Below are 57,509 nucleotides of genomic sequence, written 5' to 3'. Positions count from 1 at the left end.
CGTGCGCTACGATTTGCTGGCGGACGCTGTGCGCGTCACGCTCGCCGCTGCGATCGAGAAGGGCGGCAGCACGCTTCGCGATTTCGTCGGTAGTGATGGCGAAAGTGGTTACTTCCAGCTCGACTATTTCGTCTATGATCGCGCGGGGCTGCCATGCCGCGTGTGTGGAACGCCGATCAAACAGATCGTGCAGGGGCAGCGTTCTACGTATTTCTGTCCCACCTGCCAGCGCTAAATTTTCAATGCCTTCTCGTTTAAGCCCGTCCGCCCCGTCCGCTGCTTTCGCTGTCATGTCCGATTTTTCCGCGCGACTGATTGCGTGGCAGCGCCAGCATGGCCGTCACGACCTGCCATGGCAGAACACGCGCGATCCATATCGCATCTGGCTGTCGGAAATCATGCTGCAGCAGACTCAGGTATCGACGGTGATTCCGTACTACGCAAAGTTTCTTGCGCGTTGTCCGGATGTTGCCTCGCTCGCCTCCGCGCCGGCAGACGATGTGATGGCGTTGTGGGCCGGCCTCGGTTATTACTCGCGCGCACGCAATCTGCATCGCTGCGCGCAGGTGGTCGTCGAGCAGCATGGCGGTGCGTTTCCCGCGTCGGCCGACGAGCTTGCTGAATTGCCGGGCATCGGTCGCTCAACGGCAGCGGCGATCGCCTCTTTCGCGTTTGGCGCGCGCGCCACGATTCTCGACGGCAACGTTAAGCGTGTGTTGGCGCGGGTGTTCGGCGTCGAAGGTTTTCCGGGTGAAAAGAAAGTCGAGAATGCGATGTGGACGCTGGCGGAGTCGCTGCTGCCGTCCAACGCATCGGACGACGATGTCAGTGCATACACGCAAGGCCTGATGGACCTCGGCGCAACGTTGTGCGTGCGGGGCAAGCCGGACTGCCTGCGCTGCCCGTTCGCCGTGGACTGCGTGGCCAACGTGAGCGGGCGTCAGCGTGAACTGCCCACGGCACGGCCGAAGAAAGCTGTGCCGACACGCCGCACATGGATGCTGGTGCTGCGCGACGGTAACGCCGTGATGCTGGAAAAGCGTCCGCCGTCAGGCATCTGGGGCGGCCTGTGGAGCCTGCCCGAGGCTACCGACGAAGCCACGCTCGCCGAGCGTGCGCGCGCCTTCGGTGGCGACGGAGCGGTCTCGCCGCTGGCGCCGCTTACGCACGTATTTACCCATTTCAAGCTGGATATCGAGCCGCGGATCGCTGATCTGGACCGCGGTGTGGGCGCATTGGCTGTGCTTAACGACGCGGACACGGCATGGGTCGCGTTAAGCGATCTCGACTCGTTCGGCGTGCCCGCACCGGTGCGCAAACTGTTGAATAGTCTGCACGGCTCGCTGCTCTAGCCAACCCCGAGCCGAAAGCACGTCGAATCAAAGCAGCTGATGCTGCTGCATATAGTGATGAACCACGTCGATTCGCGCGCCGGCGTCCTGTAATTCCATCAACTTTTGCCTTGCACGAAGGGCGATGGGCAACACTTCCGCGAGCCGGTTCGACACCCATGACGGATCTTCCAGCCTGAACGGCTCAGCGAACGGCAAGCTGTCCGGGTCACGTTCGCGGATCGTCGCGATGATCCGCTCGAGTACTTCCGCGCATGCGCCGAATTTGGCCAGTTGCTCATTGCCTTCGAGCGGCATGTCTTCTCCGAGCGGTTCGGCCATGCCGACCAGCAAACCGCTGCTTTCCACACGATGCGACAGGAGGCGAAACCGCCGCGTGCCGCGCGCTCGAATCAGCAGCATGCCGAAGGCTTCGACGTCGCACTCTTCGATTTCGGCAAGACAGCCAATTGCTTCGGGCACCGAAGGCTCTTCTTCGCGCGCCACTTCCGCGCCGCTTTTCAGCAGACACACACCGAACGGTTTTTTTTCACGCAGACAGTCGCGCGCCATATCGAGGTAGCGCGCTTCGAAGATTTTCAGCGGCAATAGTCCGTCGGGAAACAGCACCGTATGCAGCGGAAACAGTGGCACATCGGCAAGCACAGTAGAAGAAGACATGGCGCAACGCTTCGAGTTGAGGCCGCGCGATGCGGCCGATTAAGCCACTAACTTCGATGATTCGCCGGCATGAACCGGTGCATCGCGGTGCCGCACAATGACATTCGCCGAAGTTGCGAGACGCGCGGCAAGCGTCTCCGCAATGAACACCGAGCGGTGCTGGCCGCCCGTGCAACCGATCGCGACCGTCAGATAACTACGGTTGTCGTCACGGAAATGCGGCAGCCATTTGACGAGAAATTTTTCGATGTCGCCGATCATTTCATGCACGACCGGCAGCGCGTCGAGAAAATCCATTACCGGTTTGTCGAGGCCCGTGAGGGGCCGCAATTCATGATCGTAGTACGGGTTCGGCAGTGTGCGTACGTCGAAAACAAAATCGGCGTCGAGCGGTACGCCACGTTTAAAGCCGAAGGACTCGAACATCAGCACGAGCCCCGCATCTTTCTGTTCGATAAACCGTTTGACCCATGCACGCAGCACGTTCGCGCGCAGATTGCTGGTGTCGATCTGATGGCCGAACTCGGCGAGGCCCGCCACGAGTTCGCGTTCGCGTTCGATCGCTTCGGCGAGCGACGTCAACAAGCCGACGTCGGCATCATGCGCGGTGGAACCGGACAACGGATGGCGGCGGCGCGTTTCGGAAAAGCGTTGAATCAGCGATTGCGTACTTGCGTTCAGGAAGAGCACGCGCACATCGTGGGCGCGCGACAGGTCGCGGATCATCGCAGGCATTTCGTCGAGCGAAGCGCTCGAGCGCGCGTCGATCGCGACCGCGAGACGTTCCTGGCCGTCGTCGGCGAGATAGTTGGCCAATTGCGGCAAAAAACGCGGCGGCAGATTGTCGACGCAGTAATAGCCTGCGTCTTCAAGCGCGTTCAGGGCAACTGACTTGCCGGAGCCGGAAATACCGGTGATCAGAATTATGCGCATGGAGTCGTGAAATCCGTACAGTTCATCATAGCATCTGGTCCCCGTACGTGTGCCACCGCCGCAGCCTGCCGTTGGCTGCGGGCGTGACACTGTGCCGCAGGGTGTCGCGGACTCAGATCAATTTGCCGGGAAACTGGCTGTCCGGATCCTGCATTGCCAGACGCTGGCGATCCATGAAGTCGCGCAGCGTATCGATGCCGCGCAGTTGCAGGATCGTGTTGCGAACAGCCGCTTCGACCAGAACCGCGAGGTTGCGGCCGGCCGCCACCTGAATCGTGACTTTGCTGATCGGTAAGCCGAGCACGTCGACGGTTTGGCTTTCCAGCGGCAAGCGCTGAAACTCACCGTCGGGGCGGCGCACCAGTTGCACGATCAGTTTCAGCTTCATTTTGCGGCGCACCGCGGTTTCACCGAAAATCGTCTTGATGTCGAGCAGGCCGAGACCGCGCACCTCGAGCAGGTTTTGCAGCAGCGGCGGGCAACGCCCTTCGACGAAATCCGGGCCGAGACGTACGAAATCCACCGCGTCGTCGGCGACGAGGCCGTGGCCGCGGCTGATCAGTTCCAGCCCAAGTTCGCTCTTGCCGAGGCCGGAATCGCCGGTAAGCAGCACGCCCATGCCGAGAATGTCGAGAAACACGCCGTGCAGCGTGGCGCGCGGCGCGAGGATGCGCGACATGTAGAGGCGCAGGCTGTCGATCACCGCAGCGGCGGACATGGGCGTAGTGAAGAGCGGCGTGGACGAACGCGTGCAGCGCAGCACCAGTTCCGGCGGCGCGGCGACGCCGCCCGCCACCACCAGAAACGGTGGCTCCAACGCAATCAGCTCGGCCATGTGGCGCGAGCGGTCTTCGTCGGTTTGGCGCTTGTAGTAGTCGATTTCGGCGTCGCCGAGTACCTGAATCCGGTTTGGGTGGATCAGGTTCAAGTGGCCGACGAGGTCGGCGCTCGACGTGGCATTGGCGACCGATTCCGAAGAAAAGCCGCGCTCCCAGCCTTCATGCCCCGTCAGCCAGCTCAGCTTCAGCGTGGCGGCGTTGTCGTCGAAAATGCTCTGGGCGTTGATGCTGGACGTATCCATGAGTCAGTGACTCCAGTGTGGGCCGCTTGCCGGGCAAAGGGGTGGTCGCGCTAATGTGGGCCGCTTATTTTGCCAGGCAGTATCCGCATGCGGACGGGTGCCGGGCATGCGGATAAGCGGCGTGCGGATAACCGCCGATGCATCAAGGTTGCCACTGAGTGAGCAGGCGATGCAACGATTCGCGGTCTTCTTCCGTGTGCAGTCGCTCGCGGGCCTCACGGTCGGACAGCAACTGGGCGATTTCCGAAAGGATTTCGAGGTGCTGCTGGGTGGCCTGCTCGGGCACGAGCAGGAAGATCAGCAGGGAGACCGGCTGGCCGTCAGGCGATTCGAAGGGGATAGGTTCGGCGAGGCGGACGAACGCGGCGAGCGGCTGCTTCAAGCCTTTGATCCGGCCATGCGGAATCGCGACGCCTTCGCCGAGCCCCGTCGATCCGAGGCGCTCACGCGCGAACAGATTGTCAGTGACCGTGCTACGGGCGATGCCGTTCTGGTTCTCGAAGATCAGGCCCGCTTGCTCGAACACGCGCTTCTTGCTGGTGACCGATAGTCCGACGACGACGTTCTCGAGGGGAAGAAATTTGGCTAAACGATTCATGTTGACAGGCGAAAACGTGGCCTGGATTCTCCTCGCTGGGGCGTTTGATTGGGATTCCATTCGTTTGATGCTCACGGCGACGTGCGTTGAAGTCCGAAAGCGCAGGACTCCGGCCGACCGATTTCCGTTTGAGCTAACTTGACCCCGATGGTAACCGGAACATTATAGAACAGGGTAGCCGCCGATGGTGCGGCGCGCCATCGATGCATTATGGGTTTATTTGAATCATGATCCACGCGGCGCTGGCGCGCGGGAACGGGGCCGCGAAACGAAAAACCGCCCGGTCTCGGGCGGTTTGGCTGGCCAAGGGGAGCTGAAGAAAAATAAAAGAAAGCCTTCTAATTTCCCTTATTGCGGCGGCACGTCCAGTTGCGGCGCCGGCTGATACTTGATCGCATCGTGCGCATGGCCTTGCAGGCGATCTTTGTGGCGTATCACTTGCCGGTCGAGCTTGTCGATCATCAGATCGATCGCAGCGTAGAGATCGCTGTCACAGCTCTCGACAAAGATATCTTTGCCCTTCAGATGCAGGTTGATTTCAACCTTTTGACGCTTTTCCTTTTCCTTGTGGTTGTCGACCGAGAGGACCACACTGCCGTCAATTACCTGATCAAAATGTCTTAGCACCCTATCCAGTTTGGTGATCACGTATTCGCGCAACGCAGGCGTTACTTCGAGGTGGTGTCCACTGATCTGCAGATTCATAGTGCTTCTCCAAGCTAAAGGCCGCTTGGTCCGCACGATGACGAAGGTCCGGTCGATCTGTCGGCTTGCCTGAGTCGCCCCCCGGTGACTGACTTCTGGCAGGTCGCATCGGCCGGCCTTTCCGCCAACTGCGGAGCGGCCGGTAAATGCCCGTCGCGGGAGGCGACGGGCTCAAGAAAACGCCTGGCCGCCCCAAATTTTCTTCCCCCCTCTCGGGGGGGCCTGGCGCGAAGCGACAGGTTGGGGGCGCGCTATAGAGACTTGCGCAGGTTGACTGCCGGAATCTTGAGCGCTTCGCGATACTTCGCAACGGTACGCCGTGCGACCACGAAGCCCTGTTCCGCCAGCAGTTCGGCTATGCGGCTGTCTGAAAGAGGAGATTTCGGGTTTTCCGCTCCTATCAGTTGCTTGATGAGCGCGCGAATGGCCGTGGAAGAGGCCGCGCCGCCCGTGTCAGTCGAAACGTGTGATCCGAAGAAGTACTTAAATTCAAGCGTCCCGAATGGGGTCAGCATGTATTTACCGGTTGTCACACGCGAGACAGTTGACTCGTGTAGGCCCAGCGTATCAGCAATTTCTCGCAAAACCAAGGGGCGCATGGCAATTTCGCCGTGCACAAAAAAGCTCTTTTGACGCTCGACAATGGCTTGCGCAACCCTAAGGATCGTCTCGAACCGTTGCTGGATATTTTTGATCAGCCAGCGTGCTTCCTGCAGTTGCTGGCGCAACGATCCGCTGCCCGGATCGCCCCGGTTATTGCGCAGAATATTCGCGTACAGATGGTTGATACGCAGCTTCGGCACCACTTCCGGGTTCAGCTCCGCCTGCCAGCCCTGTGCCGTTTTGCGCACCATGATGTCTGGCACAACGTAGTCCGCTTCCGCCTTGCCGTACGCCGCGCCGGGAAACGGTTCGAGCGAGCGGATCAGAACATGCGCATCGCGTAAATCGTCGTCGTTCGCCTTCAGATGCTTGCGCAGGCGCGTGAAATCGCGCGCCGCGAGCAGTTCCAGATAATGGGCAACGATATCGAGCGCCAACGTGCGCGTGGGCGACCGTTCGAGCCGCAGCAATTGCAGCTTGAGACATTCCGACGCGGAGCGCGCGCCGACCCCTGCAGGGTCGAAGCTATGCAGCAACGCAAGCGCGGCGTTCATTTCGTCGAGATCGACTTCGAGCTCTTCAGGCAGGTCGGTCAGTACTTCGTCGAGCGTGGCGGCGAGATAGCCGTCGTCGTCGAGCGATTCGATCAGAAAGGTGATCAGTGCGCGGTCGCGCTGGCTCGCCTGGGTGACGCGAAGTTGCGCCATCAGGTGATCGCGCAGCGAGGTGCTCGATTCGTGAATTTGCAGCGGCGGCAGGTCGTCGTCGTCCGAGGCATTGCCGGAGCGGCCGTAGTCGCCGAGATCCCATTGCGACGCGTCGCCGTTGCTGTCGCTCGAGAGGCCGTTGTATTCGTCGACACCCTGAGGCTCGCCGTTCTCGGCGCGCTCGCTGCTGCTCGTGGATGAAGATGAGGTATTGCCGCCCATCGGGTCGGGCGGTGGGGAGGAGTTGGGTGATTGGGTGATCAGCGAACCGTCGGCCGCCACGCGCAGGGGGCTCGCGATCCAGTCATCCTCATTCTCGAGGAGCGGATTCTGCGAGATCGCCATTGAGACTTCCTGCTGCAGTTCGAGCGTAGACAGCTGAAGCAGCCGGATGGACTGCTGCAGTTGTGGGGTCAGCGCAAGATGCTGCGATAGGCGGAGTTGGAGGCTGGCTTTCATGGCAAGTTGAGATTCATTGTAGAGAGTTTGCCACGACCGCGATACCTTGCGACATTCGCAATTACGCGTGCGCCCGTTTTCCGGCGGCGCTGGGCGCGGGACGGCCCAGGTCAAAAATGCTGATGTGCGGATGCCGCAAAGGGGCCGGCGGGTGCGCGCTCGCACCGCCGACAATCCCTTGTGCACTTACATGCGGAAGTGTTCGCCCAGATAGACGCGCCGCACGCTTTCGTTTTCGATGATGTCGCTCGGCGCACCGGCGGCCAGCACGCTGCCGTCGCTGATGATGTAGGCGTGATCACAGATGCCGAGGGTTTCGCGCACGTTGTGGTCGGTGATTAGCACGCCGATATTGCGCTGCTTCAGAAATTTGACGATCTTCTGGATTTCCAGCACCGCGATCGGATCGACGCCCGCGAACGGTTCGTCGAGCAGAATGAAGCTCGGATTGGTGGCCAGCGCACGTGCAATTTCAACCCGCCGGCGCTCCCCGCCGGACAGCGACAGCGCTGGATTTTCACGCAGGTGAGCGATCTGCAGTTCGTCGAGCAACGCCTCGGTGCGGCTCGTGATGGTGTCTTTGCTGAGCCGCTTGCCGTTATCTTCGTGCTGCAATTCCAGCACCGCGCGAATATTTTCCTCGACGCTGAGCTTGCGGAACACGGAAGCTTCCTGCGGCAGATATGACAAGCCCAGCGACGCGCGCTTGTGAATCGGCAGCAAGCTGATCGATTTGCCGTCCAGATCGATTTCACCCGCATCGAGGGGCACGAGGCCGACGATCATATAGAACGACGTGGTCTTGCCGGCGCCGTTGGGGCCAAGCAGGCCGACCACTTCGCCGCTTTTCACGTCGAGCGAGACGTCTTTGACGACCGTGCGCGAGCCGTAACGCTTCTTCAGGTTGCGGACCACCAGCGAACTGCTGGTGCCGGCAGGTTTGCGATTGGGGAGGGACGCGGAGGAGCTCACTGGTTCGGTGCTCCCTGGAGCGTGGTGGACGGCGCCAGCGTGGCCGACGCGCCGTTCAGCGGCGCAGCGCCGCCGTTGCGCGGCGCCAGCATCGCGCGCACGCGGCCGGTCGGGTTGCCCGGGCCGGCGACGTCCTTGCCTGCCTTCGCGGTGTAGAAGTCGCTCTGGCCGTCATACGTGATGACACTGCCATGCACCTGGTCCATTACCGTCGAGAGGCCTTGCAGGCGCTTTACGGTGGCGTTGGTGGTGAGCGTGGTCAGATCCTGCTTGCCGTCGTAGTCGATACGAATTGCCGTGCCTTCGATGTATTCGTCGAGGCCCTCGCGTTTCTGGCGGAAATACGACAGATTGCCGCCGCTCGACGTGCCGGTGGCGTATTGGTAGCCCTGTGGGTCTTGCGTCACTTCGACCCGATCGGCCTTGATCACGATCGTGCCTTTGGTGGCGACCACGTGGCCGGTGAAGATGTTGACCTGTTTCAGGTCGTCATACGTCATGTTGTCCGCTTCGATGTTCAGCGGCTTGTCTTTGTCGGCGCGGTCGGCGTGCGCAAGCGGCGCGAAGCCGGCGAGCGGCAGCGCGACGATCAGGGCAGCGAGTCCGGCGCGGCACGCGGACAGGGTGCGCGAGCGGCCGGTATCAAAACGGGGGAACGATTCGTTCATGCAGTCACGCCTGGAATGGATTACCCGGGTTGCTTGGGCGAGCTGGCGGAGCCTTCGGACGCGGCAATCGCGCCCTTCACATTGCCGAACAGCTGCATTACCCGGGTGACGTTGTTGTAGTTCATGCCGCTGGCAGTCATCACAGACATACCGCGCTGAAGTTTAACCGGCTTTTCGGTCTCGATCACATCGTCGTTGACCAACACCCTAAAATGCTGCGAATCCGCTTGCATCTGCGGATCACCGTTGCCGGGGGCCCGCAGGATGCGCGCATTGTCGTACAGATCGACGATCGAGGCGTCGCCATTCACCGTGCCGGTGTCGCCGGTCGCGGTGACGATCGGCTTGCCAGGCTGGAACGCGCGCATGGCCGGCTTGACCAGATCGCTCAGTTCGTCGTCTTCATAATGGATCAGACTGGTGGCGGTCAGACGGTATTGTGTGGAGCCCGACTGATCGAGCTCGGAAACCGAGAAGTTGTCCGCGAAGTAGTCGGGCGTGTGCTCCTTGGGGCGCACTACGCCTTCGTTTTGCCGCGGCAGCGTGGCTTGCAGTAGCCACCACGTAATGCCGGCGAGCGCCGCCATCGCGACGAGCGGAATCAGCGAGGTCCAGCGAAACTGATTCATCCGACGAGGCCCCGCTGTTCGCCACTACAGGCTGCCGCGAGCAGCGCTTCGTATTTGTGCTGCGCGCGCAGCAGGGTATCGCAGACTTCACGCGCCGCGCCGTGGCCGCCGCGCGCTTCGCTGACCCAGTGGGCACGCGCGATCACTTCAGGATGCGAATTGGCCGGCGCCGCCGCGAAGCCGACCTTCAGCATTACGCCGAGATCGACCCAGTCGTCGCCCATATAGCCGCATTCCTCGGCTGTCATGCCGGTTTGCTTCAACAGGTCCGCGAACGCCTGGGGTTTGTCTTGCACGCCCTGATAGACGTGGGTGATGTTCATTTCCTTGACCCGTGCCGCGACGATGCCCGACTTGCGCCCGGTGATGATCGCCGTTTCGATGCCGGCCTGGCGCAGCAACTTCATGCCGTGGCCGTCCATTGAGTTGAACGCCTTCATCGTGTCGCCTTCCGCCGTGAACAGCAGGCCGCCGTCGGTCAGCACGCCGTCGACGTCGAAAATCATCAGCTTGACGCGGCTTGCGCGTTCGGTGGCGGTAAGGGGGGCGACGGCCATCAGATCACCTTCTTCGAGAACAGGTCGTGCATGTTGAGTGCGCCGATCAGCTTGCCTGCTTCGTCGACGACCAGCATCTGATTGATGCGGTGGCGCTCCATCAGTTCCACGGCTTCGACAGCAAGATGATCCGGACCGATGGTACGCGGGCCGGCGGTCATGACCGAGGCAATCGACAGTTCGCGGAAATCGCCGTCGCGTTCGAGCACGCGGCGCAAGTCGCCGTCGGTGAAAATGCCGGTCACGTGGTCGTTGCGATCGACGATCGCGGTCATGCCCATGCGCTTGGCGGTCAACTGGAACAGCGCGTCGCGCACAGTCGCGTCAGGCGTGACCTTCGGCACCTGGTCACCGGTGCGCATCACGTCGCGAACGTAAGTGAGCAGGCGGCGCCCCAGCGCGCCACCCGGATGCGAGCGGGCGAAGTCGTCCCGCCCAAAACCGCGCGCGTCCAGCACCGCGACCGCGAGCGCATCGCCGAGCGCGAGCGCGGCGGTGGTGCTGGCGGTCGGCGCAAGATTCATCGGACAGGCTTCTTTCGCGACACCGGAATTCAGATGCACGTCGGCCAGTTGTGCGAGACTCGACGACGGACGCCCCGTCATTGCAATCAGCTTCGCGCCGATCCGCTTGATGAGCGGCAGGATCGCCACGAGTTCTTCAGTTTCACCGGAATTGGACAGGGCGAGGAACACGTCGTCTGCCGTGACCATGCCGAGGTCGCCATGACTGGCTTCCGCCGGGTGAACGAAGAACGCCGGTGTGCCGGTGCTGGCGAGCGTGGCCGCGAGCTTGCGGGCCACGTGGCCGGATTTGCCGATGCCGGAAACGACGACGCGCCCACGGCAGCCCAGGATGAGGTCGATCGCCCCGACGAAGCCATCGTCGAGCTGATCGCGAAGCGCGCGCACAGCGTCCGCTTCGATGTCGAGCACGTCACGAGCGAGCGCGAGTGCCCGGTCGCCATTGATTTTCGCTATCATTCGCGGAGTATAGCAAAGGCGCTTGTTCGCCGCGCCGGGCCTGCTGTGCCAAGCCGCTGCCTTTACCGGCCCCTTAACCTTGTCGCACGGCCTTTTGCGTGCGCGGTTCCGCTGACGAACGAGGACGCTTTACCGATGCGTTTTTGCCGATGATTTCCCCGCTCGAAATGACGCTATTCCTGCTGCTGGCTTCAGTAGCAGGCGTGGTGCTCTTTCGCTTTCTGAATCTTCCACCGATGCTGGGCTATCTGACGGTCGGCATCGTCGTCGGGCCGCACGCGTTCGGTTTGATTCCCGACTCGGCGGGCGCGCAGAACCTGGCCGAGTTTGGCGTCGTGTTCCTGATGTTTTCCATCGGGCTGGAGTTTTCGCTTTCCAAATTGCGCTCCATGCGCCGGCTCGTGTTCGGCCTCGGGCTGTTACAGGTGATCGGCACGATTGTCGTCGCGGTCACGCTCGGTTTTGTGCTGGAGCGCTGGGTGCACATCACGTGGCAGGCGAGCGTGGCGTTGGGCGGCGCGCTCGCCATGTCGTCGACGGCGATCGTCAGCAAGATGCTGGCTGAGCGGCTCGAGATCGAAACCGAACACGGCCGCAATATCTTCGGCGTGCTGCTGTTCCAGGATCTGGCCGTGGTGCCGCTGTTGATCGTCATCGCTGCGCTGGGTGGCGATTCGAAAGATCTCGTCAGCTCGCTCGGCGTGGCCGCGATCAAGATCGTCGTGGCGTTGGCCCTATTGTTAATAGTGGGCCAGCGCTTCATGACGCGCTGGTTCAACGTGGTGGCGCGGCGCCGTTCGCAGGAACTGTTTATCCTTAATCTGCTGCTGGTGACGCTCGGCGCGGCGTTCATCACGGATAAGTTCGGCCTGTCGCTCGCGCTCGGCGCGTTCATCGCCGGTATGTTGATCGCCGAAACGCCTTACCGGCATCAGGTGGAAGAGGACATCAAGCCGTTTCGCGATGTGCTGCTGGGCCTCTTCTTCGTCACGACCGGCATGCTGCTGAACCCGCGCGTGATCTGGGAACACCCGTTTATCGTGCTCGGCTTCCTGATCGGCCCGATCCTGCTGAAAGCGGTCATGGTGACGGGGCTCTCGCGCCTGTTCGGTGCGTCGCCGGGCGTCGCGATGCGCACCGGTATCGGCTTGGCGCAAGCCGGCGAGTTCGGCTTTGTGCTGCTGAACCTGATTCTCGACAAGCATCTCGTCGACGCCACCCTGTTGCAGGCGATTCTCGCGGCGATGCTGCTGTCGATGCTGGCCGCACCGTTCATGATCCAGAACGCGGATCGAATCGTGCTGCGGCTGTCGTCGACTGAATGGATGATGCAGTCCTTGCAGATGACGCGTATTGCCACACAGAGCCTGAAGCAGAGTGGCCACGTGATCATTTGCGGTTATGGCCGTGCCGGGCAGAATCTGGCGCGCATGCTGGAGCATGAAGGTTTGTCGTACGTCGCGCTGGACCTGGACCCCGATCGTGTGCAGGCCGCGGCGGCGGCGGGTGAGTCGGTCGTGTTCGGCGATGCGGGGCGGCGCGAATCGCTGCTTGCCGCCGGTATCCATCGCGCGGCGGCGATCGCGATTACCTACGCGAACACGCCGTCGGCATTGCGCGTGCTACACAATATTCACGAACTGGAACCCACGCTGCCGGTGATCGTTCGTACCGTCGACGACGCCGATCTGGAAAAGCTGCTGGCCGCCGGCGCGACCGAGGTGATTCCGGAAATCGTCGAGGGCAGTCTGATGCTGGCTTCGCATACGCTGGTGCTGATGGGCGTGCCGATGCGGCGTGTGGTGCGGCGGGTCGAGGAGATGCGCGACGAGCGCTACGCACTGTTGCGCGGCTATTTCCACGGCGCGGACGACATGGAAGACGACGACGGCCACGAACAGGTGCGGCTACAATCGGTGCCGGTCGACGAAAACTCGGACGCGGTAGGCCGAACGCTGGCGGATCTGGGCCTGTTCGATCTGGGCGTCGAGGTGACGGCAATTCGACGCCACGGCATTCGCGGCGTCGAGCCGGACCCCTCCACCAAGCTGCGCGCGAGCGACATTGTGGTGTTGCGCGGTTTGCCTGAACAGTTGGCCGAAGCCGAAGAGCGGCTCTCAAAGCATCGTCGTGCGGGAGCCGCTGCGGCGTGATACGCGCCAGGGTCTCGCCGGCCGGTGCGGCGGGCCGGGCGAGACGGTGCCGGTGCATTCGGTGTGACCGCGCCTGATTTAGCCTTTCATCGGACCCGTCGAGGTCCATCCGGAGACATCATGTCCAACGCGCTCCCGAGCGCGCCGCTCGATGCGGCCGACTACATCAAAAGCCACATCCGCACGGTGCACGACTGGCCGCAGCCGGGCGTGCAGTTTCGCGACATCACGCCGCTCCTGCAGGAACCGAAGTCGCTGCGCGTACTGATCGACCTGTTCGCCCAGCGCTATATCGACGCGAAGCTCGACTACGTCGCCGGGCTGGACGCGCGCGGTTTCATCATCGGGCCGATTCTGGCTTATGAACTGAACCTCGGCTTCATACCAATCCGTAAGCAGGGCAAGCTGCCGTACAAGCGGGTCGCGCAATCCTATGAGCTCGAATACGGCACCGCGACCGTTGAGATCCACGAGGATGCCTGCAAGCCGGGGGATCGCGTTGTGATCATCGACGATCTGATCGCCACCGGCGGCACGATGATGGCCGGCAAGATTCTGCTCGAGCGGCTCGGCGCGGTGGTGGTCGAGGGTGCGGCGATTATCGACCTGCCTGAACTCGGCGGCTCGGCCTTGTTGCGCAAAGCGGGTCTGCCGCTCTATACGGTGACTGAATTCGGCGGCCATTGAGCACCGGATGCGAACTTCTTCCCGCACACAACGAAGGTAAGAAAGATGCCCAACTTCCTGTTGTTCCTCGCGACCTCGATTGCCATCACGATGGCGCCCGGCCCCGACAACTTGCAAGTGCTCGCGCGCGGCATTTCGCAAGGCCGCGCGGCGGGCCTCGTCGCGGCGCTCGGCTTTGCGGCCGGCATCACGTTCCACACCACGTTGGCCGCGCTCGGTGTAGCTGCGTTGCTGCGTTCGTCACCGGTTGCGTTTGAAGTGATCAAGCTGGCAGGCGCCGCGTATCTGATCTGGATCGGTATCAAGGCGCTGCGCAGCCAGGGCCTCGCCACCGCGCACGAACGCGCGCCGCAGCCGTTGATGGCGGTGTTTCGCCAGAGCGTCCTTGGCAATCTGCTGAATCCGAAGGTGACGCTGTTCTTCGTCGTGTTCCTGCCGCAATTCGTGCAGCCGCATGGCACGCAAAGCGTCACGCTGCAGATGCTCGAACTCGGCGTGTTGTTCATGTTGCAGACCGTGGTGGTGTTTTCGCTGTTTGGCGTGTGCGCGGGGTTGATCGGCGGCTGGTTGAAGCGCCGGCCGCGCGTGGGCGTGTGGCTCGATCGGCTCGCCGGCGCGACGTTCATCGCCATTGGGATCCGTGTCGCCTTGCGTGATTGACCCGACGGACCACAACCGCGCGCGACAGAAGACCAGTTTGGAGCTTTAAATGACTTTGCCTTGCATTACCGCTGCGCGCCGCTTCGACGTTCACGCGCATCTGCCGTTCTGGATCGACGCTGAACAAGTCGGCTGGATTCGCTCGGCCGATGTGCCGTTGCTCGCGCGCTGGCCTGATGTGTTTGAAATCGACAGCACGCGCGTGACGCTCGCATCCGTGTTCGATACCGTCGACCTGCGCAGCGCGGCACTCGGTTCCGTGATCGGTGCGCTTGCCGCCGAGGGCCGTATTCCCGGTTGGCGCAACGAGACTTACGCGATCCGCAATGCGTTCGATGCGCCGCCGCTCGCGTACATCGAACGCGCGGCGTCGCGCTTCTTCGGCACGATGACCTACGCGGTGCATCTGAATGGCGTCGTAGAATACACGGATGGCGACCCGCGGAAGGCCGCCCCGCAATTGTGGATCGCGCGCCGTAGCGATACCAAGGCGACCGACCCCGGCATGCTCGACAATGTGGTGGCAGGCGGGATCGGCTGGGGCTTCGGCATCGAGGCGACGATCATCAAGGAGTGCTGGGAAGAAGCCGGCATTCCCGAGGAGATCGCCGCGCGCGCCACGCCCGGCCGCACTGCGCATGTGCTGCAATCGTTGCCGGAAGGCACGCAGGCCGAGCAGATTTTTATCTACGACCTCGCGCTGCCGGTCGATTTCGCGCCGCGCAATCAGGACGGCGAAGTGGGTGAACACCGGCTCGCACGTATCGACGAAGTCGCGTGCTGGATCGAAGAAGGGGCGATGACCGTGGATGCGAGTCTCGCCACGCTGGATTGCCTGCTGCGCCGACGCTGGATCGACGAGGACGCGTGTCCAGGCATCGAGACGCTGTTCACGCCGCCGGGGCTGGCATAAACGCTAGTGAGGCGCTGGCGCGACGAACGAACCGGGTCACGCCGTAGCATGCTGCATCGAGCAGGACATACCGAACAAACCAAGCACTGAAGAAGGGAGTCACCCAGGTCATGTCGACCGATCACAGCTTTATCCTCAAACTGTCGTGCGCCGACCGGCCCGGCATCGTCCACGCGGTTTCGGGCTTTCTGTTCGAGCGTGGCAGCAATATTCTCGACTCCGCGCAGTTCGGCGACAGCCGCACCGGCGAGTTCTTCATGCGTGTGCATTTCCAGCAGGTCGGCGGCGATCCGGGCCTGGACGCATTGCGTACCTCGTTCACAACGCTCGCTGAGCAGTTCGGTATGCGCTGGGAATTGCACGATGCGTCGGTGAAGCCGCGCGTCGTCATCATGGTGTCGAAGATCGGTCATTGCCTGAACGACCTGCTGTTCCGCTATCGCACTGGTCAATTGGGTATCGAGATTCCTGCGATCATCTCGAACCACAAGGAGTTCTATCAGCTCGCGGCCAGCTACGACATTCCGTTCCATCACTTCCCGCTGATGGGCGCCACGCCGGACGCGAAGGCTGCGCAGGAGGCGCGTGTGCTCGAAGTGATCGAAGAGCATCAAGCCGACCTGGTGGTGCTCGCGCGCTACATGCAGATTCTGTCGCCGCAGTTGTGTGAATCCCTCGCCGGCCGCGCGATCAACATCCACCATTCGTTCCTGCCGAGCTTCAAGGGCGCGAAGCCGTACTACCAGGCGTTCGATCGCGGCGTGAAGTTGATCGGCGCAACCGCGCACTACGTGACGACGGATCTCGACGAAGGTCCGATCATCGAGCAGGAAGTGGAACGTGTGGATCACAGCATGACGCCGGAGCAACTGACGGCGATCGGCCGTGACGTCGAATGCGTGACGCTCGCGCGTGCGGTGAAGTGGCACGTTGAGCATCGCGTCGTATTGAACGGCAGCAAGACGGTGGTGTTTCGTTAAGCGTAATTGATGCGCTTGCGATGCGGGCGGTCGAACCATGGCCGCATGACCCCGCTGCAAGCCTGCGCCGGGTCTGTCCGGCGCGCTCTCGTCAGATCAGGACCGCATGGCGGACCTGACCGCCTCCCGTGCGTTCTGTGCGAGCCGTGCGTTTTGCGCCGAACGGCGGCGCGCATTCAGTTTCTTCAGCCAGATCAATAGTCCCGTTGCGCTCAGCACGGCGACCGCAATCCCCACCGCGCTAATCAGAATCCGCCCGCCGAGACCGAGGATGCGTCCCGAGTGCAGCGGAAATTGCACCTGCATGAAAATGTCGCCCGCCGTGCCCTTGCCGGGAATCTGTGCGCCGAGCAGCTTGCCGGTGGCCGCGTCCCAATACATCCAGGGATTGCCAAGGCCGATGTCGCCGTGATCGTTGCCGGTTGCGTAGAAGCCGACGCCGTAGGCGTGCAGGTATTCCGCGTAATAGAGGCCGCCCGGTGGCACCTTCAGGTTCTGCGCTTTGCCGGTTTGCTCCGCTAGCTGCACGATGCGCTCGCGACTCAGCACCTGGTCGCCGGGCTGCGGTGCGCGCAGGATTTCGGGGTTGTTGACCGGATTGGGCGTGAGCGTCGAGAACAGCGACACGATGGGTCGAACGACCGGCGCTGCGAGATTCATCGATACCGACGTCAGCGCGACGATCACCAGCAAGCCCCAGATCCACACGCCGCCCGAGCGGTGCAGATCGAAGGTGAGCGTATAGCCGCCACGTCCCAGGCGAAACGCAAACGACTTGCGCCATGCCTTGAAGCTCGGAAACGACAGCCATAGCGCGATCACGCTATCGAACAGCCACACGATCCCGACGATGCCCATCAGCCACGTGCCGACATCGACACCGCCGGTGAACGGTAATTGCAGCGTGTAGTGCAGCTTGTAGATGAACGGAATCAGATTGAGCCGCGCGAGCGAAACGGCGCCCCATTCGCGCCGCCCCTGGACATCGCCGGTGGCGGGATCGACGGCGATCTGGTTGAAGTCGAGCGGGTAGGGCTGCTGCGTCGCGGGGTTGATGCGCGGCAGCACCATCATCTGCAACGTGTGGCCGGGTTCAGCAGAGAGCGGCAGATATGTCACTTGCAGGCGCGGATCCGCCGCTTCGACGCGGCGTGCCAACTCGAGCCCCGACAACGCCGGGCCGGCGGCGCGCGCTTTGAAGAACGACGGGTTCAGTGCCGCATCGAGCTCGTGATCCCACGCGATGATCGCGCCGGTCAGGCCGGCGACGAACAGAAACAACGCAATGGCGACACCGAACCAGCGGTGCAGGCGAACGAGTTGCTGCCTCATCGGCGGGGCGGCGAAGTGCGGCAGGAATTCTGGCGGGATGTCACGGCAAAGACGTAGTGCAAATGGGAATTGTTCTCATCTTATGGAAACGTGCCACAGGCTGCAAGTTTCTCGTAAGTGCGACGCGGTGCCGCTGAGGCAACCCGTCTGTACGCACCCAGCGGATCCCTATCTGGTATGGCTTTGAACCACGGAAGGGGTGAGATGTGCGGCAAAATGTCGCACCTTAAAGCTTACAATTAGCATAAATTTTCGGCATCATCGCGTCCTGTTTGAATGGGAATTATTCTCATTTGATGGGTTCTAGAAAAAGTCGAGATCAGCGATGAGCGTAAAGAACGGGGTAAAACAGCCGGAGAAAAGGCTGTCGGTGCGGCCATTGCACATGGCGGCGTGTCTGGCATTTGCGGCAAGTCACGGGGTTTGGGCGCAACAGGCGTCCACGACACAGACGGCGCCGGACGCAAGCGACAACGCGCTGCCGACGGTCAAGGTCACGGCGGCGCAAGACACGGAGCAACATCTGAATGAAGACGTCAGCAGCGGGGCACTCGGCGCGCGCTCGCAACTCGACACGCCGTTCTCCACCACCGTGGTCACCAGTGAAGAATTGCAGGATCGTCAGCCGTCCAAACTCGGCGCCGTGTTCGCCACGGACGCCTCCGTATCCGACAACGGCAACGCCTACAACGCATGGGCGACCTACGTCACGGTGCGCGGCATGCAGCTTGACTGGCAGTCGGGCTTCAAGATCGACGGCATGCCCTTCAACAGCTATGGCATCACGATGCCGTACGAGCAGCTCGAAAAAGTGGAGCTGCTGAAGGGACTGACCGGCTTCATGTATGGCTTCGGCGCGCCGGGCGGCGTGGTCAACTACGCGACGAAAAAACCGCCGGTGTCGACCACGCCGGTGCGCAGCGTCGACATTGGCTATCAGACCGACGGTGTGTGGACGGAGCACGCGGATCTTGGCGGGCGCGTCGGCCCGGACGGCATGTTCGGCTATCGCCTGAATGCGACGCACGAAGAAGGCAAGACCTACAACGAAGGCAATGTGCGGCGCGATGCAGTGTCGCTGGCGCTCGACGCCCGCATCACCCGCGACCTCGAGGCGACCTTCGGCGCGCTGTATCAGGAACGCCATTCGAGCGGCATCACCGGGGCGATCTCGACGGCGCAATACACCGGCACGAGCCTTCCGCGCACCTTCAGCGGTGGGACGGGCGACCTCTCCGGTCCCGACCAGCATCTGAACACGAATGTTCAGCTCTACACCGCAGGTGTGCAATACAACCTCGGTCAGGACTGGACGCTCAACGCAAACTACAGCTACAGCAAAAGCTCGCGCGATCGCAACGAGAGTACGTATTACCTGCAAAACGGCGCCGGCGATTACACGGATAGCCGTTTCGCCGGCAAGGAAGGGCACCAGCTGAGCTTGTGGCAGATGTCGGCGCAAGGCAACGTCAAAACCGGACCGTTCGAGCATCAGATCGTGTTCGGCGCGGCTTATCAACGTCAAACGAACGACTACGGCGCGAACAGTTTCTTCGGTCAGATCGGCACGGGCAACCTCTACCTGCCGAACACCAATACCTTCGACGGTGCGTCCAACTACACCACCTATCGCGACAGCGACATCACGCAAGAGGCCTTGTTCGCGAGCGATACGATCCAGCTGACGCAACGCTGGTCGGTACTTGGCGGCGTGCGTTACACGAACTACGAACAGCATGGCTACTCGACCGCCGGCGCGACCACGTCGACGTACAGCCAGAACGGCGTCGTGACGCCGACCGTCGCGCTGATGTTCAAGCTGGCGCCGACCACCACGCTGTACACCAGTTACGTCGAATCGCTGGAAGCCGGCACGGTGGTGGGCGACACGTACGTGAACCGTGGCGAATTGCTCAAGCCCTTGCGCAGCAAGCAGTACGAAGTGGGGATCAAGAGCGAGCATGCGCGCTGGAGCGCGACGGCCGCGCTGTTCCGGATCGAACGCGGCTCGGCGTATGCAAACAGTGCGAACGTCTTCACGCAGGACGGCGAGTCGATCTTTCAGGGTGTGGAGCTTGGCGGCGACGTCCGTTTGGGCGCGAGCTGGAATGTCGGCGGCGACCTCATGTGGATCAACACCCAATACGAGAAGGGCGCGGCCAACAACGGTAATCGCGTGGCCGGTGCGCCGCAGTTCGTCGTGGCGGGCCATGCAACGTACTCGGTGCAGTATGTGCCTGGGTTGCGGATCGGCGCCGACGCGAAGTTCACGGGCAATACCAACGTGCGCCCCACGGCCAATATCAACGCGCCGGGCTACATGCTGGTCAACCTCGGTGCGAGTTACGCTACGCGCATGGGCGGTTACGACGTGACATTCCGCGCGGCGATCGACAACCTGCTCAATCGCCGTTACTGGGAGTATCAGTACGCGGACTACGTGACGCCGGGCGATCCGCGCACGCTCTCGTTGAACGCGCGCATCGACTTCTGAGGATAAAAAAAGCGGCACCTGAGTGCCGTTTTTTTTCGTTCGCTACCCGCTACACCAGCCGCAAATAAATCAATTCCCGCTTGATGTACGCATAGAAGATCGGCGCTGCGACCACGCCGGGGATGCCGAACGCGGCTTCCATCACGAGCATCGCGATCAGCAATTCCCAGGCGCGTGCCTCGATCTGACCACCGACGATGCGCGCGTTCAGGAAGTACTCCAGCTTGTGAATCAGGATCAGGAATACCAACGACATGATCGCCGCCGGGAAGCTCACCGAGAGCGCCACCGCGACGATGATCGTGTTCGAGATCAGATTGCCGATCACTGGCAGCAAGCCGACGATGAACGTCACCAGCACCAGCGTTTTGGAAAGGGGCAGCGTGTCGTGAAAAATCGGCAGGATCACCAGCAGGAAAATGCCGGTAAAGACCGCATTGATCGCGGAGATCTTGACCTGGGCGAATACGATGCGGCGGAAGGCGTCGGCGAAACGGGTCACGCGCGTGACGAACGCAGTGGACAGCGGCAGCCGTTGCATATGCTTCTGCGCCCCGACCGCGATGATCGCGCCGATGATCATGCCGATCAGGATGTGCGTGAAGCCGCGCGCCGCGGTCTTGCCGCTTTGCTGCAGCATGTTCGCGTGCGTCTGCATCAGTTCGGCCGCCTTCGCCTTCATCTGCTCGGTATCGACCGGCAGATAGTTCGCGACGAATTGCGGAATCCGGCCGCGCGCCTGGTCGATCAGCTGCATTGCCTGGTCGAGCAGCTTCTGCACGCTCGGCACGTCGTTCTCGAAATGTTCGATGATGCCGAGCGTCAGCCCCGTCAGCGCGCCGACTATCACGACCGAGAGAATCACCACCGCAAGCCAGCGCGCGCGCTGACTCGACATGTGCCGTTCGATGCGCGGCGCGATGGTGTGTACGAGTTGAAACACGAGCAGCCCGGCCAGCAAGGCGCCGAGCAGCTTCAGTTCGATGACCGCCCACATTCCGAACAGCATCATCACGTAACTGCCGATTTCGACCGCCGACAGTCTCGGCAGGCTCATGTCGCTAGTCAGCCTGACCGGGCGTGGGCGTAGGTCCTGCACTTGCCCGTCGTCGCGCGCCTGATTCCGCTTGGCCATGGCTTATTCCGTCTCCAACCCGTGTTGTGCAGCGTTACTTTTTGCTGGCAATGCGTTTCAGCAGAGGCGCCAGATACTTACCGGTAAAACTTGCCTTCGACTTGGCAACCTGCTCCGGCGTGCCTTGCGCGACGATCTGACCGCCGCCGGCTCCGCCTTCGGGGCCGAGATCGATCACCCAGTCGGCAGTCTTTATTACATCGAGATTATGCTCAATGATCACGACGGTATTACCCTGGTCTCGCAAACGATGAATGACTTCCAGCAGCAATGCGATGTCGTGAAAGTGCAGACCGGTGGTCGGCTCGTCCAGGATGTATAGAGTGCGACCCGTATCGCGCTTGCTCAGTTCCAAAGATAGTTTGACGCGCTGCGCCTCGCCGCCCGACAGGGTGGTGGCCGACTGGCCCAGCCGGATATAGCCCAGACCCACGTCCAGCAAGGTTTTCAGCTTGCGGGCGACGACCGGCACCGGCTTGAAGAACTCGTAGGCGTTCTCCACCGTCATGTCGAGCACTTCGCTGATGTTCTTGCCTTTGTATTGGACGTCCAGCGTTTCGCGGTTGTAGCGCTTACCGTGGCAGACGTCGCAGGGAACGTAGACGTCCGGCAAAAAGTGCATCTCCACCTTGAGCACGCCGTCGCCCTGGCAGGATTCGCAGCGGCCGCCCTTCACGTTGAACGAGAAGCGGCCCGCTTCGTAGCCACGTTCTTTCGACGCAGGCACGCCCGCGAACAGTTCGCGGATCGGCGTGAACAGCCCCGTGTACGTAGCCGGATTCGAGCGCGGCGTGCGGCCGATCGGCGACTGGTCGACGTTGATGACCTTGTCGAAGTGCTCCAGACCTTCGATTGATTCGTACGGCGCCGGCTCAGCGGACGAGCCATACAGGTGATGCGCGACCGCATGGTATAGCGTGTCGTTGATCAGCGTGGACTTGCCCGAACCGGACACGCCGGTCACGCAGGTCAGCAGGCCGACCGGCAAATCGAGCGAGACGTGCTGCAGATTGTTGCCGTACGCCTCGACGATGCGCAGGCGGCGTTCGTCCGGCGCCTTGCGCTCGTCCGGGAATTCGATGTTGCGGGCGCCGGACATGTACTGCCCGGTCATCGACGCCGCGTTCTCCTCGACCTGCTTGGGCGTGCCTTCGGCGATCACCATGCCACCGTGCTCGCCCGCGCCAGGACCCATGTCGACCACGTAGTCGGCCATGCGGATCATGTCTTCGTCGTGTTCGACGACGATCACCGAGTTGCCCAGGTCGCGCAGATGCTTGAGCGTGCCGATCAGCCGGTCGTTGTCGCGCTGATGCAGACCGATTGATGGCTCGTCCAGCACGTACATCACGCCGGTCAGGCCGGAACCGATCTGCGAGGCGAGGCGAATCCGCTGCGCCTCGCCGCCCGACAGCGTTTCCGCGCTGCGTTCGAGCGACAGGTAGTCGAGGCCGACGTTATTCAGGAACATCAGGCGCGCGACGATTTCCTTGACGACCTTGTCTGCGATCTCGCGCTTCGAGCCTTCGAGCCGCAGCGTCTGGAAATAGCCGAGTGCGTCGCGCAACGGCCAGCCGCTGATTTCGAAGATGCCGCGCGCGTCGCTGTTCGAGCCGATCCGCACGAAACGGGCTTCCCGACGCAACCGTGTGCCGGCGCAGGCAGGGCAGGACTGGTTGTTCTGATACTTGGCGAGTTCTTCGCGCACCGCGACCGAGTCGGTCTCGCGGTAACGCCGCTCCAGATTCGGAATGATCCCTTCGAATACATGCTCGCGCACGGAAGTGCGGCCACGTTCGTTGATGTACGAGAACGGAATTTCCTGCTTGCCCGAACCGAACAGCAGAATCTTGCGGATTTTCTCCGGCAGGTCTTCGACGGCGGTGTCGATGTCGAACTCGTAGAACGCCGCGAGACTTTGCAGCATCTGGAAGTAGAACTGGTTACGCCGGTCCCAGCCCTTCACCGCGCCGGCCGCCAGCGACAGCGACGGATGCGCGACCACCCGCTTCGGATCGAAGAAGGTGATCTGGCCGAGGCCGTCGCACTCCGGGCATGCACCCATCGGGTTGTTGAACGAGAAGAGGCGCGGCTCGAGTTCCTGCAGCGAATACGAGCAGATCGGGCAGGCGAACTTCGAGCTGAACAGCTTCTCCTTGTCGGTATCCATTTCCAGCGCGATCGCGCGGCCGTCGGCGAGACGCAGTGCCGTTTCGAACGATTCGGCGAGGCGCTGCTTCATATCGGGGCGCACTTTCAGCCGGTCGACGACGACGTCGATCGTGTGCTTGTCGTTTTTCTTGAGCTTCGGCAGCGAGTCGACGTCGTAGATCTTCGCGACGCCTTCGTTGGCCGTGCCGCCGCCCGAGCGCACCCGGAAACGGATAAAGCCCTGTGCCTGCATTTCCTCGAACAGCTCGACGTGCTCGCCTTTGCGGTTCGCCACCACCGGCGCGAGGATCATCAGCCGGGTCTCTTCCGGCAATGCGAGCGCCGCGTCGACCATCTGCGAGACGCTTTGCGCTTCCAGCGGAATTTCGTGATCCGGACAGTACGGCGTGCCGACCCGTGCGAACAGCAGCCGCAGATAATCGTGAATTTCGGTGACGGTGCCGACGGTGGAACGCGGATTGTGCGAGGTCGCTTTCTGTTCGATCGAGATGGCCGGCGACAGACCTTCAATCAGATCGACGTCCGGCTTCTCCATCAATTGCAGGAATTGGCGGGCGTAAGCGGAAAGACTTTCGACGTAGCGCCGCTGTCCTTCCGCGTAGAGCGTGTCGAACGCCAGCGACGATTTACCCGAGCCGGACAGGCCCGTAATCACGACGAGCTTGTGACGTGGGAGGTCGAGATTGACGTTCTTCAGGTTGTGGGTGCGAGCCCCACGGATACGAATTTGTTCCACGCGTTATTCCATCACCTGGCCATTAGCTGGCGGAAAGAGGAAGGGGCTAAACCTGCTACTATAACGACTTTTCAAGACCGCCGTTACGGCTTCCTGACAGCCTGAACGGGCGTCAAGGCAAGCTGTAAGGCAGCGGTCCTGCGCCGTGGGGAAGAGGCCTAACTGGGGCCGTTTTCCGCGAGTACAAGGCGCCGCAAGGCGTGAGGCGAGCGTGCAGCAACGCCGCCGGCCCGAATGCCGCGCCGCATGCTTGCCGCCGTCCAGCCGTCCCGTGGTAAGCCGCCTGGGTGTGGCCGCCCTGCGGGGAAGGTCCGTCCGCGGTGCACCGCCCGCTCATTCAAAGAACGCTCCCGATGTCCAATCCGTCCGCTACATCCTCACGCATGAGCGCGCCTGAAATGCGCGCGACCATGTCGCTCGCCGCTATTTTCGCGTTGCGCATGCTCGGTCTCTTCATGATCATGCCGGTGTTCTCGATCTACGCGAAGACCATCCCCGGCGGCGACAACGTGCTGCTGGTGGGTATCGCGCTCGGCGCGTACGGCGTGACGCAGTCAATGCTGTACATCTTCTACGGCTGGATCTCCGACAAGGTCGGCCGCAAACCGGTCATTGCGACCGGCCTCCTGATCTTCGCGCTCGGCAGCTTCGTCGCGGCAGGCGCGCACGACATGACGTGGATCATCGTGGGCCGGGTGATTCAGGGGATGGGCGCGGTGTCGTCCGCGGTGATCGCGTTTATCGCCGACCTCACCTCCGAAGAGCATCGCACCAAGGCGATGGCGATGGTGGGCGGCAGCATCGGTATTTCGTTCGCCGTGGCGATTGTCGGTGCACCGATCGTGTTCCAGTGGGTCGGCATGAGCGGCCTGTTCACGCTGGTCGGTATCTTCTCGATTCTGGCGGTTGGCCTCGTGCTGTGGGTCGTGCCCGATGCGCCCAAGCCGGTGCACGTGCGCGCGCCGTTCGCCGAGGTGCTGCATAACGTCGAACTGCTGCGCCTGAACTTTGGCGTGCTCGTGCTGCACGCCACGCAAACCGCATTGTTCCTCGTCGTGCCGCGCATTCTCGAAGCCGGCGGCCTGCCGGTCGCGTCGCACTGGAAGGTGTATTTGCCGGTAATGGGCCTTTCGTTCGTGATGATGGTCCCGGCGATCATCGCCGCGGAAAAGCGCGGAAAAATGAAAATCGTGCTGCTGTCGGCGATCGGTCTTATCCTGATCGGACAGTTGTTGTTGGGCGTCGCACCGCATACGATTCTGAGTGTGGCGGCGATCCTCTTTGTCTACTTTCTGGGCTTCAATATTCTTGAGGCGTCGCAGCCTTCGCTGGTGTCGAAACTGGCGCCGGGCACCCGCAAGGGCGCAGCGGCCGGCGTGTACAACACCACCCAGTCCATCGGTCTTGCGCTGGGCGGCGTGGTTGGAGGCTGGCTGCTCAAGGTGGACGGCCAGAGCGCGGTCTTCTTCACTTGCTCGGGGCTGGTGTTTTGCTGGCTTATAATCGCGGCAAATATGAAACAGCCGCCGCGCAGGAAGGCGTAACAGCGCCCCCAACCCTGGCGCTTTGCGCTAGGCCCCCGAAGGGGCAAGGAAACTTCGGGTGGGCCGGCGTTTCTTGACAGAACTCACCCGGCGGCGAGCTGAGGCGCAGTTCCAGTCTCCGGCCCGCTGGCTTGAGACGTGAAAATTGTGCATTGCTGCGCCGCCCGCAACGGAATTAACAGGAGAAACTCATGGCATCCGTGAACAAGGTCATTCTCGTCGGCAATCTCGGAGCCGATCCGGAAGTCCGTTATCTTCCGAGCGGCGACGCAGTGGCGAACATCCGCCTTGCGACGACGGATCGGTACAAGGACAAAACGTCCGGCGAAATGAAGGAAGCAACCGAATGGCACCGCGTGTCGTTCTTCGGCCGGCTTGCGGAAATCGTGTCGGAATATCTGAAGAAGGGCTCGTCGGTGTACCTGGAAGGGCGCATCCGCACCCGCAAGTGGCAGGCTCAGGACGGCACCGACCGTTACTCGACCGAAATTGTCGCCGAGCAGATGCAAATGCTGGGTGGCCGTGGCGGCGCGATGGGCGGTGGCGATGAAGGCGGTTACAGCCGTGGCGAACCGTCGGAGCGTAGCGGCGGCGGCGGTGGTGGCGGCGGCCGTGCGGTTTCTGGCGGCGGCGCTTCGCGTGGCGGCAGCGGTGGCGGCGGTGGTGGTTCGAGCCGTCCGAGCGCGCCGGCCGGCGGTGGCTTCGATGAGATGGACGACGATATTCCGTTCTAACCCCGGCTATCGCCGAGTTAGTACCCAGAACCCCGCTTTCGAGCGGGGTTTTTTTTGCCTTCGGCGCCCCAAGGCAAAAACCATCACCGGCTGAGGTGCGCCAGCGCATCTCTCATCGGCAAACTGGAAACGACAATCGGCCCCGTAAACGGCGTGTCCAGGTCGACGATCACATAGATCGCAGAAGCAATCGATACTGCCCCAAGCGAAATAGTGACCAAGGCTAACGCGTTGCGCGGTGCGATCAATCCAAAGCTGAGAAAAATCACGCACAGCCAGAACGTCAGCGTCATGAAGAACGGCTGGGAAATCGAACTGTGCGCTTCCTCGATGATTTTCCATCGAGCATCCACAGCCCGCCGATACTGCGTTAATGCGTCATCGAGCGCGCGCTGTTGTAACGGATCGTGTGCCTGCAATTGCCGCAACTGCCTGCCCACCGCGGTCAGCATATCGCCGAGCCGCACGTTCTCCAGTTTCTGAGAGTTGTCCTGCGGTCCGATGTCTCTCGGATAATCACCGGCTGGAGCGGATTCGCCAGGCCATGTCGATGCAATCGCCGCCGCCGTGTACACGCGCAGCAGGTGCCGGGCCTCATTGGTATCGCCGCCGTATTCTCGCAAGGTCGTGTCGAACTCGATCAGGTCGGCCGCAAAGGCACGCAAATCGTTCGACTCGGTATCGAAACTGGATTTCGCGGATGCTGTCATCAACCCGAGCACTAAAGCGGCAAAGGTCACGAGCATGCCGATAACCAGCTGGATGAGTTGCACGGTTTCGTGCGCCTTGTGCTCCTCAGGCAGCAACGGTCGCGCCCATACGCCCAAGCCGGTGCCGACAAGCAATAAAGCGAAAACCAGCAGAGCCGAGCCGATTTCTGACATAGAAATGCTCCGGAGACGCGTGCTTCGTCACTTTCTACCAACCGCTTCCCGCCGACCACCCGGGTAGTCCCGCAAATGCACCTTCGCGAGCGGCCGCTGACTTCCGCTCGTATGTTGATGTATCGCGAACGTATGCGCCATCAACCATAAAGTTTTCTGTAATCCCGCCGTAGACCATCTGTGTGGCGTTCGCTTAATTTTTAAACAAGAGTTGCGGACCTGGCCGATGGGCTTGGGCGCAGCACGCGTGGCCGAGACTAATTTTTCTGAACAGTCGGTCAGGCAGCCCAATGGAGACAAGCCCGATGCTGAAAAATCTGTCGATTCGAACCAGCCTTACCCTGATGATCATGTTCTTCGGCGCCGTGCTGCTGTTCGGCGCCGCCGCCGGACTGCTGTCGTTGCGCTCGAGCAACGCGTCCCTGCAGCAGATGTACACCGTGGATACGCCCGCAGTCGCCGACCTCGAAGGCAGTGCCGGACAACTGCTGCGTCTGCGTCTGGCTCTGGCGACCTACGCATCGTTGGTCGACCTGAACGATCAGGACGGCGCGAACGCCGTGCTCAAGCGCTTTGATCAGTACCAGAAGTCATCGAACGATCGCCTTGCCCACTATGTGAGCCGCGCGAGCGCGGATGCCGACGAACAGCGCCTGATCAAGGACATGCAGGACAAGCGCGACACCTTCCTGCACGAGGGCATTGATCCGGCACTGGCTGCGCTCAAGTCCGGCGACAAGACTGCATTCGAACAGTTGCAGGCGCACAAGCTGCCCTCGCTCTACAGCGCGTACGAAAAGGCCATGCTCACGCTCGAGCAATTGCAACTCGATCACGGTGCCCAGCGTTATCAGGATGCGCAGGATCTGTTCTACGCGATCTGCGTTGCGGTGGCGATCGGCATGGCGCTGTCGCTGCTGGGCTCCTTGATCGGGCGGGCGGTCATGGTGCGGGCAATTGTCAATCCGGTCGACGCGACCATTGCGCAGTTTCAGCGGATAGCCAATGGTGATCTGACTAGCAAGATCGACGTGACGAGCAATAACGAAATGGGCCGCCTGGCTGAAGCGTTGCGCAAGATGCAGAACTCGTTGATCGAGACGGTGAACGCCGTGCGTCACGGTACAGAATCCATCGATACGGGCGTGAGCGAAATCGCGGCGGGCAATACCGATCTGTCGCAACGTACCGAGGAACAGGCCGCATCGCTTGAAGAAACGGCAGCCAGCATCGAAGAGTTGACCTCGACGGTCAAGCAGACGGCGGACAACGCGAAGCAGGCGAGCTCGCTGGCGCAGGGCGCATCGAGCCTGGCTGCGCAGGGCGGCGATCTGACGGAGCAGGTGGTGGGCACGATGCATGGCATCGTCGACGACTCGCGGCGGATTGCCGACATTGTCGGCGTGATTGAAGGGATTGCTTTCCAGACCAATATTCTGGCGCTCAATGCTGCGGTCGAAGCGGCGCGCGCGGGCGAGCAGGGTCGTGGCTTTGCGGTGGTGGCGAGTGAAGTGCGGTCGTTGGCACAGCGAAGCGCGGCGGCGGCCAAGGAGATCAAGGGCTTGATCGACGCCTCGACGGCGCGGGTGCAGGCGGGCTCGCAACTGGTCGAACGCTCGGGTTCGACGATGACCGAGATCGTCGAGGCGATTTCCCGCGTGAGTTCGATTATGAGTGAGATCGCGGCGGCGGCGATTGAGCAGAGCACCGGGATCGACCAGGTGAATCTGGCTGTTGCACAGATGGACGAGGTGACGCAGCAGAATGCTGCGCTGGTGGAGCAGGCTGCTGCGGCGGCTAGTTCGCTTGAGGAGCAGGCTCGCCGGTTGACTTCGGCGGTGGCTGTGTTTCAGACGGGGGACGGGGTTTCTTCTTTTGCCGGTCGGCGAGGTGGGGCTGCAGCTGCGCCGCGGAAGGTTAATGCGGGTGAGTTTGTAGCGGCTTGATGCGAAGGACGTGCCTCATAGTCGCATCACCGCGAAGCGTGCCGCGAGTCTTCTGTTTGAGGCAGTGCGGAAGAAATCAGATGACAAGCTGAACGCGAAACCGGCGGATATAGCGCGACCTAAACCGGTGCGCACAAAAGTCGTGTCGCGAGCGGAAGCGGGCGCACAGGCCTCTGGCGTTGCACACTAGCGGCCGCCGCGTCGCAGCAACTAAAAAGGCGCGAGCAGTTCGCGCCTTTGTTGTCACGCCTCTAAGAGGTGGAAGTAATTCGTTTCAAGCAATCGGCGTATTCCGCACGATCCATGACTTCGAAGCAAAAGTGCGCGTCCTCGTCTTTTTGCTCAACCGCTTCCCGCAGAAAATCCAGGGCAAGCCGATTACATCGCTCTTGATATGCCTCCCAAGGCATAGCGGACCTCGGAGAATAATCGGCGATGGCATCGATATATGGCACTACCTGATTGGCATCAATGCGTGCCGCCTCGATGCCAAAGACTGCCATTCCGGCGCTCTGACAGGCAACAACGAACCGCTGCGCATCCTCGGTGCGGAGAAAAATTTCGCCACCAGGTCGCAGTTCGGCGCGCTCAATGAATGGCGCGTAGGTTTCGCTTTCTCTCGTCACTCTGACGTGCAGCCTAGCCGCGCCACCGTTCGTTAGCCTTCTGACTATACAGCGCGCCCGCTAGTCCACAAATCACGGCAAGAACTCCCCAGCATATAAAGAAAGCGTTAGCGATTGTCGGATTGGTGTCGAAAAGACTACCATTCCCGCGCAAAACAACTGTTCCCCAAAGAATAAGGCCGCCCCAACAAACGAGACTGGATGTGACTATTCCTACAAGGAATCCCGCTAACAGTCTCATGACGTTCACCGAATCGGGAAAAACAGAATGGTCTTGGACTTTCGAAAATCCGACCAGATGCCGGAAATCACAATATTCCAATGGACACGAAGGCCTGTACCGATTCCTGTCAGTTTCTCACCATTCCACAGGTCGATGTGTCCACCATTGAGATCATCCGTCGGATCGCCGTCCTGGTGCCAGTATCCGTAAAAGAACAAGATGCCGGTACGCCCTTCGACCTTACTCACCCAATCTGGACCGGTGACATTCTCTGCTTTCTGGAGCCCTGCGATTGGTCGCAATTGCATCCATTCGGCCAGCTCATAGGCGCGGGTTGCCGTCGGTTTGCCGTCAAGCAAGAGGCGACCAACGTCTTTCCTGCGTGGAGCTGGCTTCACCAGTTTTTGGGAGAAAGATAGCATCGCGATACCGACACGATGGAATGCGACGCTCATGCGAATCGCGCACTGGTTTTTGTATTGTCCAGTCGGATCATCGTATGGGTCACCAGATGGATAGTTATCCCACAGTTCCTGAAACGTCAGCACCTTCAGTTCCACTACCTTGATGGAGCCGGGTGTCGAGTTGGTTTGAACCACAGTCGGTTTGTTCGGCATTGTCAGTTTCCTTGCTGTTTCGCAAGGGCGTGGTCGCCCCAAAATACAATGTACTTCGCAGAGGCTTCGGTATAGACACGCGGAAGGAGACGACCGGAATCAAGCCGTCCCGAAAACACCCGACCATCCTCGGTTTCGATGAAGTAGGGATAACCTTCGAACAGCCTGCCTTGCTTTGCTTCAATCTGTTCGTCGTAAGCGTCCTTGGCAACAGACGAAACCTCGCCGTTCGAGGTCCTGCTCGAAGTCACCGTACCCATGGACTCGGCCATGTCATTGTGTCGCGATATGCTTTGCGTGGCGGCCACCATGCGCGGCGGCGTGGGACACTTGCAAAGCAGAATGTCACCCTCGAGCGCGATCTCAGTGCCACAGTGTTTTCTTCGCCTCGGACCACCTGCTTTGGCGATCACGCCAACACTACTGCACGCATTGCAAAATGCTGCGCCACCGATAAATGCGACGGGATGACCCATGATCGAACTCGGCACACCGACCGCCATGGGCTCGATATAACCGCCAGTTTCGGGTTGGTCACCCGCACAGAGAACAAGACGCATCATGCGTTGTGCTCCCATCTTGCGAGCGCGTCATCACCCCGATAACGGCGATATCTTGTCAGTGAACCGATTGTGGCGAACAGATGAATTGTCTTGCCGACAGCGATATTTTCCATGGACCAGTCTCCTACAGGGTTAAAAAACTTATCTGTGGAGCCTGGCTTTTTTTGCTCGGGAGTGGTATTGGACGCATCTGAGAATGCGTCAGGGATATCCGAACGTGCGTAAGAAGTTGGGCAAAAAAATGGCCCGCTGAGTGCGGGCCTTGTAAGACGTCATTTCAGGTCATCAACGATGTCGCGATGCGCGGCGGCGAATCTTCCAACCAAGCCGACCTTGCGCGCCGCATCGAGCACCGCGAAGGCCAAACCAAGCTCAAACGGTTACTGCATAGCCGCGTAATACTTAGCCACGCTATCAATTTCCGCCGAAGTCATCTGCCGGGCCACATTTCGCATCTGCTCATTAATATCGTTATGCCGCGCACCGGAAGCAAACGCCCGCATCTGCGCAGCGAGATAAATGGAAGACTGCCCACCAAGCCAGGGCGCCGCGCCCTTGCGATCCAACTGCCCATGACAGGCAGCACAAGGCGCAATATTCCGCTGCGGATCGCCCTGCATCGCAAGCTTCACCGCATTCGCATCCGGTCCCACGCCTGTAGGCAAAACCTCGGCAGCCGGCGCGCGAGACAGCGAAGCATAGTAAGCCGCCAGATCATGCAGATCCTGATCGCTGCGAGCCGCGATAATCGGCTGCATCACTGCGTTCTGCCGCACGCCATTCTGATAGTCGCGCAATTCTTTGTAGACCACGTCGGCATACTGCCCGGCCAATGCAGGCGCCGTCACCTGCACCGTGCCCAGCACGCCATGACACATCGAGCAATTCTGCGTCGCGATCGTCGCGCCGCGGCCAATCGAATTCGCATCGCCGCGCACTCGCCGTAAAGGCGGCAGAACCACGACCTCGCTCGGCGCCGGGCCGGCAATATTGGCGCCGCCGTACCAGCTCGACGGCGCGCCCGCGGCGCTGCAAATCGTCGCCCATAAGCCACGTTCGCTGAATCCGCTATTGGCCGATGGCAACCAGATGAAGCCGATCAGTATCGACACGACGGCAATCGCAATCGTGCCGGCGAGGCTCACCGTGAACCACGGGTTGCGCAGGCTGAAGACGCGTTCCTGACTCATCGCTGCGCTCCGACGACAACTGCCGGCACCGACGTCTGCGGCAATCTGAGCAACTGAACGATCGGCACACTGTAGTTGACGACCGTCAGCCCGATCATCAACGCCACCCACAAGCCGAAACTGTTGAGCGCGGCAGGCACGTGTTCCACTGGTTGCACCGCGCTCGCGAAGCGGAAAGTCTGTTGCTGTACCTGCGGCCCGAATTGCGACTTCGCGAGGATGTAAATGAACAGCACGCCGGACACCACCAGGATCAATCCACCCACCGCCGACATCCCAACCCAGAACGCCTGCGATTCCATCCCCGGCATGTTGTAGTCGTAATACGCCATGCGGCGCGGCGCACCGAGCAAGCCGACGTAATGCCACGGCAGCGTCGTCACCATCATGCCGATGAACCACAGCCACAGTTGCGTCCTCACCAGCTTGACCGACGCGATCGCGCGGCCGGTCAGTTGCGGCCACAGTTCGTACGCGATCGCGAAGTACATGATGACGATCGCACCGCCGAAAATCAGATGAAAATGCCCGGTCACCCACTGCGTGTTGTGTACCGTCGAGTTCAACTGGTAGCTCATGTTGATCAGGCCGCCCGCACCGCCAAGACCCAGCATCACGAACGAAAACGCGATCACCAGCATCATCGGGTTCTGCCATGGCAGCGCGGTGAGCCAGCCGAACGCGCCCTTGCCGCCGCGCAACCTGCCCGCGATTTCCACCGACGCGCAGATGGTGAACACCGTCAGCAGCGTCGGCACCGACACCATGCCGGTGAACACCGCATGCAGGAACTTGAAGCCCGAGCCGACCTGCGGATCGGCGAACAGGTGGTGAATGCCGATCGGCATCGCGAACACGAGGAACAGAATGAACGACACGCGCGCCATCGAATCGCTGTAGAGCCGGCCGCCGATCGCACGCGGCACGAGCGTGTAGTACGCGATGTAAGCCGGGATCAGCCAGAAATAGACGATCGCATGCAGCGTCCAGGAGAACAGGATGCGGGAAAGACCGGCATCGATCGTGTTGGTTAGGCCGAAGGCAACGGGCAAGATCTGGAACAGGATTTCGAGCGCGGCGCCGATCGCGGTCCAGGCCCACAGATACGCGCCTGCCACGTTGGCGAACATCGCGAGCGGTATGGGCTTGCCAGGGTTGGCGCGCCGCCAGGCGCGCAGATTCACGTGCATCAGCGCGACCCAGATCCACGAGCCGACCACCACCAGCACCACACCGAGGTAATAGAAGGGACTGCCGATCATCGGCGGATAAAAGGTGTAGAGCACGGAGGCCTTGCCGAGCGCGACCGGGACCATTGCCATCACTGCGCCGACCGCCAGCATGATGAATGCGGCCCACGCCCATTTGAGACCGACGAGCCGCTGCGCGAGCGCGAGTTCGACGATCGCGTAGCCGAAGCCCATCGACACCAGGGTGGGCAGCACGTAAGCCATTACCGAGCCATGCGCGGTCACCGATCGATAGTAGAGCTCGGGGTCGCCGACCCACGGTACCAGTGGGCTGCGTATCAGCATCTGCCACGCGCCGAGCAGCAGCGCGACCAGAAACGCGATGAAGGCCAGCCAGAAATGCGCGAGAACGAGTCGCTTAGCGTGAAACACAGCTGAGTCTCCGTGATTGTCGGGCTTGCTCGAAGAACGTGGCTTTGTCGACTACCTTGACGTGTGCCCACATGGTCTGGTGGCCGAAGCCGCAGAACTCGTGACACGGCATGGTGTGATCGCCGGCTTTATCGAAACGCGTATTCAGCGTGGAGACATAACCGGGCACGACCATCGTGTTGATGTTGGTGTCGGTCACGAGCAGGCCGTGCACGACATCGGCACTGGTGGTGCGGATCGTGATCGGCGTGTCGGCGGGCACCAGCAGACATTGCGGCGTGAACGAATACTGCTGCGCAATGAAACGCACGACCACCGAGCCATCCGGCTCCACGGCACTGCCGAGGTTGTCTTCGACGAATTCGCCGGACAGTTGCAGGCGCGAAGGATCGATCGTCTCGACCCGCGACGGCGGCATCATTGCCCAATGCAGTCCCGAGAACACGATGACGGCGAGCATCAGAACGATCAGCGCCGTGGCGAAAATCGCCCAGCGGCGCTCGGCGCGTAAGGCGACTTCGTGGCCGCTGCCCGGTTGGTGATTGGAATCAGTCGACATAGTCAGTGGATGACGCCGCGCGGCAGAAAGACAAGGAAGTAGAAGCCGAACCAGATCGCCATGACGATCAGCGTGGCGACGCCGGCCACGGCGATCGCGCCATGCGGACCGGCTGCGACGACGCGTTCCACTTCTTCATCCGTAGGAGGGGCCGCGCTGCGGGTATCGTTCGCTTCCATCTCGAGATTCTCCAGTGCGGCGGTTCAAGTTCAATGCAGCGGCGCCTTGCGCAACTCGTTGACCTCGCGGGACGTCACCGGTTTGCCGTGGTTGCCCCACGCAGTGCGGATATACGTGACGACGGCGGCGGCATCGGTGTCGTTCAACTCCTGGCCGAAGGGCGGCATGCCGTACGGCTCGGGATTGCGCATGGTGCCGGGCGGGAAGCCGCCATTGAGCACGATGCGGATCGGGTTGACCGCGGAGTCCATTTCGATCGACTGGTTACGCGCGAGCGGCGGGTAGTGCTGCAACTGGCCTTCGCCTTTCGCACCGTGGCATAGCGCGCACTTGTCGGCGTAGATCTTTTCACCGAGCGCGAACACGTTGGTGTTGGTCGGCGCGGACGGTCCCGATTTGCGGCCGCGGTTATCCGGCAACGTCTTGAGATAGACCGCCATCGCCTTGACTTCGTCTTCCGTCATGTACTGAAGGCTGTGATAGGTGACTTCGGCCATCGGCCCGTACACGGCGCCGCGATCGGAAATGCCCGCCTGCAGCAGGTCGACGATGTCCTTGATGCTCCAATCGCCGAGACCGCCGTCCTTGTCGGACGTCAGCGACGGCGCGTACCAGTTCTGCACCGGAATCAGACCACCGGCGAACTGCTCGCTTTGCGATGAGCCACCGAGCATGTTGATCTTGGTGTGGCACATCGTGCAGTGCCCGAGCCCATCGACCAGATAGGCGCCGCGATTCCATTCGACCGATTTGGTCGGATCCGGCTGGAACTCGCCTTCACGGAAGTACAGCGTGCGCCAGCCGTACAGCAGCTTGCGCTGGTTGAACGGGAAGCGCAGCGTGTGCTTGTGGTTGGGTTCGCGGACCGGCGCTACGGATTTCAGATAAGCAAAGATCGCATTCGAATCTTCACGTGTGACCTTGGTGTACTGGGCGATCGGCATCGCGGGGTAAAGCAAGGTGCCGTCCGGCGTGCGGCCGGTGCGCATCATCTTGAAGAACGCTTCCTCGCTCCATGTGCCGATGCCGTATTGCGCGTCCGGCGTGATGTTCGGCGAATACAGCGTGCCGAACGGCGTGTCCATTGCGAGGCCGCCGGCGAACAGCTTGCCGCGCGGCGCGGTATGGCAGGCGACGCAGTCGCCTGCGCGCGCCAGATACTCGCCGCGTTTGACGATGTCGGGGCGGGTGTCGGCTTTGTCGCCCGTTGCCGTTGCGGTCGTTGTTGGCGTCGTCGTCGTTGCAGCAGGCGCGGCTTCAGCGGCGGCTGCTTCAGCGATCAGTAACGCGTGTGGTGAGCCGGAATGCGCGGCGCTGCCGGCGACGATCAGGCCGGCAATCAGCAAGCCAGAGACGAGCGACGCAGCGGCGCAACGGCGTTTCGCCACGGCATACAAAACAGGGCGGATCGAGCGGAGGGTCGGTTTCATTGCGGTTGGCTCCCGCATGCGAGAGGCAGTGGCCTCGCGGACGCCGGCGCGGGCCGCGGATCGGCAGGGCGCGGCTGGCGCGCGAGCCAGCTCGATACCGCAGTAATGTCCTTGTCGGTTAGCTTGACGGCGATCGAATGCATGCAGTCCGGTGCAAGCGCGTGACGTGTGCCCGAACGCCACGTGCCCATCTGTCCGGCGATGTAGCTCGCATGCAGGCCGAGCAGGCCCGGAATACCCGGTTGCGTCCCCGTCATGCGAGCGCCATGACATGCGATGCACGCCGGTATCTTGCGTGCCGGGTCGCCTTGTGTGACGAGCCGTTGTCCGGCTGCGAGCACTGCGGGTGCGACTTCGGCGTGGTCGGCATTGGGGTAGGGCGGCTGCAGATCAGCGAAGTACTGGCTGATCTTGCGCAGATAGTCGTCGGGCAGAAAGGCGAGCAGATAGCCCATCGGCGGATAGGTGCGGCCGCCGTCACGAAAGGCGGTCAGCTGATTGAACAGGTAGTCGGCCGGTTTGCCGGCGATACGCGGGAAGTAGTCGTTGTTCAGGCCTTGACCCTGCACGCCGTGACACGACGTACAGGCGCGCACGCGCTCGTCCATGGCCGAGGGCATCGCGCCTGAAGCGTCAGTGGCTGCGAATGCCACGCCGCTCCACACGACGTAAAACGCCAACAGGATCGAAAATCCGATAGTTCTACGATGCACGCCAAGCCTCGCCGGGGGAACAGTTATCTTTGCTTTTTATTTCTCACGCATTCGCTCGCGAATTCACTTCCGGATTCGATGAGCGATGCATGACAAGCCTGCTAATTCTTCTTTTATAACGACTGCATGGGGTGGCAAATCGAAACAGACTTATTAAGGAGGCGCAGTGTTCTATCGATACAGCGATGCAATTGCTCCATAAAACAATGATCTGCCTGAGTGCGCCGATGGCGGCTTTCGGGCTGCTGTAATAACGCTTGATGCGTCTGGTAGACGTATAGCAGGTTGCAGGAATTCATTCGATGCGTCAATAAAAATTGATAGCCAATCGGTGACGCACCTGATCAGCATAGGCGCCGATTAGAGCGCCTTCAATATTTATTCTGCGTCTGGTTTCAATGCGGGCTGCATTATCGAATGCGAATGATGCACTGCGCTATATTTCTGTCGGGATTTGTGCGTCGCAACGCGAGCATCGACGTAGAGTGCGTCAACTGAAGAGACTCATTAACGCCATGCGTGCATTACTCACGCGTTCGCTTTCACCGATTCGCCCCGGCAGCAGATGAAACTCGACCGCAGGCAGTGCGGGCAACCCGACGCTCGACGGACAGGCCACCACGCCGCCGCCGATCGACGATTCGTTCAGGCAGGAAATGCCCAGCCCGGCCCGCAACGCCAATTGCAGTCCGGCCACTCCGGAGGCCGAATGCGACACCAGATAGGGCACCTTGTGTTCGTCGAGGAGCTTTACGACGAAACGCTGCAACTGGCAACTCGATGGCAGCAATACCAGCGGATAAGGGGTGGCTGGCCGCGGACTGGCATCGGCCGCGCAGACCCACAGCAATTTCTCGCGACGCACCACCGTGCTTTGCGCCCCGGCGCGCCGGCTGGTTGAGCGCGTGTTCGCAGTGACGAGACGTAGCGAGAGGCCGATGTCGTATGAGGCATCGTCGCCCGCGCTGCTGTCGATCACGGCGCTCGGCAGCACGGTGACGTGCAGTTTCAGGCGCGGGTGCTGTTCCGAGAACGTTTTGAGAATGCGCGCGATGTCGAGCGGACGGTAATAGTCCGTGATGGCGATGCGCAGTTCGCCGTCGAGCGAGCGGCCTTGCAGGTCCTCGAACGCCGCCTCGCTCATTGCGATGATGCGCCGCGCGTGATCGAGCAGGCGGCTACCGGCCGGCGTGGCGGCTACGCCCTGCCTGCTGCGCACGAAGAGCGGCTGGCCCGCGCGCTCCTCGAGCTTTTTCAATTGCTCGCTCACCGACGACTGTGACAGGAAAACGCGCTCCGCGCCGGCCGAGACGCTGCCCGATTCGGCGACGGCGAGGAAGGTGCGCAACTGTGTCAGGTCAAATCCGCGTTGACTCATGATTCGGTATATCCGATGGATGTCATCTGAATTTCCGGCTTTTCCGATGGTTAGCCCAGCCGTAGGATACCTCCAATTCATTCATTGTGGAGGCTGTCATGGGAAACGAATCGGTTGCTGCCGGGCGGGTATCGGGTGCACGGGCAGCGAGTCATCGATGGAAGGTGCTGGGAGTTGGTTTTGCGGCGAATGCGAGTTTTTCGGCCGCTTTCTCAGGGATTCCGACCACGGCCGTTTTTTTGCGCTCGGGTTATCACCTCGGGAACGACGGGTTGGGGCTGGTGCTCGGCATGCTCGGTTTGGGCATTGCGGTGAGCGAGTTGCCATGGGGACTTCTGACCGACCGTTGGGGAGATCGCCGCGTGCTGCTGCTCGGACTCCTTTCGACTGCCGCGGCGCTAGCAGGCCTGGCATTATTCGTGGTGCCGTCCGGCGCGCATGTGCCGGGCATGGCGACGCTCGCGCTTGGCTTGCTGCTGGTTGGCCTGCTCGGCGGTAGTGTCAACGGTTCGAGTGGTCGCGCGGTGATGGCCTGGTTTCGCGAAGGCGAGCGCGGTCTTGCGATGAGCATTCGGCAGACCGCTGTGCCGGCAGGCGGTGGCCTGGGAGCGCTGATCTTGCCGGTGCTCGCCTCGAAATTCGGCTTTGCCAGCGCGTACACCGTGCTGGCCCTTGCGTGCGCGACTACGGCGGCGTTCGCATGGTGGTGGCTGCACGAACCTTCGCATGCCGAAGGGAATGATGCGGGCACGGTTCACAACGCCGCGACTACAGTGCCGGCGAAGGTTTCGCCGTTGCGCGATATCGGCATTTGGCGTGTGGCGCTCGGCGCCGGAGCATTGTGCGTGCCGCAGCTTGCTGTCGTGACGTTCGGGACCGTCTTTCTCCACGATTTCAGTCGGGCGGGTGTGCTCACAATCAGTGTGACGATGGCGGCCGTGCAAACGGGGGCTGCGATTGCGCGGGTCTGGAGCGGCGCATGGACCGACCGGCGCGGTAATCGACGCGCTTACATGCGCGCCTGCAGTGTGCTGACCGCAGTGCTATTCGTGTCGCTCGCCCTGGTGACGGGACTGGCCGGCGCGCACCGCGCGGCGATGACGGCAGTGTTCGCGCTGATGATCGTGCTGGGCGGCATCAGCGCGTCCGCATGGCACGGTGTTGCCTTCACGGAACTCGCGACGCTCGCAGGGACGAGCCGTGCAGGTACCGCACTGGCGATCGGCAACACCTGCGTCTTCCTCTCGCTATTCCTGACGCCACTCGCGATTCCGCCGTTGTTGTCGGTGGGTTCGTGGCCAATGGTGTGGGTGGTGGCGAGTGTGTGCGCATTGATCGCATTACCCGTATTTCCGCAGGCGGTTCACGTTAGCAAGCGGGTAGTGGCGCGCGCGTGCGATGCCACGTGATGGGGTGATGGTGACCGACGGCGAGATGCTACGGGTCCCGTTCGTTGTTTTCCATGCGACGGGAGCGGCGGAGCGCGCTCTTGTCGCCTCATTGTTTTTCAGCCGGAAATAAACATCGAGAGACGAATCTTCGCGTACTCGATTCGTATAAATATGTATTTATATTTGATAGTTACACGACGGACTATCAAATTATCGGCGGGTTTCGGAACGCTCCGATTTTCGCCTAGGTGTAGTGGTGGTTTTATTGCTGCTCTTGGCGCCTCGCCCCATGCCAGAAGGCCGTCAAAGAAAGTGTGACGCGAGTGGAATTTCCCCTGCGCGTTCGCCGAATACACCTACAGAAACCGAGATAAATCATAGTGAACCTTCGAGTCATTCTGGCAGACGATCATCCTTTCGTTCTGCTTGGCGTTCGAGCCGCGCTGGAGATGCATGCCGGCGTCACCATTGTCGGCGAAGCAGCCACGCCTACTTCATTGATCAAACTGTTACAGAGCATGCCATGCGACGTGCTCGTCACTGACCTCACGATGCCGGAGGAATCCGGCGCGGTTGAGGACGGCCTGGACCTTGTCAGGCGAATCCGATCCGGCTGGCCATTGTTGCGCATCGTCGTGATGACCGCTCTGACGAACACCGCGATTCTGCGTGTCATGGTGTCAGATGGCATGGTCAGCTTGCTCAGCAAAATTGAAACAATGGACGAGCTCTGGCAAGCGGTCGAAGCGGGCGGTAAGGGCGAAGTGTACGTCGGTCGCTCTATCATCGAAGCGCTCGCCCGGCCCCAGGACGAAGCATGCGATCTGTCGCCAGGTTTGTGTGTGTCCCGCAGACAGGCGGAAGTGATAAGAATGTCCGTGCGTGGTCATTCGATCTCCGAGATCGCGGTAGCGCTCGGATGTCATCGCCGAACCGTCAGCCGTCAAAAACGTGAGGCAATGGCTAAACTCGGCGTCACTAATGATCCCGGTCTCTTCGCTTATGTCCGTGCACATGGAGTTTATGAAAGTTAAATCGCATCGCTAATCAATTACCCCGACAGGTTCATTGAGTCATTTCAGAGCGATCTTATTTCTATTCTCCGAAATATGTTTAATGATCGCGGGACGGCCAGTTGCTACGGAGAGAGCGACAGGGAATCTAGGTACGGGGGAGAAATAGACAATGAACGACAACGCTGACTTAAGCACACCTGTTCGAACCATCATCGCGGACGATCATCCACTGGTTCTGTTGGCGATCGAAAATCTGATGGTGGGCTATCCGAACATGCAAATCGTCGGCCGCGCTGCCGACGCCATAGAACTTTTCAAGGAAGTTGATCGTATTCCGTGCGACCTCGTTCTCATGGACCTTTACATGCCCGGAGGCTTCTGCGTCGATGGACCGGAAGCCGTCAGGCAGTTCAAGGTGCGCTATCCGGATGTCGCACTGGTTGTACTCACCATGGAAACCGAAGCTGCCGCGCTGAGAAAGGTCATCGCACTCGGTGTCGATGGGCTGATTAGCAAACGCGACCGGATCGATCTGATTCACGTGGCAGTCGTCACGGCGCTGGCTCGTGAGTGCTATCTCGGGCCAGCGGTGCGATCGCTGATTGCCGACGCAACGGTCGCGCAGCGGCTCGATTTCGTCCGGCAAATGTTGTCGCGCCGCGAACTGGAGGTGTTCGCGCAATACGCTTCCGGGCTCGGCGTAACGGAGATCGCCACGCGCTTCGGGCGCAGTGTCAAGACAATTAGCGCCCAGAAATGTACCGCGATGCGCAAGCTCGCCTTGCACAGCGATGCGGAACTGTTCCGCTTCGCCGTCGAGCATGGCGTTATCTCTGAAGATTGCCTGAAAAACCGGCGCTAAGCCGACGAGACGTCACGCCGGTCCGGTGGCGTGGCGAACAGAAGATGCACTTGGCACCTCCCGGGGATGCACATCGCGTGCAGGGAGTGCCAGTCGATAAGACAACAAAAAATGACACAAAAGATCCGCGTCATCGTGGCCGACGATCACGATTGCGTTCGTGTTGGTGTGATGCGCCTGCTACTGGCGGCGCCCCACATCGATATAGTCGGCGAGGCACACGATACCCAAACGCTGGCCGAATTGCTCGACAGCCATGCGTGCGACGTCGTCGTGTCGGATATCGGCATGCCGGGCATTGACGGTGCCAGCAACGTCGTGTCTTTCCTGCGCCGCCTGTTCAGGGCGCGGCCGCATCCCTGCGTCGTCGTGCTGACGATGATCTGCCATGCGCACATGCTTTCTGGGTTGTTGCACCTAGGCGTGTCCGGAATCGTCGACAAACGCGATACCGCCACGGCATTGCTCGAAGCGATCGAGGCAGCCGTTAGCGGTCGTGTTTATCTATCGGATCAGGCGCGCGTCGCGATAGACGCGTCCGACACGCCGCCGCAGCCGCGTGCAGGCGTGCTGAGCGCGCGCGAATGGGAGGTCTTCCAGCTTTATGTGCAAGGTCTGGCAGTCCACGAAATCGCGACACGTCTGCAGCGCAGCGGCAAGACCATCAGTACACAGAAGCGTAGCGCGATGCGCAAGCTCGGTCTCGAGACAGAGAACGACCTCATCGACTATGCGAGACAAATAGGGCTGGCCTGACAGTCGTGTGAGAGAACTGCCCTCGACCTGCGACGATTCCTAAGACTTTAGGAGTCTTCTGATTGGTTGAGCGACGTTGCCGTTTCATAGTTCTGAATTAGCTGAGGCTCGATTTCCCATGCCCGCCTGGTGAAAGCAATCATTTCACCAGGCGGCGCGGTAACGAGCCTGGAAAATTCAGGCAGATGTTTAACGGCTGGAGTGCTGCGCCATCTGCCATTCGCACAAAAACTGGGAGGCGGAATGGTAGCGTTAGGCAAGCGGTTATTGGTCGAGGGAGTCGGGACGGCCTGGGTCGTGTTTATCGGCTGCGGCAGCATTGTATTGAACACCGGTGCGGTCCAGCAGGGCTACGGCGTGCTCGAGGTGTCACTCGCGTTCGGTCTCGCGCTCGTCACCGCGAGCTATGCATTCGGCGCCATCTCCGGCGCGCACTTCAACCCGGCAGTCACAATCGGCTTCACGGTCGCGCAACGTTTCCCGGTTCGGGATCTGCTGCCCTACATTGCTGCTCAGATGCTTGGGGCCATCGCAGCCGCGGCGATGCTCGCTTACGTGGCGAGCGGCCGCCCCGGCTTCGAACTGACCGCGAGCGAATTCGCGGCGAACGGTTTCGGCGATCACTCCCCAGCCGACTATCAACTTCATTCTGCGCTGGTTATCGAGCTTGCGCTGTCGTTCGCGTTCGTCATGGCGAGTCTGATGGTGGCTTGTCGGCGAAAGTTGAGGCCGATCGCACCGGTGGTCGCCGGCGCGTGTCTGATGATCGTCTACATGGTGTCGATTCCGGTTACTAACGGTTCGATCAATCCTGCGCGCTCTACCGGTCAGGCGTTGTTCGTCGGCGACTGGGCACTCGACCAGCTCTGGCTGTTCTGGGCGGCGCCGTTGCTGGGCGGCGTCGCCGCCGGTGCGCTGTTTTCATTTCTCCGGGGCAAGTGTGGCAGGCAGGCTGCGTCGCTGGCTCACAAACAGAGCGAAGTCGCGTGAGCGCCCCCTCTGCCATTTCACGGTGCCCTTTATGAAACTCCAACGCGGTATCGCGGTAAGGCGGATGGTGCGACGCGTATCCCAGTGCCTGCTTGTCGTGTTCGCGTGCGTGATCACGCAGATGCAGCTGGCGGTGGCCCAGCCATTCGCCGGATCATCGCATCCGCCGGTCGGGAGCGGCTTTCCTGCCACATTGACCATCGGCGTTCTAGCTAACGGATGGATGCCTTTAGACGGGCTTCAGGATGGTCAGCTAACCGGCTTGAGCGCCGACTATCTGCGTGCGCTCGTTGGACCGAGCGTCGTGATCGAATCCAAAGCGTTTCCTGACATGCCGCAGCTACTGGCCGCGGCCTGCGCTGGCAACGTCGATCTGGTCATGAGCGTCGCACGCACGCCCGAGCGGGAACGGTGCTTGAGCTTTACCGCGCCGTATTTTCGGGCGTCCGCATCGGTGGCGGTCCGCCGCGACGGCGACGTGTACCCGAGCGCCGCTCAGCTTGCCGGCGCACGCCTCGCGATAGAGAAAGGATTTGCGTTGGAACGCTCGTTGCGCGAGCGCTTTCCACACGCCCAGCTCGAAACCTTCGCAAATACACACGCGGCGTTGCAGGCAGTCGCGCAAGGCGATGCCGACGCCTATCTCGGCTTTACGCCCACCGTTCAATACGCACTGGGCAGCGAGGAATTCCGCGGACTGCGAGTCGCTTTCGAGGAGCGCGGCAGAACCGCCGACTTGCGCTTTGCCGTGCCGCGCAACCGGGTGGCGCTGCGTGACCAGCTCGACCGCGCGCTCGCTTCAATGAATCCGGCCGACGATACGGCGATCCGCATGCGCTGGCTATCTAGCAGCTTCGACGCGCAAGCTGCATCCGTTGCGCGGCGCCTCGTGCTGACACCGGAAGAACAAGCGTGGCTCCGTTCGCTGCCACCCTTGCAGGTGGGTTTCGATAACGGTTGGGCGCCTTTCAGTTATGTCGACGAGTCTGGCCATCCGGCTGGCATTACCGCTGAATATCTGGACTACTTGAGTCGTGCGCTGGGTGTCGTGTTCAACCGCGCCTACACGTCCGATTGGCCCGCAACGATCGATGCTTTCCAGCATGGCGATCTGGCGATTCTGGCCACCGCCTCCAGCAACGATCCGCGTCTGAAGAACGCGCTGCACACCCGTGCATACGAAAGCTATCCGCTTGTGATCGTCGGACGTGAAGACGAACCAGCCGCACGCGCGCTCAATGATTTCGCCTCGCGGCGCATCGTCGTCTCGTCGCATATCGCCGGCTCGATTTCGCTCGCGATCGACAAAATTCCGGCCGCCAACATCACTGTTGCGCCCAGTCTGGATGACGCTCTCAAGATGGTCGAGAGCGGCCAGGCAGACGTGCTGGTCGGCAACGTAGCCGCCGTCGATACCATGCTCAAGCAACGGTACGCCGGTGTGCTCAAGATCCTCGGCACAGTCGGCGGATCCGACGCGATTGGTTTCGCGGTGCGCCCTGATCTGAGCCCGCTCGCGGGTTTGATCGACCGTGCGTTGCTGGCTATGCCGCCGGCCGAAAGGCAGCGCATCCGCCAGAAGTGGGTGACCGGCAACACGGGAGAGCAGGGAACATGGAGCGTTACTGCGGTGCGCCTTCTGCCGTTGCTGATCGGCATCGGTCTCGTATTGCTGGTCACGTTGCGCGCATATCTGCTGCTACAGCGTGAAGTCAGGCGGCGCAAACAGACCGAACGCGAGTTGGCTTTGCAACTGAATTTTCAGGAAACCATGATGGAGATGGTGCCCTATCCGCTCGTCGCGAAAGATCTGGATGGGCGCTATATCGCGATCAACCGGGCGTACGAAGAAGCGTGCGGTTTGCGCCGCGAAGCAGTGATCGGGCGCACGGCCGTAGAGGTTCAGACATGGGGCGAAGCCAACGGCCGCGTTCTGGATGAACTTACACGCGAGATGCTGATAGGCGGCGAGCCCGCACAGGCGGAACTCCAGTTTGAACGCGGCACGGGCGACCTGCGTCATGGGCTGTTCTGGACGCGCATCGTTCAAGGCGCTGACGGCAAGCCGAGTTGCGTGCTCGGAACGATGGTCGACATTACCGATATCCGGCGTGCTGAAATGCTCGCGCGCGAAACCGAGCGGCGTCTGTTCGACGTCACGCGTTCGTTGCCGGCCGTGGTGTTTCAACTGCGCCGCAGTGCAGACGGAGCGTATTCGTTTCCTTATGTCGGCGGCGACACACGACATTTGCTGGGCAGCAATGGCGCTTCGCTGATGAGCCACGATGAGATCGATTTTCAGCGCATCTGCGAAGCGGACCGGCCTTTCGTGTTGAGCGAACTGGAGCGGTCGGCTCGTTGCGAAACGCCGGTGCATATGGAGTTTCGTTTCGAAGGCGAGCATGACCTCAAGTGGGCGCGAGCGGAGTTGGTGCCGCGCCGTGAGCGGGACGGCGGTGTTGTGTGGAGCGGCTACTGGGTAGACGCGAGTGTCGAGCATGCACGCTCCGAGGAACTCGCGCGCGCGCGTGACGTGGCCGAAGCGGCCTCGCGCGCTAAAGACGATTTTCTCGCGATGATGAGCCACGAGATTCGTACGCCGATGAACGGCGTGCTCGGCCTTGTCGAAGTGTTGGAACGCACGCCGCTCAACGCGGATCAGGGTGAAATGCTGAGCATGATCCACGAGTCGGCGGGCGCGCTGCTGCAGATTCTGGACGACCTCCTCGACTACTCGAAAATTGACGCAGGCCGGCTGACTATCGAGGCAGAACCCATCGACCTGCGCGAGTTGGTCGATAACGCCGTCGGTTTGCTCGCGGGCCGTGCCCATGAAAAGGGCCTGAAGGTACGCGTGGATATCGCGCCCGAAGTTGCGGCTACGCTACGTGGCGACAGCGTGCGATTGCGGCAAATTCTGTTCAATCTGCTCGGCAACGCCATCAAGTTCACGCCGGAAGGCGAGGTCGACGTGGAGGTTGCGGTCGTCGACCAGACTAGCGACGTTCAGACGCTCGAGATGACCGTCAAGGACACGGGCATCGGCATCGCGCCGGAGGCGCAGGCGCGGCTGTTCGAGCCGTTCGTGCAGGCGGAATCGTCTACTACCCGCCGCTTCGGCGGTACCGGTCTGGGCCTGACGATCTGCCGCAAGCTGATCGACCTGATGAACGGCGCGCTCGAATTGCATAGCGAACCTGGGGTCGGTACGCGCATGAAAGTGCGTCTTGCCATGCCTGTGGAATCGCAGCGCTATTCCGTGAATGGCTTGCGCGGCAAGCGCGGCATCGTAGCGACGGGTGACACACGGGTCGCGCAGGCGCTGATGCATTTCGGTCAGGCTCTCGGACTCGAGTTGCACCGCGTGTCGCCCGATCCGGCCGAACTCGGCGATCCCGCAGTTTTTGAGGACGTGGATATGATATTCGTGAGTGAAGAGGTGATACTGCCTGCAAGCGTCGGGTCCGGCTCGCGGATCATCTGCCTGACCGAGAAACCGAAGCCGACCGGCTACCGCATCCTCGACAACAACGTGCGTGTCAGTATCAACCCGATCTCCTGGCGCGGCCTCGGCGCGGCGTGCGCCGCGGCGATGACGGGGCTGCCTTCGGTGGCGCGGCGTTCCGCCGGCATGCCGCGCATGGCTGACGGCGCCAACGTGCCGCCGGACCGTGAACGGGCAATTGCCGGCGGGCGGCTGATCCTGGTTGCGGAAGATCATCCGGTAAATCAGGAGTTGATCCGTCATCAACTGGCCTTGCTTGGTTTTGCCTGCGACGTGACGAACGACGGCGTCGAGGCACTGGCCGCGCTCGAGCAAACCAGCTATGGATGTCTGATCACAGACTGTCACATGCCGAACTTGTCCGGCTACGAGTTGGCGCGGCGCATCCGGGAGCAGGAGCAGGGCGGCGCGCACCATCTGCCGATTCTGGGTATTACCGCAAACACCGCGCCGGAAGACCTGAAGCTATGTCGCGATGCGGGCATGGATGACTGCCTTGTCAAACCGACGCGGCTCGCTACGTTGCGCGACTACCTGAGTCGTTGGTTCGGCACCGACAGCGCATGGCAAGCCGCACCCGCTGAGACTGTCGCTGCGCCGCCGGCTTCCGAGCCGGATGCTCGCGACGGCCCCGATCCGTTCGTCCCGGTCGACCTGAGTCACATGACGCAGTTGTGGGGGAGCGAATCGACCGTTAAGGCATTGCTCGATTCGTTCGTTTCTTCGGTGCGCGAAGATGTGCAGGCATTGTCGCCGTTGCTCGAGCGCGTCGAGGTCGAGCGTCTGCGTGAGTGGCATCATCGCGTGGCAGGGGCGGCGAGCGTGCTGCAATATCCTCCGCTGCTCAACGCCTTGGAGGACTATCGCCGGGACATCACCGCCAAGACGCCGGAACGTTTGCGTAGTGACGGGTTGGTGTTGGCGCGTAAGTGCAATGCGATGCTGGATGGAATCGAGGAGCAGGCCGCATTGCTCGCATGACGCATGCTTCGCGCAACAGCGATGTGGGGCTGTAGCACATCGCTTCGTCGATCGAATTGGTGCGCGCCCGCAAAGGGGTTCAAGCGGGAAATCGAGAGGACGAAAAAAAACGCGGCCGAAGCCGCGTTAAAGATTTGGAGACATCCCTCGATGAAGGAGTCACTTCTCGCAAGGCAAAGCATAACTGAGCTTACGCAAAAGATTCATTGCGAAATGCGCAATTAACTGTTTGAAAAACTTGATGAAAGCGTTGACAGTGCGCCGTCGGCCAGCAAGAACCAGTATGTCTTTACGTTGGGTATCCGTCACCACTTCTAAAGCGCTACCGCTTAAAGCGTTACGGTGAGCAGAAAAAGCACCGCACTCGCGGTGCTTTTTTGTTGGTGCGCATACGGCGAAGGCGGCCGTGTCATATGGCCCCTGACGCAAACGGGCTCGACGGATTTGCACTAGTATGTGGTTGCTTCGCACGTGGCCGAAATTTCGGCGCGGCGGTGCATCAAAGTCCGGAGAAGACCATGATTGCGCTTCGAAAACTGAATTTTGCCGTAGTGATGTGGGCGTTGGCGTCGGGCGTCGCCTTTGCGGATACGGTAGCGTTGAAGGCCGATCTCGAACCGTCGAGCGAAGTGCCGCCGCGCGTGAGTCACGGCCACGGCATGTTGAACGCCACGTTCGACACGTCAACCAAATCCCTCCAATGGACTGTCACTTATGACGGGCTGAGCGGCCCGGCAACCGCGGCGCACTTCCACGGCCCCGCGCCGGTCGGGCAGAACGCCAAGGTCCAGGTGCCGATCGGAAAGGACGCGCTCGCAAGCCCGATCAAAGGATCGGCGGCGCTCACGGAACAACAGGTGACGGATCTGATGGCGGGGCAGTGGTACTTCAACGTCCATACTGCGCAGAACCCGACGGGTGAGATTCGCGGGCAGGTTTTGCCGGCCAACTAAGCTGGAGGAAAGCCTTGTTCGGTGACATAAGCGCTTTTCAGGATTAGAAGTTCTCGTCCACCGACGCGGTGGAGAACGCACGTACCATGACGGGACACTATCGAAGGAGCGTGTCCTGATGAGCTGGCAAAGTGCACTCGCGTGCTGGTATCTGCGTAGGCAGTTTCGACCGCAAACCTTAAAACCAGGCATTAACGTTGAGAAAGCGCGTGCATTGACGGCCAAACGAGCCTGGTCGCCTCGTGTGCCTGGTGGCTGGCATCTGCGCGAAATGTATGGACCGGCCGATCAACCTCTGCGCGGAGAGTGGATCGAGCGGGTCGACGGCACGCAGCACGTCGACACCGGCCCAACCGTTCTCTATTGCCACGGCGGCGGCTACTACTTCTGTTCGCCGCGTACACATCGCTCGCTGGTGTACGGTCTGGCGACGCGCGCCAATACACCGATTTTTTCACTCGACTACCGTCTCGCGCCCGAGCATCGCTTTCCGGCCGCGCTCGACGATGCGACCGCCGCCTACCGCCGCCTGGTCGCGGACGGCACGCCCCCCGAGTCGATCGTCATTGCGGGCGATTCAGCGGGCGGCGGCCTTGCGCTGGCCACGCTGGTCGCTCTGCGCGACGCCGGCGATCCCTTGCCGGCGGGCTGTCTGCTGTTCTCGCCATGGACCGATCTGGCCGCTGCCGGCGCTACCATCCGCACCAACGACGGTCTCGATCCGATGTTCAGCGGCCCAGCCATCGCGCGTGCCGCCAAGGTTTATCTCGGCGACACGTCTGCCACACATCCCTACGCTTCGCCGGTTTATGCCGACCTGCACGGCTTGCCACCGCTCTTCATCATGGCGGGCAGCACCGAAGTATTGCTCGACGACTCGCAGCGTGTCGCCGACAAGGCACGCGCAGCGGGCGTCGACTGCGAACTCGAGGTGTGGAAGAAGATGCCGCACGTCTGGCCGCTGTTCTCTCCGTTCATTCCCGAAGCGAACCGCGCGCTCGATCGCGCCGCTGCTTTCGTGCGGCGTGTGACGAGCGGCGCGGCGCGGGACGTTCAGCCGTCCAGTGTCACATCCATTGCCTGATAGGCCGCCTCGACCGTTTCCTGGCCGTATTGCCGCTCCAGGCGCCGCACGGTGAAGTGACCGTGCGCGACCTGCTGGAAGTGGTCGATGAATACCGTATTGACCATCGCGCCGAGCACCGCGCCGATCGCCGGAATCGATTTGGCGGCGATCTGCTCGCTCACCTGCACTGAAAAGCGCGCGGCAATTGTGTTGAGCAGGCGCAGCAATGCCGCGGAGCCGTGCGCGCTGAAGCCCTTCGTCGCGATTTCGGATGAAGCCTTCGATACCGCCTGCGCCAGCGCGCCGCGCATGATGAAGTAGCCGAAGTCGGCGTCGTCGTCGGCTTTCGAGGTGCCGCCCATGCCTAGCACCGTCAGGCATTGCAATTGCGCGTCGATCGACGTCAGATCCTCGCCCTCGCTGCGCGCAATGTCGCAGATCGAGCGGAACATCAGCGTGGTCGTGACCGGCAGCTCGACGGGCAGCGCGAACAGACCGAATGCGCCGCCGGCCGCGCCGGTGGTCGCCACGGCGAATTTGTGCAGCAGGTTGCTCGGCTTGTCGGGCACGATCAGGGGCGAGGCGCCGGCCTGCCGACCGAGCGTGCGCAGCGCGATCGACAGGCACTTGCGCAACGCCAGTTCCGTCGCATCCGTGACCTTTTCGTTAGCAAAAGCCGGCATACGCGAGAGCAGCTTTTCGAGCGGCGAGCCGACGATGCTGGCCAGTTTCATCGCCAGCGCGGGGCTCTCCAGTTCGTGTTTCGCGCGTCTGAGCGCGCTCAGGTCTTCGTCCGGTAACGATTGTGCTGCGAGCGAACTCGGCTCCATGTGCCTCCCTGGCGTCATGTTGTCCATTCTTCAGTCGATTGCCGACGCGGTGAACCGCGTCAGCGGGTTCCAGCTTAGAGCATCACCTCGTGGTATGATTCACTATTGTTTGACGAGTCAACTGTTGCGCTATCAAAAATGGCTGTCCATACCGCGGCCCACCACTCGAGTGGGCAAGTTTTACCTTTCCGTGAATCGCTACTGGCGATGCTCGGCGTTTCCTTCGTTTCGATGCTGGTCGCTCTGGACCAGACCGTAGTCGGCACCGCGTTGCCCACCATCGTCGCGGAACTGAAGGGTTTCGAGCTCTACGCGTGGGTCGCCACGTTGTATCTGCTGACCTCGGTGATCACCGTGCCGATTTTCGGCCGCCTCGGCGATTACTATGGGCGCAAGCCATTCGTGATCGCATCGATCGTCGTATTTACGGCGGCCTCGGTGCTGTGCGGCGCCGCCAACAACATGCTGTTCCTCGTGCTCGCGCGCGGCCTGCAGGGTATCGGCGGCGGCATGCTGGTCGGCACCGCCTTCGCGTGCATTCCTGACCTCTTCCCCGACTCGGTCGTGCGCCTGCGCTGGCAGGTGCTGATGAGTTCGGCGTTCGGGATTGCGAACGCGGTGGGTCCATCGCTCGGCGGTTTTCTCACGCAGTACTACGGCTGGCGTTCGGTGTTCTATGTGAATTTGCCGGTCGGCTTGCTGTCGCTGTTTTTTGTCTGGCGCTTCCTGCCGCATCTCCGGCACATCGAGCACGAAGGCAAGATGCGGCTGGATTGGCCTGGCGCGCTACTAATCGCGGTGGCGCTCGGCTCGCTGCAACTGTTCGTCGAGTTGCTGCCGAAGCACGGCGTTACCCTGAGCGTGTTCGCGCTGCTCGCCCTGAGCGTCGCCTCAGCATACGTGCTGTGGCAGTGGGAAAAGCGCTGCCCGACGGCAATTCTGCCGGTGGACATGTTTCGTAATCGCAGTCTGGCGGCGCTCTTCACGCTCGCCGTGCTGGGCGGCTTCACGATGTTTTCGCTGCTGTTCTACGCCCCGTTGCTGTTCCAGGGCGGCTTCGGGATGTCGCCCAAAGAAGCAGGGCTCGTCATTACGCCGCTCGTCGTGTTCATCACGATCGGCAGTATCACCAATGGCCGCATCGTCTCGCGCGTGCGCAATCCGAATTTGATGCTGTATATCGGCTTCGCGCTGGTGGCGCTGGCGTGCCTTGGCGTGGTCGTCGCAACGCGCTCCATGCCGCAATGGATGCTGATGTCGTTCATGGTGCTCGGCGGCCTCGGTCTCGGTTTCGTGATGCCAAATCTGACGATCTTCGCGCAGCAGACAGCAGGCCGCGAACACCTCGGGATTGCCACCGCGCTGCTGCAGTCGCTGCGGATGATCGGCGGGATGATCGGCACCGCGCTTACCGGCACGCTGATCAGCCATATGTACGCGAGCGGCGTGCGCAGTGCGCTGGAAAACGATCACGCGTCGCAATGGTTCTCCGATCTCGGCGACCCGCAAATCCTGATCAATCGCGACGCGCAAACCATTTTGCTCAGTCAGCTGACGCATGCGGGCCACAACGGCGCGATGCTGCTTGAAAGCGCGCGCGAAGCGCTCGTTGCGGCCATTCATCTGGGTCTTGCGCTGGCTGCAGTTATCGCCGTGATATCCGTGTGGCAAAGCCGCCGTGTGCCGCCGATCAAGCTCCAGCGCAAGCTCGAGCCGGTGATTCACGCGGATTGATTTTTTTTAGCCTTACCGTTTTACTGACAGATCATGGAAGAACAGGACCGCGTCGCCGTCATGCAGCAATTCGGCCGCACTTATCGGGCGTTCATGTCGGCGTTCGAGGCGCAGGTGGGACACCCGTTGCCGCGCTGGCGCATTCTGCTCGCGTTGCATGAGCAGGCCGGCGAGTCGTCGCAGAAGCGGCTGGTCGAGCGCTTGCGCGTCGATCCGGGTGCGCTCACCCGGCAGTTGAAAACGCTCGAGGGTTTGGGCTGGATTGCCCGCAGCATGGATACACGCGATAACCGCGTGACCAATGTCCGTTTGACCGAAGCGGGGCAGTCGGCGACCGAAGCCAGCTTGCCGCGTCGCAAGGCATTTTTGAACGACACCATGGCGGCATTGCCGGACGATGCGCTAGCCGCGCTATCGGGGGCCTTGAAGATGCTGGAAGCGCGAATCAGTGAAGTGACGGCGACGGCTCATGCAGCGGGCGCGGACGCTGACGCTCTTCCGCAAGTGCCCGATGCGGCGGCCAGTGAATCGGCGCGTTAGGCCTGACAGAGAAAAGTTTGGCCGATTCGGCGCCGCGGCCGCCGCGAACGACACGGCCGGCGCCGACATTCTGAGTGTCTTCAACGGCGCGCCGCACTTTGGTGAAGCGCGCCGTTTACATCAATATCAGAAGTACGTTTCGATGACTTCAGTGACGCGATACGACGGATCGACCACCAACACCTGACGCCACTTGTCGAACGTCAGGCAGGGATGCGAGATGTCGAACGCGATCATGTCGCCCACCTTCAGGTCGGCGCCCGCGGGGATCCGCAGATACGCGTGCTGATCCATCAAGCCGAAAATCTCCCAGCCTTCGCTCGCGGCGATATCGCGCGGCGCTTCGTTGCCTGGACGATAGTGGCGTGCCGGTTCCGGCATGCCCGCGTCGAAAGCGGAGTCGCGTTTACCCAGACCGATGATCGCGCGATCCGGCTCCGGAATCGATTGCACATACGCCCACAGCTGCAGCGCCGGCAACAGGCCCTCGCCCATTTTCTTCGCGACCGGATTGCGCGCGAAGATGTCGGTTTGCGCCTTGCGGTAGACGCCGACGTCATGCGTCAGATAGCAGCCGGGCCGCAGCACGACTTCGACCTTGCCGGTTTCCGAGGCCTTCACGAATTCTTCCGCGACCACGTCGTACCACGCCGAGCCGGCGCCAGAGAGAACGGCCGGTGTGCGAGCAAAACGTCCTTCATCGACAAGCGCGCGCGTCACAGCGACGGCGCTCTGCAGGAACTCGCGCACTTCGTGTTCTTCTTTCAGCACGCCTTCATACAATTCGACGCCCGCGAGCTTCAGCACATCCGGATAGCGCGCGATCGCATCGAGCACCGCGTTGCGCTGCGCTTCGTCGCGCACGCCGGTGCGGCCGCCTGCCACGCCGAGTTCAAGCAATACTTGCAGCGGTTTGCGTACCGACGTGAAAAACTCGCCCAACTGTTCGACGCCTTCAACCGAATCGACGAGGCAGAAGAATTCGAAATCAGGGTCGCTCAGCAACTCGGCGACCATCATCATATTGTGGCGGCCAACCAGCTGGTTGGCCATCAGGATCCGCGAAACACCGCCGTGATACGCCGCGCGCACCTGATGTGCGGTGGCGAGCGTGATGCCCCATGCGCCGGTTTCGAGTTGACGGCGAAACAGCTGTGGCGCCATGGTGGTTTTGCCGTGCGGTGCTAGCTTGACGCCGTATTCCGCGACGAACGCCTGCATCCACTTCAGGTTATGTTCCACACGATCCGCGTACAGCACGGCGGCGGGCAGACTCACGTCTTCGTTCAGCAGGTTCCACTCGAGGCGCGCGGCATCCGTGAGTTGGATGCTGGTGCCTGGAACCATGCCCAAGCCCTTGCTATAAGGATCAATCGTTGCGCCCTGATAGTTTGTAACTTTCATGTCTCCCTGCTCCATCGTCCAGTTAAATCGAATCAAAGTTGACTTTACTATGTTACAGAAAGTACGATGGTTGAAGAAATGTTATTTAGTACCACAGCTTGCCGGAGGCTTTTTGTAAGCCTTCGCGAGGCACCCCACCGTCTGCAATGAACTCAACTGCCGAACCGCTGGCTTTCGATATCGTCGCGCGCATCGCCGAGTGTGCGCCGGAACTGCGTTCGGCCGAGCGTAAGGTTGCGGCACTGATTCTCGACGATCTGACCGGCGCATCGCGCGCCAGCATTGGCGCACTCGCCCAGCAGGCAGAGGTGAGCGTCGCGACCGTGACGCGCTTCGCCAAGGCGGTCGGTTGCCGCGATGTGCGGGAGCTCAAGCTGCGGCTGGCGCAGGCGGCTGCCGTCGGGCAGCGCTTCCTTCAAGCAGGCGGACCCACCGACGCGCCGGAGCCCATCGCTACTCGCGTGTTCGACGAACTGCAGACCGCGCTTGCCCATAACCACCAGCTGCTGCGCCAGGCACCTTTAGACGAAGCGGCGGCCGCGTTGCGCGCCGCGCGAATGATCTATGTATTCGGCATGGGGGGCGGTTCGACCGCATTGGCCGACGAAATGCGCTTTCGGCTCGTGCGACTCGGCCGGCCGGTCGCGACCTATCAGGACGGTCTGTTGCAGCGCATGGTGGCGAGCACCGTATCGCGCGAGTGCGTCGTGATCGCGCTGTCCACTACTGGGCGCGTGCCCGAGATGGTCGAGAACTGCAAGATCGCGCGCAGCTACGGGGCGACCGTGATCGCCCTGACCGCGCCGGCTTCGCCTTTAGCCAAACTGGCTGATTGGGTGATTCCGATCGTCGCCTTTGAAACCGATTTCATTTACAAGCCGTCGTCGTCGCGCTACGCGATGATGATGGCGCTCGATGTGCTCGTCACCGAACTTGCCGTCAGTCAGGGCGACGAGAGCCGGGAATTGCTGCGCCGCATGAAGCACGCGCTCGACGCGCATCGTGGCGGTGGCGATCGACAACCGTTAGGAGACTGATCCATGCATTCGCATCCCGAAGCCGCCGATACGCTGATCGTCGGCGCGCAACTGTACGACGGCACGGGCGCACCGCCGGTCGAACGCGACGTCGCGATCCGTGACGGCCACATCGCCGCGATCGGCAATCTGTCGAACTGGCTCGCCGAAGAGGTGATCGAGGCCAATGGACGTGCGTTGGCGCCGGGCTTCATCGACGTTCATACGCATGACGACACGCACGTGATCCGCTCGCCGCAAATGCTGCCGAAGATCACTCAGGGCGTGACGACGGTGATCGTCGGCAATTGCGGGATCAGTGCGTCGCCGGTTTCGCTCAAGGGCGATCCACCTGATCCGATGAACCTGCTCGGCGAACGCGACGCGTTCCAGTACCCGACTTTCGCTGCGTACGTCGAAGCGGTGAACGCCGCGCGTCCGGCAGTGAATGTCGGCGCACTGATTGGACACACGGCGTTGCGCAGCAATCAGATGGACCGGCTCGATCGTGCGGCGACTGCGGCGGAAATCGACGGCATGCGCGCGCAACTCGAAGAGGCGTTGTCGAACGGCGCGTTGGGTTTGAGTTCGGGGCTTGCGTACGGCTCCGCCTTTTCCGCGCCGACTGAAGAAGTGATGGCGCTGGCCGAGCCGCTTGCCGCCGCAGGCGCGCTTTACACGACGCACATGCGCACCGAGTTCGACGCGATTCTCGACGCGATGGACGAAGCCTATCGGGTGGGCCGTCACGCGCATGTGCCGGTGGTGATTTCGCATCTGAAGTGCGCGGGGCCGTCGAACTGGGGGCGCAGTGTTGAGGTGCTGAAGTCGCTGGAAGGCGCGCGTCGTTTGCAGCCGATCGGCTGCGACTGCTATCCGTACAACCGCAGTTCATCGACGCTCGATGTGAAGCAGGTGACGGGCGACATCGACATCACGATCACGTGGTCCGAGCCGCATCCCGAGATGGCGGGCAAGCTGATCAAGGATATTGCCGCCGAGTGGAGCGTCACGCAGCAGGAGGCCGGCAAGCGTTTGCAGCCGGCGGGCGCGGTGTATCACAACATGTCCGAGGACGACGTGCGGCGCATTCTGTCGCATCCCGCGACGATGGTCGGCTCAGATGGTTTGCCGAACGATCCGCTGCCGCATCCGCGTTTGTGGGGCGCGTTTCCGCGCGTGCTCGGCCACTACGCGCGCGATGCGAAATTGTTGCCGCTCGAAGAGGCGGTGCGCAAGATGACCAGCTTGTCGGCGCGCCGGTTTGGGTTGGCGCAGCGCGGCGAGGTGCAGATCGGTTATCACGCGGATCTGGTGTTGTTCGACCCGGCCAGGGTGCGCGACGCGGCGACGTTCGAAAAGCCGCAGCAGCCCGCGGACGGCATCGACGCGGTGTGGGTGAATGGTGTGTTGTCTTACCGCGATGGCGCAGTGACCGGCGAGCGGGCAGGGCATTTTGTGGCGCGCGGCGCGGCGTCGAAGGGTGACGCGCACGGCGCGTTTTGATTTTTTTGTTTTCTGATTGATGTGGCAAGCGGTTGTGGCATTGCTCGCGCCGCGTGCCGGACTTTTTAGGGAGTTGGATGATGAAGCGATATGGTGTTGAAGGCGGCAAGGGTACGGGTGGTCAACATATGCCCTTTGCGCGGGCAGTCGAAGCGGATGGCTGGTTATTCGTTTCCGGGCAGACGCCGATGGAAAACGGCGAAGTGATCAACGGCGGGATTGTTGAGCAATCGCACAAGGCGATTCAGAACGTGTTCGCTATCCTGAAGGAAGCGGGGTACGGGGCGGAGCATGTTGTCCGCTGCGGTGTGTGGCTGGATGATCCGCGTGACTTCGCTTCGTTTAACAAGGTGTTTCGGGAGTACTTTGGCGAGAATCCGCCGGCGCGGGCTTGTGTGGTTTCTTCGATGGTGATTGATTGCCGGGTTGAGGTTGATTGCGTGGCTTATAAGAAGCCTTCGGCTTAAAGGGGTTTTTTTCGCCGTGGGCGGTGGCTAGGTTTTTTGTCTGTATGCCTGCGGCGTTGGGCTTTTTCTGACTTGTTTGCCTGCGCGGCGCTTGTTTGTCTGTTGGCCTGTGGC

At 61.5% G+C, this 57,509-nt stretch carries 51 protein-coding genes (1 of these 51 running past the window's edge); 25 read left to right on the top strand and 26 right to left on the bottom strand.

The features are described from left to right. Together mutM and mutY are read left to right on the top strand one after the other, a co-directional pair. Positions 1–235 carry the end of a bifunctional DNA-formamidopyrimidine glycosylase/DNA-(apurinic or apyrimidinic site) lyase gene (gene mutM, locus PQQ52_RS18310; RefSeq protein ID WP_408214064.1) on the top strand. Its footprint begins 596 nt before the window's first position, so only the last 235 of its 831 coding nucleotides appear in the window; its start codon lies off the left edge, out of view; the stop codon is at positions 233–235. Positions 236–242: 7 nt separating this feature from the next. Next, the gene (gene mutY / locus PQQ52_RS18305; protein ID WP_408214061.1) at positions 243–1,352 is read left to right on the top strand and encodes an A/G-specific adenine glycosylase; all 1,110 of its coding nucleotides are present in this window, start codon (positions 243–245) and stop codon (positions 1,350–1,352) included. 27 nt (positions 1,353–1,379) lie between these two features. Here mutY and PQQ52_RS18300 read toward each other — a convergent pair whose 3' ends face one another. The 11 genes from PQQ52_RS18300 to kdsD form a co-directional block, all read right to left on the bottom strand. Continuing rightward, positions 1,380–2,012 (bottom strand): LON peptidase substrate-binding domain-containing protein, encoded by a 633-nt coding sequence (locus PQQ52_RS18300; protein WP_408214059.1) that lies wholly within the window; start codon positions 2,010–2,012, stop codon positions 1,380–1,382. A 39-nt stretch (positions 2,013–2,051) separates the two neighbouring features. Then, positions 2,052–2,945 carry an RNase adapter RapZ gene (gene rapZ / locus PQQ52_RS18295; RefSeq protein WP_408214057.1) on the bottom strand — a complete coding sequence of 298 codons (894 nt, stop codon included), beginning with the start codon at positions 2,943–2,945 and terminating at the stop codon, positions 2,052–2,054. 112 nt (positions 2,946–3,057) lie between these two features. Continuing rightward, positions 3,058–4,026 carry an HPr(Ser) kinase/phosphatase gene (hprK, locus tag PQQ52_RS18290; protein ID WP_007179412.1) on the bottom strand — a complete coding sequence of 323 codons (969 nt, stop codon included), beginning with the start codon at positions 4,024–4,026 and terminating at the stop codon, positions 3,058–3,060. A 142-nt stretch (positions 4,027–4,168) separates the two neighbouring features. Then, entirely contained in the window at positions 4,169–4,684 is a 516-nt protein-coding gene (locus PQQ52_RS18285; RefSeq protein ID WP_408214054.1) for a PTS sugar transporter subunit IIA, read from the bottom strand. Positions 4,685–4,972: 288 nt separating this feature from the next. Next, positions 4,973–5,329 carry a ribosome hibernation-promoting factor, HPF/YfiA family gene (hpf, locus tag PQQ52_RS18280; RefSeq protein WP_168792503.1) on the bottom strand — a complete coding sequence of 119 codons (357 nt, stop codon included), beginning with the start codon at positions 5,327–5,329 and terminating at the stop codon, positions 4,973–4,975. 251 nt (positions 5,330–5,580) lie between these two features. After that, complete coding sequence (locus PQQ52_RS18275; protein WP_408214050.1) at positions 5,581–7,098, bottom strand: RNA polymerase factor sigma-54; 1,518 nt, start codon at positions 7,096–7,098, stop codon at positions 5,581–5,583. A 186-nt stretch (positions 7,099–7,284) separates the two neighbouring features. After that, on the bottom strand, positions 7,285–8,070 hold the full coding sequence (gene lptB / locus PQQ52_RS18270; protein WP_074285507.1) for an LPS export ABC transporter ATP-binding protein: 786 nt from the start codon (positions 8,068–8,070) through the stop codon (positions 7,285–7,287). Further along, positions 8,067–8,738: a lipopolysaccharide transport periplasmic protein LptA gene (gene lptA, locus PQQ52_RS18265; RefSeq protein WP_408214046.1), complete on the bottom strand. Its 672-nt coding sequence runs from the start codon at positions 8,736–8,738 to the stop codon at positions 8,067–8,069. The genes lptB and lptA overlap by 4 nt, the downstream gene beginning before the upstream one ends. 20 nt (positions 8,739–8,758) lie before the next feature. Next, complete coding sequence (lptC, locus tag PQQ52_RS18260; protein WP_408214043.1) at positions 8,759–9,367, bottom strand: LPS export ABC transporter periplasmic protein LptC; 609 nt, start codon at positions 9,365–9,367, stop codon at positions 8,759–8,761. Next, positions 9,364–9,924: a KdsC family phosphatase gene (locus tag PQQ52_RS18255; protein WP_325047560.1), complete on the bottom strand. Its 561-nt coding sequence runs from the start codon at positions 9,922–9,924 to the stop codon at positions 9,364–9,366. The genes lptC and PQQ52_RS18255 overlap by 4 nt, the downstream gene beginning before the upstream one ends. Then, positions 9,924–10,907, bottom strand: a complete 984-nt coding sequence (gene kdsD, locus PQQ52_RS18250) for an arabinose 5-phosphate isomerase KdsD (RefSeq protein ID WP_408214040.1) — start codon at positions 10,905–10,907, stop codon at positions 9,924–9,926. The genes PQQ52_RS18255 and kdsD overlap by 1 nt, the downstream gene beginning before the upstream one ends. 149 nt (positions 10,908–11,056) lie before the next feature. Here kdsD and PQQ52_RS18245 point away from each other — a divergent pair, with 149 nt between their 5' ends. From PQQ52_RS18245 to purU, 5 genes are all read left to right on the top strand, one after another. Beyond that, a complete protein-coding gene (locus PQQ52_RS18245) occupies positions 11,057–13,060 on the top strand; it encodes a monovalent cation:proton antiporter family protein (protein ID WP_408214037.1) in 2,004 nt (667 codons plus the stop codon). Positions 13,061–13,180: 120 nt separating this feature from the next. Continuing rightward, positions 13,181–13,747, top strand: coding sequence for an adenine phosphoribosyltransferase (locus PQQ52_RS18240; RefSeq protein ID WP_408214034.1), 567 nt, complete (start codon positions 13,181–13,183; stop codon positions 13,745–13,747). A 45-nt stretch (positions 13,748–13,792) separates the two neighbouring features. Continuing rightward, positions 13,793–14,407, top strand: coding sequence for a LysE family translocator (locus PQQ52_RS18235; RefSeq protein ID WP_408214031.1), 615 nt, complete (start codon positions 13,793–13,795; stop codon positions 14,405–14,407). Positions 14,408–14,456: 49 nt separating this feature from the next. Next, positions 14,457–15,320 carry an NUDIX hydrolase gene (locus PQQ52_RS18230; protein WP_408214028.1) on the top strand — a complete coding sequence of 288 codons (864 nt, stop codon included), beginning with the start codon at positions 14,457–14,459 and terminating at the stop codon, positions 15,318–15,320. A gap of 110 nt (positions 15,321–15,430) precedes the next feature. Beyond that, positions 15,431–16,300, top strand: a complete 870-nt coding sequence (gene purU / locus PQQ52_RS18225; protein ID WP_408214025.1) for a formyltetrahydrofolate deformylase — start codon at positions 15,431–15,433, stop codon at positions 16,298–16,300. Positions 16,301–16,396: 96 nt separating this feature from the next. Here purU and PQQ52_RS18220 read toward each other — a convergent pair whose 3' ends face one another. Continuing rightward, the gene (locus PQQ52_RS18220) at positions 16,397–17,632 is read right to left on the bottom strand and encodes a PepSY-associated TM helix domain-containing protein (protein WP_408214022.1); all 1,236 of its coding nucleotides are present in this window, start codon (positions 17,630–17,632) and stop codon (positions 16,397–16,399) included. A 325-nt stretch (positions 17,633–17,957) separates the two neighbouring features. On the opposite strand from PQQ52_RS18220, the gene PQQ52_RS18215 reads away from it, so the two are divergent. Further along, the gene (locus tag PQQ52_RS18215) at positions 17,958–20,126 is read left to right on the top strand and encodes a TonB-dependent siderophore receptor (RefSeq protein WP_408214020.1); all 2,169 of its coding nucleotides are present in this window, start codon (positions 17,958–17,960) and stop codon (positions 20,124–20,126) included. A 49-nt stretch (positions 20,127–20,175) separates the two neighbouring features. Here PQQ52_RS18215 and PQQ52_RS18210 read toward each other — a convergent pair whose 3' ends face one another. Further along, the gene (locus tag PQQ52_RS18210; RefSeq protein WP_408214017.1) at positions 20,176–21,261 is read right to left on the bottom strand and encodes an AI-2E family transporter; all 1,086 of its coding nucleotides are present in this window, start codon (positions 21,259–21,261) and stop codon (positions 20,176–20,178) included. Between the two features lie 34 nt (positions 21,262–21,295). Then, positions 21,296–24,169 (bottom strand): excinuclease ABC subunit UvrA, encoded by a 2,874-nt coding sequence (uvrA, locus tag PQQ52_RS18205; RefSeq protein ID WP_408214014.1) that lies wholly within the window; start codon positions 24,167–24,169, stop codon positions 21,296–21,298. A gap of 353 nt (positions 24,170–24,522) precedes the next feature. Here uvrA and PQQ52_RS18200 point away from each other — a divergent pair, with 353 nt between their 5' ends. Continuing rightward, on the top strand, positions 24,523–25,713 hold the full coding sequence (locus tag PQQ52_RS18200) for an MFS transporter (RefSeq protein ID WP_408214011.1): 1,191 nt from the start codon (positions 24,523–24,525) through the stop codon (positions 25,711–25,713). Positions 25,714–25,904: 191 nt separating this feature from the next. Beyond that, positions 25,905–26,447 (top strand): single-stranded DNA-binding protein, encoded by a 543-nt coding sequence (locus PQQ52_RS18195; protein WP_408214008.1) that lies wholly within the window; start codon positions 25,905–25,907, stop codon positions 26,445–26,447. Positions 26,448–26,530: 83 nt separating this feature from the next. On the opposite strand, the gene PQQ52_RS18190 is transcribed toward PQQ52_RS18195, so the two are convergent. Then, positions 26,531–27,331, bottom strand: a complete 801-nt coding sequence (locus PQQ52_RS18190; RefSeq protein WP_408214005.1) for a bestrophin-like domain — start codon at positions 27,329–27,331, stop codon at positions 26,531–26,533. Between the two features lie 305 nt (positions 27,332–27,636). Here PQQ52_RS18190 and PQQ52_RS18185 point away from each other — a divergent pair, with 305 nt between their 5' ends. Both PQQ52_RS18185 and PQQ52_RS18180 read left to right on the top strand, forming a co-directional pair. Continuing rightward, the gene (locus PQQ52_RS18185; RefSeq protein WP_408214002.1) at positions 27,637–29,277 is read left to right on the top strand and encodes a methyl-accepting chemotaxis protein; all 1,641 of its coding nucleotides are present in this window, start codon (positions 27,637–27,639) and stop codon (positions 29,275–29,277) included. Between the two features lie 179 nt (positions 29,278–29,456). Further along, on the top strand, positions 29,457–29,939 hold the full coding sequence (locus PQQ52_RS18180; RefSeq protein WP_408214000.1) for a hypothetical protein: 483 nt from the start codon (positions 29,457–29,459) through the stop codon (positions 29,937–29,939). 210 nt (positions 29,940–30,149) lie between these two features. On the opposite strand, the gene PQQ52_RS18175 is transcribed toward PQQ52_RS18180, so the two are convergent. From PQQ52_RS18175 to PQQ52_RS18135, 9 genes are all read right to left on the bottom strand, one after another. Then, positions 30,150–30,743, bottom strand: a complete 594-nt coding sequence (locus tag PQQ52_RS18175) for a type VI secretion system amidase effector protein Tae4 (protein WP_408213998.1) — start codon at positions 30,741–30,743, stop codon at positions 30,150–30,152. 2 nt (positions 30,744–30,745) lie between these two features. Next, on the bottom strand, positions 30,746–31,306 hold the full coding sequence (locus PQQ52_RS18170) for a PAAR domain-containing protein (RefSeq protein ID WP_408213996.1): 561 nt from the start codon (positions 31,304–31,306) through the stop codon (positions 30,746–30,748). Positions 31,307–31,686: 380 nt separating this feature from the next. Further along, entirely contained in the window at positions 31,687–32,496 is an 810-nt protein-coding gene (locus PQQ52_RS18165; RefSeq protein ID WP_408213994.1) for a c-type cytochrome, read from the bottom strand. Beyond that, positions 32,493–34,118, bottom strand: a complete 1,626-nt coding sequence (locus PQQ52_RS18160) for a b(o/a)3-type cytochrome-c oxidase subunit 1 (RefSeq protein WP_408213991.1) — start codon at positions 34,116–34,118, stop codon at positions 32,493–32,495. The genes PQQ52_RS18165 and PQQ52_RS18160 overlap by 4 nt, the downstream gene beginning before the upstream one ends. Next, positions 34,105–34,677 carry a cupredoxin domain-containing protein gene (locus tag PQQ52_RS18155; RefSeq protein ID WP_408213989.1) on the bottom strand — a complete coding sequence of 191 codons (573 nt, stop codon included), beginning with the start codon at positions 34,675–34,677 and terminating at the stop codon, positions 34,105–34,107. The genes PQQ52_RS18160 and PQQ52_RS18155 overlap by 14 nt, the downstream gene beginning before the upstream one ends. A 2-nt stretch (positions 34,678–34,679) precedes the next feature. Next, positions 34,680–34,856, bottom strand: a complete 177-nt coding sequence (locus tag PQQ52_RS18150; protein ID WP_167378501.1) for a hypothetical protein — start codon at positions 34,854–34,856, stop codon at positions 34,680–34,682. Positions 34,857–34,886: 30 nt separating this feature from the next. Then, entirely contained in the window at positions 34,887–36,287 is a 1,401-nt protein-coding gene (locus PQQ52_RS18145) for a c-type cytochrome (RefSeq protein ID WP_408213986.1), read from the bottom strand. Then, positions 36,284–37,000 carry a c-type cytochrome gene (locus tag PQQ52_RS18140; protein ID WP_408213984.1) on the bottom strand — a complete coding sequence of 239 codons (717 nt, stop codon included), beginning with the start codon at positions 36,998–37,000 and terminating at the stop codon, positions 36,284–36,286. The genes PQQ52_RS18145 and PQQ52_RS18140 overlap by 4 nt, the downstream gene beginning before the upstream one ends. A gap of 490 nt (positions 37,001–37,490) precedes the next feature. Continuing rightward, a complete protein-coding gene (locus PQQ52_RS18135) occupies positions 37,491–38,378 on the bottom strand; it encodes a LysR family transcriptional regulator (RefSeq protein WP_408213982.1) in 888 nt (295 codons plus the stop codon). A 98-nt stretch (positions 38,379–38,476) separates the two neighbouring features. Here PQQ52_RS18135 and PQQ52_RS18130 point away from each other — a divergent pair, with 98 nt between their 5' ends. The 8 genes from PQQ52_RS18130 (at position 38,477) to PQQ52_RS18095 (ending at position 49,916) form a co-directional block, all read left to right on the top strand. Continuing rightward, positions 38,477–39,787, top strand: a complete 1,311-nt coding sequence (locus tag PQQ52_RS18130) for an MFS transporter (RefSeq protein ID WP_408213979.1) — start codon at positions 38,477–38,479, stop codon at positions 39,785–39,787. A gap of 362 nt (positions 39,788–40,149) precedes the next feature. Then, positions 40,150–40,803: a response regulator gene (locus PQQ52_RS18125; protein WP_408213977.1), complete on the top strand. Its 654-nt coding sequence runs from the start codon at positions 40,150–40,152 to the stop codon at positions 40,801–40,803. A gap of 151 nt (positions 40,804–40,954) precedes the next feature. After that, entirely contained in the window at positions 40,955–41,647 is a 693-nt protein-coding gene (locus PQQ52_RS18120) for a response regulator (RefSeq protein WP_408213974.1), read from the top strand. A gap of 111 nt (positions 41,648–41,758) precedes the next feature. Continuing rightward, positions 41,759–42,403, top strand: a complete 645-nt coding sequence (locus PQQ52_RS18115) for a response regulator (protein ID WP_408213971.1) — start codon at positions 41,759–41,761, stop codon at positions 42,401–42,403. A 243-nt stretch (positions 42,404–42,646) separates the two neighbouring features. Continuing rightward, on the top strand, positions 42,647–43,393 hold the full coding sequence (gene aqpZ / locus PQQ52_RS18110; RefSeq protein ID WP_408213969.1) for an aquaporin Z: 747 nt from the start codon (positions 42,647–42,649) through the stop codon (positions 43,391–43,393). A gap of 31 nt (positions 43,394–43,424) precedes the next feature. Then, positions 43,425–47,879 carry an ATP-binding protein gene (locus PQQ52_RS18105; RefSeq protein WP_408213967.1) on the top strand — a complete coding sequence of 1,485 codons (4,455 nt, stop codon included), beginning with the start codon at positions 43,425–43,427 and terminating at the stop codon, positions 47,877–47,879. A 518-nt stretch (positions 47,880–48,397) separates the two neighbouring features. Then, the gene (locus PQQ52_RS18100) at positions 48,398–48,832 is read left to right on the top strand and encodes a CHRD domain-containing protein (protein ID WP_408213964.1); all 435 of its coding nucleotides are present in this window, start codon (positions 48,398–48,400) and stop codon (positions 48,830–48,832) included. Between the two features lie 118 nt (positions 48,833–48,950). Further along, complete coding sequence (locus PQQ52_RS18095; RefSeq protein WP_408213961.1) at positions 48,951–49,916, top strand: alpha/beta hydrolase; 966 nt, start codon at positions 48,951–48,953, stop codon at positions 49,914–49,916. Here the strand turns inward: PQQ52_RS18095 and PQQ52_RS18090 are convergent. Further along, on the bottom strand, positions 49,886–50,728 hold the full coding sequence (locus PQQ52_RS18090) for an EcsC family protein (RefSeq protein ID WP_408213959.1): 843 nt from the start codon (positions 50,726–50,728) through the stop codon (positions 49,886–49,888). The two genes, PQQ52_RS18095 and PQQ52_RS18090, sit on opposite strands and share 31 nt — an antisense overlap. A 138-nt stretch (positions 50,729–50,866) precedes the next feature. Here PQQ52_RS18090 and PQQ52_RS18085 point away from each other — a divergent pair, with 138 nt between their 5' ends. Then, complete coding sequence (locus PQQ52_RS18085) at positions 50,867–52,462, top strand: MDR family MFS transporter (protein ID WP_408213956.1); 1,596 nt, start codon at positions 50,867–50,869, stop codon at positions 52,460–52,462. Positions 52,463–52,495: 33 nt separating this feature from the next. Further along, positions 52,496–53,002, top strand: a complete 507-nt coding sequence (locus tag PQQ52_RS18080; protein ID WP_408213954.1) for a MarR family winged helix-turn-helix transcriptional regulator — start codon at positions 52,496–52,498, stop codon at positions 53,000–53,002. Positions 53,003–53,128: 126 nt separating this feature from the next. On the opposite strand, the gene PQQ52_RS18075 is transcribed toward PQQ52_RS18080, so the two are convergent. Next, a complete protein-coding gene (locus PQQ52_RS18075; RefSeq protein WP_408213951.1) occupies positions 53,129–54,406 on the bottom strand; it encodes an amino acid deaminase in 1,278 nt (425 codons plus the stop codon). A gap of 146 nt (positions 54,407–54,552) precedes the next feature. Between PQQ52_RS18075 and PQQ52_RS18070 the strand changes: the two genes are divergently transcribed. The 3 genes from PQQ52_RS18070 (at position 54,553) to PQQ52_RS18060 (ending at position 57,395) form a co-directional block, all read left to right on the top strand. Beyond that, positions 54,553–55,443, top strand: coding sequence for a MurR/RpiR family transcriptional regulator (locus PQQ52_RS18070; protein ID WP_121109252.1), 891 nt, complete (start codon positions 54,553–54,555; stop codon positions 55,441–55,443). Between the two features lie 3 nt (positions 55,444–55,446). Next, positions 55,447–56,928 (top strand): N-acyl-D-amino-acid deacylase family protein, encoded by a 1,482-nt coding sequence (locus PQQ52_RS18065; protein WP_408213948.1) that lies wholly within the window; start codon positions 55,447–55,449, stop codon positions 56,926–56,928. An 80-nt stretch (positions 56,929–57,008) separates the two neighbouring features. After that, positions 57,009–57,395, top strand: coding sequence for a RidA family protein (locus PQQ52_RS18060; RefSeq protein WP_028200605.1), 387 nt, complete (start codon positions 57,009–57,011; stop codon positions 57,393–57,395). Positions 57,396–57,509: the final 114 nt, after the last annotated feature.

Source organism: Paraburkholderia sediminicola, from assembly GCF_046030555.1.
Lineage (GTDB): Bacteria > Pseudomonadota > Gammaproteobacteria > Burkholderiales > Burkholderiaceae > Paraburkholderia > Paraburkholderia sediminicola_E.
The sequence above is the reverse complement of the archived record's forward strand: the minus strand, read 5'-3'. Positions and strand labels throughout refer to the sequence as shown.

Coding starts and splice junctions, on each gene's coding strand:
- mutY (WP_408214061.1), top strand. CDS start 243: ATGCCTTCTCGTTTAAGCCCGTCCGCCCCGTCCGCTGCTTTCGCTGTC.
- PQQ52_RS18300 (WP_408214059.1), bottom strand. CDS start 2,012: ATGTCTTCTTCTACTGTGCTTGCCGATGTGCCACTGTTTCCGCTGCAT.
- rapZ (WP_408214057.1), bottom strand. CDS start 2,945: ATGCGCATAATTCTGATCACCGGTATTTCCGGCTCCGGCAAGTCAGTT.
- hprK (WP_007179412.1), bottom strand. CDS start 4,026: ATGGATACGTCCAGCATCAACGCCCAGAGCATTTTCGACGACAACGCC.
- PQQ52_RS18285 (WP_408214054.1), bottom strand. CDS start 4,684: ATGGAATCCCAATCAAACGCCCCAGCGAGGAGAATCCAGGCCACGTTT.
- hpf (WP_168792503.1), bottom strand. CDS start 5,329: ATGAATCTGCAGATCAGTGGACACCACCTCGAAGTAACGCCTGCGTTG.
- PQQ52_RS18275 (WP_408214050.1), bottom strand. CDS start 7,098: ATGAAAGCCAGCCTCCAACTCCGCCTATCGCAGCATCTTGCGCTGACC.
- lptA (WP_408214046.1), bottom strand. CDS start 8,738: ATGAACGAATCGTTCCCCCGTTTTGATACCGGCCGCTCGCGCACCCTG.
- lptC (WP_408214043.1), bottom strand. CDS start 9,367: ATGAATCAGTTTCGCTGGACCTCGCTGATTCCGCTCGTCGCGATGGCG.
- PQQ52_RS18255 (WP_325047560.1), bottom strand. CDS start 9,924: ATGGCCGTCGCCCCCCTTACCGCCACCGAACGCGCAAGCCGCGTCAAG.
- kdsD (WP_408214040.1), bottom strand. CDS start 10,907: ATGATAGCGAAAATCAATGGCGACCGGGCACTCGCGCTCGCTCGTGAC.
- PQQ52_RS18245 (WP_408214037.1), top strand. CDS start 11,057: ATGATTTCCCCGCTCGAAATGACGCTATTCCTGCTGCTGGCTTCAGTA.
- PQQ52_RS18240 (WP_408214034.1), top strand. CDS start 13,181: ATGTCCAACGCGCTCCCGAGCGCGCCGCTCGATGCGGCCGACTACATC.
- PQQ52_RS18235 (WP_408214031.1), top strand. CDS start 13,793: ATGCCCAACTTCCTGTTGTTCCTCGCGACCTCGATTGCCATCACGATG.
- PQQ52_RS18230 (WP_408214028.1), top strand. CDS start 14,457: ATGACTTTGCCTTGCATTACCGCTGCGCGCCGCTTCGACGTTCACGCG.
- purU (WP_408214025.1), top strand. CDS start 15,431: ATGTCGACCGATCACAGCTTTATCCTCAAACTGTCGTGCGCCGACCGG.
- PQQ52_RS18220 (WP_408214022.1), bottom strand. CDS start 17,632: ATGAGGCAGCAACTCGTTCGCCTGCACCGCTGGTTCGGTGTCGCCATT.
- PQQ52_RS18215 (WP_408214020.1), top strand. CDS start 17,958: ATGAGCGTAAAGAACGGGGTAAAACAGCCGGAGAAAAGGCTGTCGGTG.
- PQQ52_RS18210 (WP_408214017.1), bottom strand. CDS start 21,261: ATGGCCAAGCGGAATCAGGCGCGCGACGACGGGCAAGTGCAGGACCTA.
- PQQ52_RS18200 (WP_408214011.1), top strand. CDS start 24,523: ATGTCCAATCCGTCCGCTACATCCTCACGCATGAGCGCGCCTGAAATG.
- PQQ52_RS18195 (WP_408214008.1), top strand. CDS start 25,905: ATGGCATCCGTGAACAAGGTCATTCTCGTCGGCAATCTCGGAGCCGAT.
- PQQ52_RS18190 (WP_408214005.1), bottom strand. CDS start 27,331: ATGTCAGAAATCGGCTCGGCTCTGCTGGTTTTCGCTTTATTGCTTGTC.
- PQQ52_RS18185 (WP_408214002.1), top strand. CDS start 27,637: ATGCTGAAAAATCTGTCGATTCGAACCAGCCTTACCCTGATGATCATG.
- PQQ52_RS18175 (WP_408213998.1), bottom strand. CDS start 30,743: ATGCCGAACAAACCGACTGTGGTTCAAACCAACTCGACACCCGGCTCC.
- PQQ52_RS18170 (WP_408213996.1), bottom strand. CDS start 31,306: ATGATGCGTCTTGTTCTCTGTGCGGGTGACCAACCCGAAACTGGCGGT.
- PQQ52_RS18165 (WP_408213994.1), bottom strand. CDS start 32,496: ATGAGTCAGGAACGCGTCTTCAGCCTGCGCAACCCGTGGTTCACGGTG.
- PQQ52_RS18155 (WP_408213989.1), bottom strand. CDS start 34,677: ATGTCGACTGATTCCAATCACCAACCGGGCAGCGGCCACGAAGTCGCC.
- PQQ52_RS18150 (WP_167378501.1), bottom strand. CDS start 34,856: ATGGAAGCGAACGATACCCGCAGCGCGGCCCCTCCTACGGATGAAGAA.
- PQQ52_RS18145 (WP_408213986.1), bottom strand. CDS start 36,287: ATGAAACCGACCCTCCGCTCGATCCGCCCTGTTTTGTATGCCGTGGCG.
- PQQ52_RS18135 (WP_408213982.1), bottom strand. CDS start 38,378: ATGAGTCAACGCGGATTTGACCTGACACAGTTGCGCACCTTCCTCGCC.
- PQQ52_RS18130 (WP_408213979.1), top strand. CDS start 38,477: ATGGGAAACGAATCGGTTGCTGCCGGGCGGGTATCGGGTGCACGGGCA.
- PQQ52_RS18120 (WP_408213974.1), top strand. CDS start 40,955: ATGAACGACAACGCTGACTTAAGCACACCTGTTCGAACCATCATCGCG.
- PQQ52_RS18115 (WP_408213971.1), top strand. CDS start 41,759: ATGACACAAAAGATCCGCGTCATCGTGGCCGACGATCACGATTGCGTT.
- aqpZ (WP_408213969.1), top strand. CDS start 42,647: ATGGTAGCGTTAGGCAAGCGGTTATTGGTCGAGGGAGTCGGGACGGCC.
- PQQ52_RS18105 (WP_408213967.1), top strand. CDS start 43,425: ATGAAACTCCAACGCGGTATCGCGGTAAGGCGGATGGTGCGACGCGTA.
- PQQ52_RS18100 (WP_408213964.1), top strand. CDS start 48,398: ATGATTGCGCTTCGAAAACTGAATTTTGCCGTAGTGATGTGGGCGTTG.
- PQQ52_RS18095 (WP_408213961.1), top strand. CDS start 48,951: ATGAGCTGGCAAAGTGCACTCGCGTGCTGGTATCTGCGTAGGCAGTTT.
- PQQ52_RS18090 (WP_408213959.1), bottom strand. CDS start 50,728: ATGGAGCCGAGTTCGCTCGCAGCACAATCGTTACCGGACGAAGACCTG.
- PQQ52_RS18085 (WP_408213956.1), top strand. CDS start 50,867: ATGGCTGTCCATACCGCGGCCCACCACTCGAGTGGGCAAGTTTTACCT.
- PQQ52_RS18080 (WP_408213954.1), top strand. CDS start 52,496: ATGGAAGAACAGGACCGCGTCGCCGTCATGCAGCAATTCGGCCGCACT.
- PQQ52_RS18075 (WP_408213951.1), bottom strand. CDS start 54,406: ATGAAAGTTACAAACTATCAGGGCGCAACGATTGATCCTTATAGCAAG.
- PQQ52_RS18070 (WP_121109252.1), top strand. CDS start 54,553: ATGAACTCAACTGCCGAACCGCTGGCTTTCGATATCGTCGCGCGCATC.
- PQQ52_RS18065 (WP_408213948.1), top strand. CDS start 55,447: ATGCATTCGCATCCCGAAGCCGCCGATACGCTGATCGTCGGCGCGCAA.
- PQQ52_RS18060 (WP_028200605.1), top strand. CDS start 57,009: ATGAAGCGATATGGTGTTGAAGGCGGCAAGGGTACGGGTGGTCAACAT.